Source organism: Marinovum sp. (genome assembly GCF_034669705.1).
Lineage (GTDB): Bacteria > Pseudomonadota > Alphaproteobacteria > Rhodobacterales > Rhodobacteraceae > Marinovum.
Genome location: NZ_JAXMOR010000017.1, coordinates 1 through 56,588 on the forward strand (window position 1 = coordinate 1; position 56,588 = coordinate 56,588).

At 66.5% G+C, this 56,588-nt stretch carries 51 protein-coding genes (1 of these 51 running past the window's edge); 28 read left to right on the top strand and 23 right to left on the bottom strand.

Annotated elements, in window-relative coordinates:
- Nucleotides 1-80: 80 nt before the first annotated feature.
- Nucleotides 81-596 carry a TRAP transporter small permease subunit gene (locus VOI27_RS13030; RefSeq protein ID WP_323765788.1) on the top strand — a complete coding sequence of 172 codons (516 nt, stop codon included), beginning with the start codon at nt 81-83 and terminating at the stop codon, nt 594-596.
- The gene (locus VOI27_RS13035; RefSeq protein WP_323765789.1) at nt 583-1,890 is read left to right on the top strand and encodes a TRAP transporter large permease; all 1,308 of its coding nucleotides are present in this window, start codon (nt 583-585) and stop codon (nt 1,888-1,890) included. Before VOI27_RS13030 ends, VOI27_RS13035 begins: the two co-directional genes overlap by 14 nt.
- Nucleotides 1,891-1,952: 62 nt before the next feature.
- Here VOI27_RS13035 and VOI27_RS13040 read toward each other — a convergent pair whose 3' ends face one another.
- The 3 genes from VOI27_RS13040 to VOI27_RS13050 all read right to left on the bottom strand — a co-directional run bounded on the left by VOI27_RS13040 (nt 1,953) and on the right by VOI27_RS13050 (nt 6,211).
- Nucleotides 1,953-4,373 carry a glycoside hydrolase family 38 C-terminal domain-containing protein gene (locus VOI27_RS13040; protein WP_323765790.1) on the bottom strand — a complete coding sequence of 807 codons (2,421 nt, stop codon included), beginning with the start codon at nt 4,371-4,373 and terminating at the stop codon, nt 1,953-1,955.
- 203 nt (nt 4,374-4,576) lie between these two features.
- Entirely contained in the window at nt 4,577-5,269 is a 693-nt protein-coding gene (locus tag VOI27_RS13045; RefSeq protein ID WP_323765791.1) for a GntR family transcriptional regulator, read from the bottom strand.
- Between the two features lie 24 nt (nt 5,270-5,293).
- The gene (locus VOI27_RS13050) at nt 5,294-6,211 is read right to left on the bottom strand and encodes a dihydrodipicolinate synthase family protein (RefSeq protein ID WP_323765792.1); all 918 of its coding nucleotides are present in this window, start codon (nt 6,209-6,211) and stop codon (nt 5,294-5,296) included.
- Between the two features lie 175 nt (nt 6,212-6,386).
- Between VOI27_RS13050 and VOI27_RS13055 the strand changes: the two genes are divergently transcribed.
- Genes VOI27_RS13055 through VOI27_RS13065 form a run of 3 tightly spaced genes read left to right on the top strand, consistent with a single transcriptional unit; the run spans nt 6,387 to nt 9,219 of the window.
- Nucleotides 6,387-7,391 carry a sialic acid TRAP transporter substrate-binding protein SiaP gene (locus VOI27_RS13055; RefSeq protein WP_323765793.1) on the top strand — a complete coding sequence of 335 codons (1,005 nt, stop codon included), beginning with the start codon at nt 6,387-6,389 and terminating at the stop codon, nt 7,389-7,391.
- 6 nt (nt 7,392-7,397) lie between these two features.
- Nucleotides 7,398-7,901: a TRAP transporter small permease gene (locus tag VOI27_RS13060; RefSeq protein WP_323765794.1), complete on the top strand. Its 504-nt coding sequence runs from the start codon at nt 7,398-7,400 to the stop codon at nt 7,899-7,901.
- Nucleotides 7,902-7,917: 16 nt separating this feature from the next.
- On the top strand, nt 7,918-9,219 hold the full coding sequence (locus tag VOI27_RS13065; protein ID WP_323765795.1) for a TRAP transporter large permease: 1,302 nt from the start codon (nt 7,918-7,920) through the stop codon (nt 9,217-9,219).
- A gap of 149 nt (nt 9,220-9,368) precedes the next feature.
- Here VOI27_RS13065 and VOI27_RS13070 read toward each other — a convergent pair whose 3' ends face one another.
- Complete coding sequence (locus VOI27_RS13070) at nt 9,369-10,316, bottom strand: AraC family transcriptional regulator (protein WP_323765796.1); 948 nt, start codon at nt 10,314-10,316, stop codon at nt 9,369-9,371.
- A gap of 147 nt (nt 10,317-10,463) precedes the next feature.
- Between VOI27_RS13070 and VOI27_RS13075 the strand changes: the two genes are divergently transcribed.
- The 4 genes from VOI27_RS13075 to VOI27_RS13090 are packed head-to-tail and all read left to right on the top strand — an operon-like array spanning nt 10,464 to nt 15,470.
- The gene (locus tag VOI27_RS13075) at nt 10,464-11,912 is read left to right on the top strand and encodes an arabinose isomerase (RefSeq protein WP_323765797.1); all 1,449 of its coding nucleotides are present in this window, start codon (nt 10,464-10,466) and stop codon (nt 11,910-11,912) included.
- Nucleotides 11,913-11,972: 60 nt separating this feature from the next.
- Entirely contained in the window at nt 11,973-12,998 is a 1,026-nt protein-coding gene (locus VOI27_RS13080) for a sugar ABC transporter substrate-binding protein (RefSeq protein ID WP_323765798.1), read from the top strand.
- Nucleotides 12,992-14,500 carry a sugar ABC transporter ATP-binding protein gene (locus tag VOI27_RS13085; protein WP_323765799.1) on the top strand — a complete coding sequence of 503 codons (1,509 nt, stop codon included), beginning with the start codon at nt 12,992-12,994 and terminating at the stop codon, nt 14,498-14,500. The genes VOI27_RS13080 and VOI27_RS13085 overlap by 7 nt, the downstream gene beginning before the upstream one ends.
- Entirely contained in the window at nt 14,493-15,470 is a 978-nt protein-coding gene (locus tag VOI27_RS13090) for an ABC transporter permease (RefSeq protein WP_323765800.1), read from the top strand. The genes VOI27_RS13085 and VOI27_RS13090 overlap by 8 nt, the downstream gene beginning before the upstream one ends.
- Nucleotides 15,471-15,521: 51 nt before the next feature.
- On the opposite strand, the gene VOI27_RS13095 is transcribed toward VOI27_RS13090, so the two are convergent.
- The 7 genes from VOI27_RS13095 to VOI27_RS13125 form a co-directional block, all read right to left on the bottom strand.
- Complete coding sequence (locus VOI27_RS13095) at nt 15,522-16,163, bottom strand: glutathione S-transferase family protein (protein WP_323765801.1); 642 nt, start codon at nt 16,161-16,163, stop codon at nt 15,522-15,524.
- A gap of 23 nt (nt 16,164-16,186) precedes the next feature.
- The gene (locus VOI27_RS13100; RefSeq protein ID WP_323765802.1) at nt 16,187-18,214 is read right to left on the bottom strand and encodes a tripartite tricarboxylate transporter permease; all 2,028 of its coding nucleotides are present in this window, start codon (nt 18,212-18,214) and stop codon (nt 16,187-16,189) included.
- A 52-nt stretch (nt 18,215-18,266) separates the two neighbouring features.
- On the bottom strand, nt 18,267-19,454 hold the full coding sequence (locus VOI27_RS13105; protein ID WP_323765803.1) for a M24 family metallopeptidase: 1,188 nt from the start codon (nt 19,452-19,454) through the stop codon (nt 18,267-18,269).
- Nucleotides 19,455-19,475: 21 nt separating this feature from the next.
- A complete protein-coding gene (locus VOI27_RS13110) occupies nt 19,476-20,426 on the bottom strand; it encodes a D-2-hydroxyacid dehydrogenase (RefSeq protein ID WP_323765804.1) in 951 nt (316 codons plus the stop codon).
- Between the two features lie 81 nt (nt 20,427-20,507).
- Entirely contained in the window at nt 20,508-21,542 is a 1,035-nt protein-coding gene (locus tag VOI27_RS13115) for a hypothetical protein (RefSeq protein WP_323765805.1), read from the bottom strand.
- A gap of 96 nt (nt 21,543-21,638) precedes the next feature.
- Nucleotides 21,639-22,439 carry an IclR family transcriptional regulator domain-containing protein gene (locus tag VOI27_RS13120; protein ID WP_323765806.1) on the bottom strand — a complete coding sequence of 267 codons (801 nt, stop codon included), beginning with the start codon at nt 22,437-22,439 and terminating at the stop codon, nt 21,639-21,641.
- 261 nt (nt 22,440-22,700) lie between these two features.
- Nucleotides 22,701-23,723 (bottom strand): replication initiation protein, encoded by a 1,023-nt coding sequence (locus VOI27_RS13125; protein WP_323765807.1) that lies wholly within the window; start codon nt 23,721-23,723, stop codon nt 22,701-22,703.
- A gap of 622 nt (nt 23,724-24,345) precedes the next feature.
- Here VOI27_RS13125 and VOI27_RS13130 point away from each other — a divergent pair.
- From VOI27_RS13130 to VOI27_RS13150, 5 genes are all read left to right on the top strand, one after another.
- A complete protein-coding gene (locus VOI27_RS13130; protein WP_323765808.1) occupies nt 24,346-25,548 on the top strand; it encodes an AAA family ATPase in 1,203 nt (400 codons plus the stop codon).
- Complete coding sequence (locus tag VOI27_RS13135) at nt 25,545-26,534, top strand: ParB/RepB/Spo0J family partition protein (RefSeq protein ID WP_323765809.1); 990 nt, start codon at nt 25,545-25,547, stop codon at nt 26,532-26,534. The genes VOI27_RS13130 and VOI27_RS13135 overlap by 4 nt, the downstream gene beginning before the upstream one ends.
- A 154-nt stretch (nt 26,535-26,688) precedes the next feature.
- Nucleotides 26,689-28,431, top strand: a complete 1,743-nt coding sequence (araD, locus tag VOI27_RS13140) for an L-arabinonate dehydratase (RefSeq protein WP_323765810.1) — start codon at nt 26,689-26,691, stop codon at nt 28,429-28,431.
- A gap of 122 nt (nt 28,432-28,553) precedes the next feature.
- Nucleotides 28,554-28,799, top strand: coding sequence for a hypothetical protein (locus VOI27_RS13145; RefSeq protein ID WP_323765811.1), 246 nt, complete (start codon nt 28,554-28,556; stop codon nt 28,797-28,799).
- Nucleotides 28,800-28,855: 56 nt separating this feature from the next.
- Nucleotides 28,856-29,110, top strand: a complete 255-nt coding sequence (locus tag VOI27_RS13150) for a CcdB family protein (RefSeq protein WP_323765812.1) — start codon at nt 28,856-28,858, stop codon at nt 29,108-29,110.
- Between the two features lie 43 nt (nt 29,111-29,153).
- Here VOI27_RS13150 and VOI27_RS13155 read toward each other — a convergent pair whose 3' ends face one another.
- A complete protein-coding gene (locus VOI27_RS13155) occupies nt 29,154-29,810 on the bottom strand; it encodes a GntR family transcriptional regulator (RefSeq protein WP_323765813.1) in 657 nt (218 codons plus the stop codon).
- A 138-nt stretch (nt 29,811-29,948) separates the two neighbouring features.
- Here VOI27_RS13155 and VOI27_RS13160 point away from each other — a divergent pair, with 138 nt between their 5' ends.
- From VOI27_RS13160 to VOI27_RS13190, 7 genes are all read left to right on the top strand, one after another.
- Nucleotides 29,949-31,223, top strand: a complete 1,275-nt coding sequence (locus tag VOI27_RS13160) for a sugar ABC transporter substrate-binding protein (RefSeq protein ID WP_323765814.1) — start codon at nt 29,949-29,951, stop codon at nt 31,221-31,223.
- Nucleotides 31,224-31,289: 66 nt separating this feature from the next.
- Nucleotides 31,290-32,174 (top strand): sugar ABC transporter permease, encoded by an 885-nt coding sequence (locus VOI27_RS13165; protein ID WP_323765815.1) that lies wholly within the window; start codon nt 31,290-31,292, stop codon nt 32,172-32,174.
- Nucleotides 32,171-32,986, top strand: a complete 816-nt coding sequence (locus VOI27_RS13170) for a carbohydrate ABC transporter permease (protein ID WP_323765816.1) — start codon at nt 32,171-32,173, stop codon at nt 32,984-32,986. Before VOI27_RS13165 ends, VOI27_RS13170 begins: the two co-directional genes overlap by 4 nt.
- A gap of 13 nt (nt 32,987-32,999) precedes the next feature.
- Nucleotides 33,000-34,055, top strand: coding sequence for an ABC transporter ATP-binding protein (locus VOI27_RS13175; protein WP_323765817.1), 1,056 nt, complete (start codon nt 33,000-33,002; stop codon nt 34,053-34,055).
- Nucleotides 34,056-34,078: 23 nt separating this feature from the next.
- Nucleotides 34,079-35,206 (top strand): hypothetical protein, encoded by a 1,128-nt coding sequence (locus tag VOI27_RS13180; RefSeq protein ID WP_323765818.1) that lies wholly within the window; start codon nt 34,079-34,081, stop codon nt 35,204-35,206.
- Nucleotides 35,206-36,003: an HpcH/HpaI aldolase family protein gene (locus VOI27_RS13185; RefSeq protein WP_323765819.1), complete on the top strand. Its 798-nt coding sequence runs from the start codon at nt 35,206-35,208 to the stop codon at nt 36,001-36,003. The genes VOI27_RS13180 and VOI27_RS13185 overlap by 1 nt, the downstream gene beginning before the upstream one ends.
- Nucleotides 35,993-36,685, top strand: coding sequence for an alpha/beta hydrolase (locus tag VOI27_RS13190; RefSeq protein WP_323765820.1), 693 nt, complete (start codon nt 35,993-35,995; stop codon nt 36,683-36,685). Before VOI27_RS13185 ends, VOI27_RS13190 begins: the two co-directional genes overlap by 11 nt.
- A 52-nt stretch (nt 36,686-36,737) precedes the next feature.
- Here the strand turns inward: VOI27_RS13190 and VOI27_RS13195 are convergent, their stop codons facing one another.
- The 9 genes from VOI27_RS13195 to VOI27_RS13235 form a co-directional block, all read right to left on the bottom strand.
- Nucleotides 36,738-37,706, bottom strand: a complete 969-nt coding sequence (locus tag VOI27_RS13195; protein ID WP_323765821.1) for a D-glycerate dehydrogenase — start codon at nt 37,704-37,706, stop codon at nt 36,738-36,740.
- The gene (locus VOI27_RS13200; RefSeq protein WP_323765822.1) at nt 37,703-38,413 is read right to left on the bottom strand and encodes an RraA family protein; all 711 of its coding nucleotides are present in this window, start codon (nt 38,411-38,413) and stop codon (nt 37,703-37,705) included. Before VOI27_RS13200 ends, VOI27_RS13195 begins: the two co-directional genes overlap by 4 nt.
- 38 nt (nt 38,414-38,451) lie before the next feature.
- The gene (locus VOI27_RS13205; RefSeq protein ID WP_323765823.1) at nt 38,452-39,210 is read right to left on the bottom strand and encodes an SDR family NAD(P)-dependent oxidoreductase; all 759 of its coding nucleotides are present in this window, start codon (nt 39,208-39,210) and stop codon (nt 38,452-38,454) included.
- Between the two features lie 80 nt (nt 39,211-39,290).
- Entirely contained in the window at nt 39,291-40,622 is a 1,332-nt protein-coding gene (hisD, locus tag VOI27_RS13210; RefSeq protein ID WP_323765824.1) for a histidinol dehydrogenase, read from the bottom strand.
- A gap of 85 nt (nt 40,623-40,707) precedes the next feature.
- The gene (locus VOI27_RS13215; RefSeq protein WP_323765825.1) at nt 40,708-42,612 is read right to left on the bottom strand and encodes a TRAP transporter fused permease subunit; all 1,905 of its coding nucleotides are present in this window, start codon (nt 42,610-42,612) and stop codon (nt 40,708-40,710) included.
- 72 nt (nt 42,613-42,684) lie between these two features.
- Complete coding sequence (locus VOI27_RS13220; protein WP_323765826.1) at nt 42,685-43,653, bottom strand: TAXI family TRAP transporter solute-binding subunit; 969 nt, start codon at nt 43,651-43,653, stop codon at nt 42,685-42,687.
- Between the two features lie 110 nt (nt 43,654-43,763).
- Nucleotides 43,764-44,744: a LacI family DNA-binding transcriptional regulator gene (locus tag VOI27_RS13225; RefSeq protein WP_323765827.1), complete on the bottom strand. Its 981-nt coding sequence runs from the start codon at nt 44,742-44,744 to the stop codon at nt 43,764-43,766.
- A gap of 153 nt (nt 44,745-44,897) precedes the next feature.
- Nucleotides 44,898-46,370 carry a sulfatase-like hydrolase/transferase gene (locus tag VOI27_RS13230; protein WP_323765828.1) on the bottom strand — a complete coding sequence of 491 codons (1,473 nt, stop codon included), beginning with the start codon at nt 46,368-46,370 and terminating at the stop codon, nt 44,898-44,900.
- 23 nt (nt 46,371-46,393) lie between these two features.
- The gene (locus VOI27_RS13235) at nt 46,394-47,083 is read right to left on the bottom strand and encodes a GntR family transcriptional regulator (RefSeq protein WP_323765829.1); all 690 of its coding nucleotides are present in this window, start codon (nt 47,081-47,083) and stop codon (nt 46,394-46,396) included.
- A gap of 214 nt (nt 47,084-47,297) precedes the next feature.
- Between VOI27_RS13235 and VOI27_RS13240 the strand changes: the two genes are divergently transcribed.
- The 5 genes from VOI27_RS13240 to VOI27_RS13260 all read left to right on the top strand — a co-directional run bounded on the left by VOI27_RS13240 (nt 47,298) and on the right by VOI27_RS13260 (nt 52,710).
- Nucleotides 47,298-48,422, top strand: coding sequence for an enolase C-terminal domain-like protein (locus VOI27_RS13240; protein WP_323765830.1), 1,125 nt, complete (start codon nt 47,298-47,300; stop codon nt 48,420-48,422).
- Between the two features lie 59 nt (nt 48,423-48,481).
- On the top strand, nt 48,482-49,729 hold the full coding sequence (locus tag VOI27_RS13245; protein ID WP_323765831.1) for a sugar ABC transporter substrate-binding protein: 1,248 nt from the start codon (nt 48,482-48,484) through the stop codon (nt 49,727-49,729).
- A 67-nt stretch (nt 49,730-49,796) separates the two neighbouring features.
- Nucleotides 49,797-50,756 (top strand): sugar ABC transporter permease, encoded by a 960-nt coding sequence (locus VOI27_RS13250; RefSeq protein ID WP_323765832.1) that lies wholly within the window; start codon nt 49,797-49,799, stop codon nt 50,754-50,756.
- A 1-nt stretch (nt 50,757) separates the two neighbouring features.
- Nucleotides 50,758-51,609 (top strand): carbohydrate ABC transporter permease, encoded by an 852-nt coding sequence (locus VOI27_RS13255; RefSeq protein WP_323765833.1) that lies wholly within the window; start codon nt 50,758-50,760, stop codon nt 51,607-51,609.
- Nucleotides 51,610-51,618: 9 nt separating this feature from the next.
- Complete coding sequence (locus VOI27_RS13260; protein WP_323765834.1) at nt 51,619-52,710, top strand: sn-glycerol-3-phosphate ABC transporter ATP-binding protein UgpC; 1,092 nt, start codon at nt 51,619-51,621, stop codon at nt 52,708-52,710.
- 27 nt (nt 52,711-52,737) lie between these two features.
- Here VOI27_RS13260 and VOI27_RS13265 read toward each other — a convergent pair whose 3' ends face one another.
- Both VOI27_RS13265 and VOI27_RS13270 read right to left on the bottom strand, forming a co-directional pair.
- Nucleotides 52,738-53,532, bottom strand: coding sequence for an SDR family NAD(P)-dependent oxidoreductase (locus VOI27_RS13265; protein ID WP_323765835.1), 795 nt, complete (start codon nt 53,530-53,532; stop codon nt 52,738-52,740).
- Nucleotides 53,533-53,797: 265 nt separating this feature from the next.
- Nucleotides 53,798-54,808 (bottom strand): LacI family DNA-binding transcriptional regulator, encoded by a 1,011-nt coding sequence (locus VOI27_RS13270; protein WP_323765836.1) that lies wholly within the window; start codon nt 54,806-54,808, stop codon nt 53,798-53,800.
- Nucleotides 54,809-55,036: 228 nt separating this feature from the next.
- On the opposite strand from VOI27_RS13270, the gene VOI27_RS13275 reads away from it, so the two are divergent.
- Nucleotides 55,037-56,332, top strand: coding sequence for an ABC transporter substrate-binding protein (locus VOI27_RS13275; protein ID WP_323765837.1), 1,296 nt, complete (start codon nt 55,037-55,039; stop codon nt 56,330-56,332).
- Nucleotides 56,333-56,440: 108 nt separating this feature from the next.
- A protein-coding gene (locus VOI27_RS13280) for a sugar ABC transporter permease (protein WP_323765838.1) crosses the window boundary here: on the top strand, nt 56,441-56,588 show its beginning. 761 nt of this gene lie beyond the right edge of the window; 148 of the gene's 909 nt are visible here — the first part of the coding sequence; the start codon lies at nt 56,441-56,443; its stop codon lies beyond the right edge, outside the window.

The window sequence follows — 56,588 nt, forward strand, 5'->3', positions numbered from 1 at the left end:
GCCGCCCGGCGGTGTCCGAAAGGACCCGCCGGGCGGCGACTGCCCTGCAAACCGCGAGAGACGCACGTGAAATGAAACGAATGCTGACACTCATCAACCAGGTGATGGCAAGCGTCGGAACCCTTCTGATCTTCTTGCAGATGCTGCTGATCTGTTCCGACATCGCGGCCCGGTTCCTGTTCGACCGGCCGATTTCCGGCGTTCTCGAGATCGTCGAGCTGACGATCGTGGCGATCGTCTTCCTGATGCTGCCCAACTCCATCGCCACCGGCGCTCTGGTCCGGTCTGACGCACTCTTCAGCGCGCTTCAGCGATCGCGGCCCGCGATCGCCCGGATGATGGATCTGTTCTTCAGCCTCATCGGCGTCCTGGTGCTGGCCGCCATCGCCTATGGCGTCTGGGGCAAGCTCACCCTCGCGATCCTGCGCGGACATTTCACCGGCAACCCCGGCATCTTCACCGCCCCGATCTGGCCCGCCTTGCTCTGCATCGTCATCGGCAGCGCCTGGGGCGCGGTGAATTTCGGCGACAAGGCCGTGACCCTGCTGTTCGGACAGCGCGGACCCAACACAGGAGACCCCAATGTCGGGCATTGAAATCGGAGCCGTCTCGCTCGTCGCGATGGTCGGCTTGATCTACCTTGGCATGCATGTTGCCATCGCGCTGTCTTCGGTGTCCTTCGTCGGCATCCTGCTGGTCAAGGGCAACGTCGATGTCGCCATCAGCCTGCTGACCCTGGCGGCCAAGGACACGGTGGCCAGCTATTCCTTCGGGGTGGTGCCGCTCTTCGTGCTGATGGGGATATTCGTCTCCGAGGCCAGGATCGGGCAGGACATCTTTCGCGTCGCCAATGCGGTGTTCCGCAATTTCAACGGCGGGCTGGGCATCGCCACCGTCGCGGCCAACACCATCTTCGCGGCGATCACCGGCATCTCCATCGCCTCGGCCGCGATCTTCACCCGGATCGCCGTGCCCGAGATGATCCGCTACGGCCACACGCCGAGGTTCTCGGTCGGGGTCGTTGCCGGCAGTTCGGTGCTCGGGATGCTGATCCCGCCCTCGGTCCTGCTGATCATCTATGCGCTGGTGGCCGAGGTCTCCGTCGCCGCGATGTTCGTGGCCGGCATCCTGCCCGGCCTGGTGCTCGCGGTGCTGTTTTGCGCGTTGATCCTCATTCTCGCGCGGTACTTTCCCGGATTTACCGGGCGGGCGACCGTGCAGGCCGAAAGTGAAGACCGGCTTGGAGTCCTCGCCGGCCTGCAGCTGATCTTCCCCGCCGCGCTGCTGATCTTCGTCGTGCTCGGCGGCATCTACGGCGGCGTGTTCACGCCCACCGAAGCCGGCGCCGCCGGGGCGTTCTTCGCGATGCTCATCGCGCTGGTGAAGGGCCGGATCTCGGCGCGGCGGTTCTGGCACATCCTGTTTGATTCAGGCCGCATCACCGCCTCGATCCTGTTCCTGATCATCGCCGCCAGCATGTACAGCCGGATGCTGGGCGTGTCCGGCATCCCCAGCCAGCTGTCACAGATGATCGGCGGGCTCGACGCGAGTTTCGCGCATATCCTGCTGATCTACGTGCTGCTGATGATCTTTCTCGGCACGATCCTCGACTCGACCTCGATCATCCTCGTGCTGGTGCCGCTGTTCCTGCCGATCTTCGCGGGTTTCGACGCCAACCTGATCTGGATCGGGATCATCACCGTGCTGGGCACCGAGATCGGGCTGCTGACGCCGCCGCTGGGCATCGCCTGTTTTGTCATCAAGGGCTCGCTCGACGACCCGTCGATCACCCTGCGCGACATCTTTCTCGGCGCCTTGCCCTTTGCCTTGGCGATGCTGGTCGCCCTGATGATCGTCATCGCGCTGCCGCAACTGACCCTGGTCTCGTAAAAGGGACCGGACAGGGCCCGCCGGCTGACCCCTCGGCCGCCGGGTCCTGTCCCAAGCCGCCCTCAGGACCCGCCCGGGTCCGACGAACGCGCCGTCCTGCGTTCCAGGCCGTCCAGATCGACGAGCCCCTCGGCGCCAAGCCCGAAGGACGCAAGCGCCCTCGGCCGCAGGGCCGCGTCCCGGCCGTCGATCCGGACGCGCGCACCCGCCCCGTCCAGATCACAGAGCCGCAACACCGGCATGTCACTGTCCTCGGCCATCTTGAGGGTCGAGACATGGGCGGCACCCGCCTCGACCTGCAGCCACTGGCCCCGCGGACCCGCCGTGCCGGACCGCGCCACATGCGGCGTCACCACCACCGGCTTGTTGAGCGTCTCGGCCATCTCCACCGCCGCCTTGCGGCTGATCTTCGGCGCGGCCCGCACCCAGACGGTAAAGGCCTGCTCGCCCTGGTCCATGTAGCGGTAGCGCGCGCCGGGCTCGACAGGGATCGGATCGTGGTGCGCAAAGACCGGCGAGCGGACGGCGGTAAGATAGACGGTCCCGTCCTTGCCGGCGAAGGAATACTTGGCATCGCTGGCCAGCGCGACCTCGCGGTGCGGGCCCGTGGCGCGAAGCCAGCGCAGCGCGGGAACCTCGCGGCCGTCCATCGGCCGGGCGGCCCAGCCTCCGGGCACCTCGCATTCCATCCCGGTCGCGCCCAGAGGATAGGCCAGTCGGAGCAAGGTCCGCCGTTCGCGCCAATCCAGCTGCACGCGCAGTTCCACCGGCAGGGTGCCATCCTCCGGCAGGATGATCCGCGTGGTCATGCGGGAGGCGCGCGCCCCGCAGGTCACCTCGACCACCGTGCGCACCGGGCCCTGCTCGATCAGGCTGATCTCCCGCAGCGCCATGGCCTCGCCCCCGAGACCGAAGGACTTGCCGCCGTGGCCCCAGGTGTCCGAGGAATCGTCGACCAGGATTGCCCTGTGGCCGGGGCCGGTCAGGATCTCGCCCCCCGAGCCGTCGCGCAGCGTGATGGCCCCGGTGTCGTCGATCTCCATCGCGTAGCCCGCGGTCCGGAAGCTGCGCTGCGTCACCGGCGCGCCGAACCCGACCGGTGGCGCGCCAAGGCCGGCCGCGTCCACCTTGAACCGCAGCATCCGCCAGCCATAGGCGGGCAGCTCCAGCGGAAAGACGATCCGTTGCAGCCCGGTGGTCTTGCCATGCGGGTCGGCATACTGGAACGGCACCGGGGCGCCGCCCTCGTCGACCACGATCCGCCGCGACACGATATCCTTGTCCACCCAGGGCTCGGCTTCCATCAGGCACCGCGCAGCCTGGCCGTTGGGGTTGACCAGCAGCATGGTGGCATCTTCGGGATGCGGCGAGGGCGCGATGGTGCGCGCGAGGTGGCGGATGGCGGCGTTCAGTTCCAGCTCGGCGCCGTGGACCACGCCGCCCAGTTCGCGTTCTGAATCGATGCAGGCGGATTCGAGGCTGGTGCCACCCAGGGTGTCGTGGAACTGGTTGAACAGCAGGATGCGCCAGAGCTGCTCGAACCGCGCGCGCGGATAAGGCACGCCGGTTTCCCGGCTGGCCAGAGTCGCCGCGGCCTCGGCCTGCTCGAGCAGGCTTTCGGCCTTGCGGTTCAGGGCCTTGAGCGCCGAGGCGGCGGCATAGCAGCCGACGGCGTGAAATTGCAGCTCCTCGGCGAAGACCGGCCAGTCACCCTCCCCCACCTCGTCGAAGAAGGTCTCGGGGTCGGAGAACTTCAGCCGCTCGCCGGCCGCGATGCGGCGTTCGATCTCGTCGATATTGGCCTTGGTCGGCGCGCCGCCGTGGTTGCCGACCCCGTAGAAACACATGAAGGGATGGCCGGCCGCCGCGATCTTCTCATAATGCAGGTCGGTCTTTTCCGGCAGGGGCATCTCGCGCTTGGAGGTGTTGTAGGCGCCCTGAATCCGGAAGGCCTCGACCTCAGAGCCATCCGGGGCGCGCCAGCGAAAGATCTCGCCCGGCAGGTCCAGCTCCGAGGCGTTGGGCCGCATGAAGGTGTAGCTGGTCGTCCCGGTGTGGCGCAGCAGCATGGGAAAGGTGCCGGGATGGCCGAAACTGTCGACATTGTAACCGGTCGGCACATCGATCCCGAATTTCTCGCGGAAGTAGCGCTTGCCATAGAGCGCCTGTCGGATGACGCTCTCGCCCGACGGAATGTTGCAGTCGGGCTGGATCCACCAGCCGTTGACCACCACCCAGCGGCGCTGCGCGATGTAGTCGGCTATGCGGGCAAAGAGCTCCGGATCCAGCGCCTCGATCCAGGCATAGATATGCGCCTCGCCCTTGGAAAAGACAAAGCCCTCGCCCTCCTCGAGCCGGTCGATGGCCGCCCAGCAGGTGCCGATCGCCTCGGCGCAGCCCTCCTGCCAGCGCCACAGCCAGACGGGATCGAGATGCGCATTGCCGATCATGTGCAGCATCGGGTGTTCGCCGGTTTCGGTCATGGTCTCGTCTCCAGGGGATCAATGGTGATTTCGGGCACGCGGGCCTCCGGCTCTAGTCGCCAGCCACGGTCAGAGGGCACGGCGTGCGCGTCCTGAACGGTCCGGGCCGGGGGCCCCAGCGCCACCGGGCAGGCACACTTCGGCGGGGTCGCGACCGTCCCGCCGGCGCGCGCAGGTCGATGGGCGCGCGGGCCGCCATGCGGTCAAAGCTCGATCGCCCGGTCGCGGGCGTTGCGCACATGGGTTTCGATCGCCGCGACGGCGGCGGCGGCATCGCGCGCCCTGAGCGCCTTGATCACCGCCAGATGGTCACCGAAGGCCGAGGGCAAGGTCCGCCGGGTCAGCCTGATCCGGTCGAGCTTGATCAGCCGGATGCGGATCGAGTTCACGTGATAGGCCTGAATGATGAGGTCATTGCCGGTGGCGGAAATCAGCAGGTCGTGAAAGGCGCTGTCGATGTCCTGGCACTGGTCGAAGAACTCCGGCGGCGGGTCGCCGCGCGCGGTCAGCTGGTCGAGCAGGCCGCGATGCTTCTGTTCTTCGGCCTGCAGAACCTCGTCGGGCATCTTGCGCAGGGCCGACAGCACTGCCTCGCGTTCCAGCGCGATCCGCATCTGAAAGGCGTCGCGGATCATCGGCAGGTCGATGCTGGTGATCTGGATGCCGCGCTTGGGCATGACGTGCAGCAGGCCTTCGGCCTCGAGCCGCGGCAGCAGTTCGCGCAGCGCCCCGATCGACATGTCGAGCAGCGTCACCAGCTCTTTCTGCGAGACCACCTGCCCGGGCCGCAGCCGGCCCTGCAGCAAGGCTTGCTGGAACCGGTCATAGGCGGCCTTCTTGAGCGGCGTATCGGACGGGTCGCCCCCGGCGCCGGTGCGGTCATGTGCTGCGGTCATCAGGGGTCTCCCGGTCGCTGTCGGTCAGGTGCTGTCACCCGGAATGTAGCCTGTTTCGGCAAAGGCGGCGAGAACCCGGGCCTCGGCCGCCTCCGGCAGCGCCGCCAGCGGCGGCACCGCGCGCGCCCACCCCGGGTGGCCGTAGTGCCGGGCCAGCATCGCCTTCAGGACCGGCAGCCCGCCATGGCCGTCCACCGTCTCGATCCGCCGCGCCGAGGCCGCGCGCAGCGCCTCGGTCCCGCCGGCCTCGGGCGCGGCCAGGATGCGCACCGCATCGGCGGCAAAGAGGTTGGGCATCCCGCCGATCATCCCGGCCCCGCCCTGCTGCCGCAGCGGGGGCATCACCCGGTCGTCGCCGGTAAAGACCGCGAGCTGCGGGAAGGTCTTGACCAAGGCCAGACCGCTCTGCAGGTCGCCGGTCGAATCCTTGACGCCGACGATCCGGTCGCCGAACCGCTCGATCAGCAGCGCGACCAGCTCGGGGGTATAGGCGATCCGCGAGAACCGCGGAATGTTGTAGAGCAGCAGATCGATCTCGGTCGATCCGGCGCGCGCCAGCAGCGCCTCGAAGAAGGCGACAACCCCCGCGTTGCCCACACCGTCATAATAGAACGGCGGCAGCACCAGCGCGGCGCGGCATCCCAGCCCTTCCGTCGCGGCCAGCATCTCGGCCGCCTCGGTCAGCACCGGTGTCATGATGGCGGGTATCTGGCGCCCGGCCGGCACGCCGGCCGCGACCAGCCCCGACAGTGCCTCGATCTTCTCGGCCGAGGCGAACGAGGCCCCCTCGCCGGTGGTCCCGAAGACCGAGACGAAGGCACAGCCCGCGTCCAGCACCCGCGCGCAATGCTGCGCCAGCCGCGCCACCTCGATGCGGTATCGGTCATCCACCGGCGTGGCCGCCGCGCAGACGATTCCGGTCAATTCGGCCCTGTCCGACATGATGGCCCTCCTTAAGCCGATAACTGATACAATCAGATGTACGATCAAGCGTCGCACCAGTGTTTACATCAGCCGGAGAATGATGCAAGGTCCGATTGTCAAAACCGGCTGGACGGCACAGGATCGTCGGGAGCGAAGACCGTTCCACAGTCGCCATCATGGAGGGAGGAGCCATATGACAACCCGAAAGATCACCCGTCTCGCAGCATCCGCGGTCTCGGCCATTGCACTCACCGCCGGGGCCGCGCTTGCGCAGGACCCGGTCGAGGTGAAGTTCACCACCGTGTCCGTGCCGACCGATTTGCACACCCAGGCCATGGGCGTCTTCAAGGACACGCTCGACGAGCTGGAGCCCGGAACCTTCGACATCCAGCTCTATGATTCCGGCTCGCTGTTCGGCCAGAACGGCGACCTCGACGCGCTGCAGCGCGGCAATGCCGAGATGGCCTATGTCTCGTTCCAGCTCATCGCCGACGCGATCCCGAAGTTCGGGCTTCTGACCGCGGGCTACCTGTTCCAGGACGCCGACCACTATCGCGCCTTCATGGAAAGCGACATCGGCGCCGAGTTCAAGGAAACCGTCCGCAGCGAGATGGGGATCGAGATCCTCTCGGTCTGCTACCTGGGCACCCGGCAGCTCAACCTGCGCAACGCGATGGATGTCCAGACCCCGGAGGATCTGGCGGGTCTCAAGCTGCGCATGCCCGGCTCTGACGCCTGGCTGTTCCTGGGCGAGGCGCTTGGCGCGAACCCGACGCCCCTGCCCTTCTCCGAGGTTTACCTCGGCCTGCAGACCGGCACGGTCGACGCCCAGGACAACCCCCTTCCCACGGTCGAGGCCGCCAAGTTCTATGAGGTGACCGAGCAGATCACCCTGACCAGCCATCTGGTCGACGGCCTGCCGATCGCGGTCAACACCCAGACCTGGGAGCAACTGGACGAAACCCAGCAGGGTCACATGGTCGAAGCAGCCCAGGCCGCCTGCGATTGGAACAACGAACGGCGATACGCCGAGGAAGACCGGCTCGTCGCCTTCTTCGAAGAGCAGGGCCTGCAGGTCACGACCCCGGATGTCGACGCGTTCCGCAACCATGTGCAGGAGGTCTACATGACCTCTGACCGCGCCGCCGACTGGCCCGAGGGCTGGGTCGAGAAGATCAACGCGCTGGCCGGAAACTAGGCCCGCATGGCGGTCAAGGCACGCTCTCGGGGCGCCGCGATCCTGCCCTGGCTGAAACGGGGCGCCGACACTGTCGGCGTCCTGCTTTTCCTGGCGGCCTTCTGCGGCTTCATCATCCAGGTGTTCTGGCGCTACGTGCTGAACGATCCGCTGGCCTGGACCGAAGAGTTCGTCATGATCTGCTTCATCTGGACGGTGTTCTGGGCCGCGGCCTTCATGGTCCCGGTGCGCGAGCATGTCTCCTTCGACGTGGTCTATGACGTGGTCTCACCGCGCACCCGCCGCGGCTTTTGCCTGGTGACCCTGGCGGCCATCGTCATCGCCTTCACCTGGCTTGTGCCCTACACCTGGGACTATCTCGAGTTTCTGACCCGCAAGAAATCTCCTGTCCTGCGCATCAGGATGCATTGGATCTACGGCTGCTACATCCTTTTCGTCTCGGCCTTCGCAGTCCAGTCCGCCTGGCGCTTTGCCGAGCTTCTCCGCCCCGACTGGCGCGACCAGATCTAGAATTTGACAGGACCCGATGCTGACCACACTCGCGCTTCCGCTGATGATCGTCATCCTGATCGTCACGACGGTCCTCGGAATGCCGCTGGGCATCTCGATGATCGTGTCGTCGATCTTCTACCTCATCATGAGCGGCCGCGACGTGGGCCTGGCCGCCGAGATGGTCCTCAACGGGGTCTTCGGCAACTTCGTCGCCCTGGCGGTGCCGCTGTTCATCTTTGCCGCGAACGTGATGAATGCCTCCAGGATCTCGGACCGGCTGTTGCAGTTTGCCCTCGCCATGGTCGGCCGGCTGCCCGGCGGGCTGGCGCAGGTGAACATCTTCACCAGCCTGCTCTTTTCCGGCATGAGCGGCAGCGCGGTGTCCGACGTGGCCGGCGTCGGCAAGATTCTGACCAACATGATGATCGAGGGCAACCGCTACCCGCGCGGCTTTGCCGGCGCAGTCACCGCCACCTCCTCTGTGGTCGGGCCGATCTTTCCGCCGTCGATCCCGATGGTGTTCTACGCCCTGATCTCCTCGACCTCGGTGGGGGCGCTGTTTCTGGGCGGCGTGGTGCCGGCGCTGATGGTGGTGGTCACGCTCGGCGTCGTGGTGGCGATCGCCGCCAAGCTGCGCGGCTTCCCGGTCGAGGCGGCGGTTCCGCTCAGGGCGATCCCGATGATCATCCTGCGCGCGCTGCCACCGCTGATGATGCCGGTCATCCTGCTGGGCGGGATCTACAGCGGCGCCTTCACCCCGACCGAGGCCGCCGCGGTATCGGCCTTCTATGCCCTGCTGCTCGCGGTGCTGGCCTACCGCTCGCTGAGCCTGCGTGAATTCATCGAAGTCGTCACCTCGACCGTGCGGTCCACGGCGGTGGTGACCATCGTCCTCTGCGGCGCCTTCATCTTCAACTACGTGGTGACCGTCGAACGCATCCCCCAAGCGGTGTTCATGTTCTTCGACCAGTTCGAGCTGAACGTCATCATGTTCTTCCTGATGATCAACATCCTCTACCTGGTGCTTGGCTGCTTTCTCGACGTCTCGACGATCATGCTGGTGATCACGCCGCTGTTCATCCCGACCGCGGCGGCCCTGGGCATCGACCTGCACCATTTCGGCATCGTCATCGTGTTCAACATGATGATCGGCCTGATCACCCCGCCCTACGGGATCCTTCTGTTCATCATCAAGGCGTTGAACGGCATCCCGCTGGGCGAGATGATCCGCGAGATCTGGCTGTTCATCGGCGTGCTGATCTCGCTGCTGCTGGTCATCACCTTCGTTCCCGCGCTCAGCCTCTGGCTGCCGACCTACGCCGGCCTGCTGAACTGACGACATGCGCCCCGGACCTGACGGCAGCCGTCGGCCCGCGGCACGACCCGCCGCTGCCCTGACGCTCAGCGCGCCGGGCGCAGGGCATCTCGTGCGGGCGGTAGACGACATGCGTCAGTTCACCAGCACGTCGATCCGGCCGCCCGCCGTCACAGCTTGCCCGTGCCCTTCACATGCCGCGTCTGCAGCCAGCTCGGCCCGTTGCGCTTGCGCCAGTTGGCCGGGGCCAGCCCGGTGGCTTTGCGGAACTGGGACGAGAAATGATAGGGCGAGTTGTAGCCGAGCAGCCCGGCGATCTCCTTGACCGACTTGTTCGACGAGCGCAGCAGCTCGCAGGCGCGGCGGATGCGCACCTCGTCCTGATAGGCCTTGAGCGACAGGCCGGTCTGGGCGCGAAACACCCGGCGCAGGGTGGAATAGCTCACCCCCAACTCATCGGCGACGGTGCTCAGCGCATTGGGCCGGTCCGAGGTCTCCATCAGGAGGCGGCGGGTCTGCTCGACCAGACGCGACCGGCCCCGCTCGGCGGTCTGACGCGACTGGCAGAACTCGGCCAGCATCTGCAGGCCCAGGGTCGAGATCGCCGGCTGCTGGCCCAGCGCATCACTGACGGCGCGCTGGTGGATCTCGTCGAAGATCGCGGCGATCCGCGCCCCGCCATGCCAGAGCGGTTTCGACAGCGGAAACAGCCCGCGCGCCATCACCGCGTCAAAGGCCGCGCCGGTGCATTCGATCCAATGCTCGGTCCAGCCGGTCTGGCGGTCGGGCGAGAACCTATGCCAGACCCCGGGATAAAGCAGCATCACGTCCCCCGGCCCCACCTTCTGCGCCGCCGCGCCCTCCGGCCCGGTCTCGATCTGGCCGCAGCCCTCGCTGATCAGGATGAACTGATAGGCTTGGATCGTCCGCCCCTTCTCCCAGACGAAATGATGGTCGTCCGGGTGGCGCGCCGGGGGATAGACGCTCTCGGGTCCGATCCGTGTATGGCCGGTCGACAGGGCGGTGCAGCCCCAGCTCTGACACAGCTGGTTCTCTGGCAGATAGACAAAGTAATTGTCTCCGGCTTGAACCTCCGCCTGCGGACTCCCGGTGATCATTATTTGTATCCTAAAGATCAAATTTCGAAAACCTTACTGCACCGCAGCGAGAAAAACGAGTGTTAACCTAAAGCAAGAAATCAATCTTTGAATGGTGGCCCGGGGCCACCGGCACGACCCGCCCCCGGCGGGACATTGGGAGGACACATGGCATTTGATGCAGGCACTATCGCGGCGCGGCCGTTTCGCGTCGGGTTGTTCGGGATCGGGCTGGCGGCCTACTGGCCGCAGTTCGACGGCCTCAAGGACAAGCTGACCGGCTATCTCGGCACGGTCGAGGGCAAGCTGGCGCGGCCCGGCGTCGAGGTGGTCAACCTCGGCCTCGTCGACAGTGTCGAGGCCGGCGTCGCCGCGGGCCATGACCTGCGCGAGGCCGATGTCGACATCGTCTTTCTGCATGTCACCACCTACGCGCTGTCCTCGACCGTTCTGCCGGCGGTGCGCCGGGCGCGGGTGCCGGTGGTGATCCTCAACCTGCAGCCGGTGGCGGCGATGGACTATGCCGCCTTCAACGCGCTCAACGACCGCACCCGGATGACCGGCGACTGGCTGGCCAATTGCGGCGCCTGCCCGGTGCCCGAGATCGCCAATGTCTTTGCCCGCGCCGGCATCGAGGTACATCAGGTCACCGGCGTGCTCGACGGCGACCCGGTGGTCGACGGCGCGATCGAAAGCTGGATCGAGGCCGGCCGGGTGGCGCATGTGCTCGAGCACAGCCGCGTCGGCGTGATGGGCCACTACTACAACGGCATGCTCGACATCCAGTCCGACCTGACGCTGCAATCGGCGGCCTTCGGCACGATCTTCGAACATGTCGAGATGGACGAGCTTGCCGCAATCCGCGCCGCCCTGTCCGAAGACGAAATCGCCGCCGCCCGCAGCCGCATTCTGGCCGAGTTCGACATCCAGGAGGGCTGCGACCCGGCCGAGATCGACCGCGCCGCCCGCACCGCCGCCGCGCTGTTCAAGCTGGTCGAGACCCGCGGCCTCGGGGCAATGGCCTATTTCTTCCACTCGGTGCCCGGTCATGCGCATGAGGACATCATCGCCTCGGTCATCCTCGGCTGCTCGATGCTGACCGGCGCGGGCGTACCGGTGGCGGGCGAATACGAGATCAAGAACGCCATGGCGATGAAGATCATGGATGCCTTCGGCGCCGGCGGCTCCTTTACCGAATATTACGCGATGGACTACACCGACGACGTGGTGCTGATGGGCCATGACGGGCCGGGCCACGTGGCGATTGCTGAAGGGCGCACCAAGGTGCGGCCGCTCGAGGTCTATCACGGCAAGGTCGGCCGTGGCCTCTCGGTCGAGATGTCGGTGAAACAGGGACCGGTCACCCTGCTGTCGGTGATCGAACGCGCCGGCAAGGTCAGCCTGCTGGTGGCCGAGGGCGAATGCACCGCCGGACCGATCCTCGAGATCGGCAATACCAACAGCCGCTACCGCTTTCCGATCGGCGCCCGCGCCTTTACCGAGAGCTGGAATGCCGCCGGCCCGGCGCATCACTGCGCCGTGGGCATCGGCCATGTGGCGGAAAAGATAGAGAAACTCGCCAAACTTCTGAAGCTGGAGGTGACGCGGGTCTGCTGACCCGCCTCAGCCGGGAACACCCGGGCCCACGAACAACACGACAACAGGGAGGAGACCCATATGTCTGATTTCACCACGGCACAGCGCTGTCTGCGTGCCGCCACCGCCATCGCCGCCATCACCCTCGCCGGGATCGCCCCGGCGCAAGAGGCCCCGACCCCGCCAGAGGCAGTGGCGGACTTCGCGCCGATCACCCCCGGCATCGGCGAGGGGCTGACCATCGGCTTTACCCAGCTGGGCCTCGGCGTGCCCTTCACCGAGGCGCTGCAGAGCGGTCTGGAAGAAGCCGCCGCGGTGGCCGGCGTCGAGCTGATCACCTGCGATTCCAAGTTCAACGCCGCCGAGGCGCTCAATTGCGCCCGGCAGTTCCGCACCCGCGACGTCGACGGTCTGGTGACCTTTCAGGCCGATGCCGCCGCCGCCGCCAATATCTGTGCCGAAGGTCCGCAGGTGCCGGTGATCGCCATCGATATCGAGCAGCAGCCCTGCCAGACCGCCTTTGTCGGCGCCGCCAATGCCTATGCCGGACAGATCGTCGGCCACGAGCTCGGCCGCTATTTCAAGGAAAACTTCGACTGCGAACATGACGCCTGGGTCTCGCTCGAGAGCCTTGCCGTGGGCGTGGTCAACGACATGCGGATGGACGGCATGCGCCAGGGCTTCGAGGCGGTCTGCGGCCCGGTCAACAACGAGCGCGTGATCGACAGCGGCGCCGGCGGCCAAGCCGACGTGGCGCAACGCCAGATGACCGACACGCTGACCGCCCTGCCCGGCGCCGAACGGGTGATCGTGGTCGGCATCAACGAGGATGTGGTCACCGGCGCGCTGGCCGCCGCCCGCAGCCAGGCCCGCACCGACAACCTCTTCCTCGGGGTGCAGAACTTCGATCCCGGCAACTGCCAGATCTGGACCGCGCCGGGCTTTGTCGCCGCCGCCGCCTATTTCCCCGAGGACTACGCGCTTCTGATCCTGCCCAACCTGATCGCCTCGATCAAGGGCGAGGAGATCGCGCCGCAGATCCTCGTGCCGCATGAGGTCATCACCCCCGGGAACATGCAGGACTTCTACCCGGAGGCATCGTGCTGAGCAAAGCGCCCTTCCTGTCGGTTCGGGGCATCCGGAAATCCTTCGGCCCGGTCAAGGTCCTCCACGGTGTGGACCTTGATCTCCCCGCCGGCTCGGTCACCGCCCTGCTGGGCGAGAACGGCGCCGGCAAATCGACCTTCGTGCGGATCCTCGCGGGCGACCACCAGCCCGACGCGGGCCAGATAGAGGTCGCCGGGGTCGAGACCCCGCTGCGCTCGGTGGGACAGGCCCGGGACAGCGGCATCCGCCTGATCGCCCAGGAAATCGCCGATGCGCCGACGCTCAGCGTGGCCGAGAACATCGCCCTCGGCGCCCTGCCCCACCGCTGGGGCTTCGTCTCGCAGCGGCGGCTGCGCCGGGCGGCCCAAGAGGCGCTCGATGCGCTCGGCGCGCGCATTCCGCTCGACGTCAGGGTCTCGACCCTGCGGCTGGGCGAGCGGCAGATCATCGAGATCGCGCGGGCCACCATCGGCAGCTCGCGCTGCGTGATCTTCGACGAACCGACGGCGGCGCTCTCCGACGTGGAAACCCGGCGGCTGTTCGAGCTGATCGCCCACATGAAGGCGCAGGGCATCGCCATCCTCTACATCACCCACCGGCTCGACGAGGTGTTCGAGATCGCCGATCAGGTCTGCGTGCTGCGCGACGGGCGGATCTCGCTCAACGCCGGCGTCGGCGAGGTCGACCAGCAGCAGGTGGTCACCGCCATGGTCGGCCGCGAACTGGCCCCCGCCGGCAGCGCCTATCGCCATGACCCGGACGGCAGTGCCGCGCCGCTGATCTCGGTCAGCGGGCTGAGCGGTGCAGGCTTCGAGGCGGTCGATCTCGATGTCGCCCCGGGCGAGATCGTCGGGCTTTATGGCAAGATCGGCTCGGGCGTGCCCGAATTCGCCGCCACGCTGTTCGGCGCCGAGCGTCCGAGCGCCGGCACCATCCGGCTCGAGGGCGAGGAGGTGCGCTTTTCCCATCCCGCCGAGGCGATTGCCCGCGGCATCGGCTTCCTGCCGCCGGAACGGAAAACCGAAGGATTGCTCGCCTCCCGCTCGACCGCCGAGAATCTGGCCGCGCCGAGCTGGTCGCAGCTGGCGCGCCGCGGCGTCATCGGCCGGCCGGCCGAGACCCGGGCCTTTCGCAACTGGCATGGCGCGCTCAAGGTCCGCTCGCGCGCCGACGGGGCCGAGCCGATCACCGCGCTTTCGGGCGGCAACCAGCAGAAGGTCATGCTGGGCCGCTGGCTCGAGAATGGCTCGCGGCTGCTGTTGCTGGTCGAACCCACCCGCGGCGTCGACGTCGGCGCGCGCGAAGAGATCTACGCGATCCTCAGGGACCTCGCCCGCCAGGGCCACGGCATCCTGATCGCCTCGTCCGATTACGAGGACATCAGCCAGGCGGCGACCCGCGCGGTCGTGATGGTCCGCGGGCGCATCATGGCACATCTGCCGCAACACGACATCACGGTGGCCAACCTCACGCGGGTGGCCGGAGGAGGAACCCATGTCTGACCAAACCAAGGCGGCCGCAGGGCTCGCCGTCCCGCGCGAGAAACGCAGCATCTCGCTGCCGGAAAGCACCGCGCTGATCCTGTTTCTGCTGCTCGAGGTGGGGTTCTTCACCCTGCAGTCGCCCTACTTCCTGACCTGGGCCAACTGGGTCAACATCTTCACCGCCATGTCGATCACCGGCATCCTCGCCGCCGGCGGCACCATCCTGCTGATCGGCGGCCAGTTCGACCTCTCGGTGGGCAGTGGCATGGCCTTCGTGGCGCTGATCTTTGCCCTCGCGGCGCAGTCGCTGGGCATCCCGCTGGCGCTTGTCATCGCGCTGGCCACCGGCATCGGCATCGGAATGCTCAACGGCTTTCTTGTCACCGTGGTGGGCGTCAACGCCCTGATCACCACGCTCGGCACACTGGCGATCTTTCGCGGGCTGGTGCTGTCGATCGGCGGCGCCTCGAGCGTGCGGGTCACCGAGTTCGACTGGGCGATCATGCGGCCGGTGTTCGATATCCCGCTGGCGACGCTGCTCTTTGTGGTGGTTGCGGTCGCGGTGGGCCTCCTGCTGGCGCGCACCGTCTTTGGCCGCACCATCTATGCCATCGGCGCCAATGACACCGCCGCGCGGCTGGTCGGCATCCGCACCAAGCGCACGCTTTTCGTGGGCTTCATGATTTCGGGGCTCTGCATGGCGCTGACCGGTCTGGTCTCGGCCTCGCAGCTGGGCTCGACCTCGGGCACCACCGGTGTCGGGCTCGAACTGGCCGTGGTCACCGCGATCATCCTCGGCGGCACCAGCCTCAAGGGTGGCGTGGGCTCGATGTTCGGCACGGTGCTCGGGCTGCTGATCGTCGGCGTGCTCAACAACGGCATGACGCTGATGAACGTGAACTCGACCTGGCAACAGGTCGCCGCCGGCACGCTGCTGATCCTTGCCGTCTCCTTCGACCAGGTCCGGCAGCGGTTCATCCGCGCCTGAAACAGGCGGTCCGCCGCGCGGGCCGCCCCCCTTTGAACAGGCAGCGCCAGCTCAGGTGCGACGGCTCCGCTCGGTACATTCGCGTTCGAACCCAAGCACCGCCCGTGCGCTCGCCCGAGACCCCACGGCCTCGAAATGGCGCCGGCACGACGGCAAGGCCGACAGGTCCACCCCAAGCTGCCCCGCCCGGCGACAGCACCAGAAGAAATAGGCATCGGGCGCTGTGAACCGGTCGAAGAACCAGGTCGTGCCGGCCAAAAGGTCCTCGGCAATCCGGAACCGCGCGGCAAGCTGCTGGGTGGCGATCTCTGTGACCTGACCGGGGGTGCACCCCGCGCCGCAATACTTGGCCGGCTGGTTGATCCGGCTGAGGTGGGGATGAAACCCCGAGGCGAACCACGACAGCAGCGACAGCGCCTGGCAGTCGCCCCAGGTCTCGCCGGGCAAGAGCCGCGCCTCGGGAAAGCTGCGTGCGATCCAGGTCTGGATTGCCAGGTTCTCCGACAGTGGCACGCCGTCCACCAGCAGCAGCGGCACCTTGTGCTTGGGGTTGAGGCTCAGATAGGCCGGCGCCGATTGCTCGCCCGCCCGCAGGTTGAGCACATGCACCTCGAAGCTGGCGCCAGCTTCCTCGAGCAGCAGGAACGGCACCAGCGAACAGGCGACAGGCGCGTAGAAAAGGTCAAGTTTCATGGCAGTCTCGCTCTGGCCAAGGGCTATACGATGTCGGTCGGAAACCAGCTCCGCAGGCCCGGAAACAGATCGCCGATCAGGGCATTGGGCCAGGGCAGATGCACCAGCAGATGAAACAGGACGTAGGAGGCGAGAAGCACCACGACAGTGACCAGCACGGCACGCCCCCAGCTTTGCCTGCCCTCGACGATCAGCAGGTACAGCATCAGCACACCGAGCGACGGCAGAACCCCTGCGACATGGATCAGGCCGGCATAGACGATGCAGCTGGCGAAGAAACGCAGGCCGCGTCCGCGCGCCTCGGGCTGGCGCGGGTCGGCCTCGGCCTCCGGCGCAGCGCCGGCGGGGGCGGCGGGCCGCACTGCCAGCATCTGGACAACCACGCCGCTGCTGATCAGCAGCCCCAGCGCGGCAAAGACGATGGGCATCAGCCGCGCCTTGAACGGCCAGCCCGCCTGGGTGGCCAGCGCATAGAGGAAGAGGCCAACGAAGCCGAGCGCCAGCGCCAGGTCCGGCGCCGACACCTGGCGCAACGACAACCGCAGGGGAGAGCGTGTCGTCTGCGAGGTGCCGGCGGGCCCGCCCTGCCATATCCGGAGCAATACGGGAAGGACCACTCCGGCGAGTGTGGCGAGCAGGATCAGGGCGACCAGCGGACGCAGGACAAAGGCGCCGCCGGCCAGCGAATAGGAGATCACAAGGTAGCGTTCGATCAGGCTGCCAAGCACGAAGCCCAGCACCACCGCCGGCCGTGACCAGCCGAGCAGCTTGAAGCACATGCCGAGCAGGCCGAAGCCGATCACCGCATAGATGTCATGCACCGAAGCGCCGGTCTGGAACGCCCCCAGCAGGGTCATTGCCAGCACGCCAGGCACCAGGATGCCCACCGGCACCAGCGCCAGCCGCGCCAGCTGATTGGCAAAGAGAAAGCAGATGCCGGCGCCGACGACATTGGCCAGCGCGATGCTCCAGACCATGGCGTAGGTCAGGTCCAGCTTGTCGGTCAGCATCGCCTGTCCGGGCACGATGCCGTGGATCTGGAAGGCCCCCAGCAGGATGGCCATCGAGGCGGTGCCGGGGATGCCGAAGGCGATGGTCGGGATCAGCGAGCCGCCTTCCTTGGCGTTGTTCGAGCTTTCCGAGGCAATCACGCCGCGCACGTCGCCCTTGCCGAAGGTCTGGTCGGCGCCCTTGACCGTCTTGGCCGCCAGACCATAGGCGATCCAGTCGATTATCGACGCCCCGAGCCCGGGGATCGCGCCAAGCGCCGCGCCCAGAAACGAGCTTCTGAACACCAGCCCGGGATTGGCCAGCGTGTCCTTGATGCCCTGCCATTGCCCGGTCATCGCGGTGGGCCGCGGGCCTTGCGAGATCGAGCCGCCGCGCATCATCAGCCCGGCCAGTTCCGGCAACGCGAACATGCCAAGCGCCAGCGGCACCAGCGGAATGCCATCGAACAGGTAGAAGGTGCCGAAGGTCCAGCGCGGCGTGGCGGTATTGGGATCGTCGCCAACCGTGGCCAGCAGCAGCCCGAGACAGGCCGCCGCCAGCCCCTTCATCCGGTTCGCGCCGCTCAGCATCGCCACCAGAGAGATGCCGAACAGGCACAGCGCAAAGAGCTCTGGCGGCCCGATCAGCAGCACCAGCGGCCGCAGGATCGGAATGCTCACCAGCAGGATCAGCGCCCCCAGCAGCCCGCCGATCAGCGAGGCCGAGAAGGCGGCGCCAAAGGCCCGGCCGGCCTCGCCCTTCTGCGCCATCGGATAGCCGTCGAGCACCGTCGCGGCCGAACCCACGGTGCCCGGCACGCCGAACAGCACCGCCGGGATGGTGTCACCGGTCGCCACAACCGCCGACAGCGCCAGCAGCATGGCCAGCGCGGCATAGGGGTCGAGACTGTAGGTGAAGGGCAGCAGGATCGACAAGCCCACCAGCCCGCCGAGCCCGGGGATGATGCCCACCGCCAGTCCGATGATCACGCCGATGGTGAGAAAGCCGAAGCGTGCCGGATCGAGCACGATGCCGATTGCGTCGAAGGCGGCGTTTTCCATGAAGGCGGTCCTTGGGGTCGTTGATCACAGACGCGGCGGCGGCGCGGTGCCGTTAAAGCTCGAACACCTTCTTTTCGGTGTGATGCAGGCAGTCCGACACGCCGTCCTCCTCGATCATGTAATTGTCGCAGACCCAGGCATAGGTGGTCTCGGTCTGGAACGTCGGATGGACCACGATATTCATGTCGCGGGCAACAGGCATCGGATCGTCATCGCGCAGCGACGGCCGCTCGACAAGGTCATAGCCCTGGCCATGGGCATAGAGCCTGCGTTCCTCGGGCCGGCCGCGCGATCGCATGTAGGCATTGTGGTGGTGCCAGATCGCGGCCGGATCGGCCCCGGGCCTGAGCAGTTTCAGGGTCTCTGCCTGGGCGTCATGGGCGATCTCGAAGTCCTCGAGCATCGCCTCGCTGGCCTTGCCCAGCACGATGGTGCGGCCGATCTCGGTATAAAAGCCGCCGGCGCCATTGGTCTCGATCAGGATGGTGAACTGGTCGCCCTCTTGCAGCTGGCGGTTCTGGAAGTGCCGCAACCCCTTGGTCGCGGGGGTGCCGACCGGCGCCGAACCGGTGAGCACGAAGCCCTGAGAGCTGCCCCTGAGCTGGGTCTGGTAATAGGCGTCGGCGGCGACCTCGAACTCGCGCATGCCGGGCTGGATGACCGAGACCACATGAGCAAAGACCTCGTCCTGCATCCGGGCGGTGGCGCGGATCAGCCCGATCTCTTCCGCGCTCTTGACCGCCTTGATCGGATCGAGCTGCGGCGAGAAATCGCTGAACGCCACCCCCTCGAGCTGCTCGGTCAGGTGCTGGCCAAAGCTGAAGCGGATCGCCCCCATGCCCAGCCAGCCGATGCGGCGTGCGCCGAGCCGGCGCAGCTCGGCCACCGCCAGCCTGGCCTCGGCGGTGTTGGTGGTGCATTCGGCGGTGGTCAGCGGCGTGGTCAGCACCTGCGACACGCCGCGCCACGGCCAGTCGCCATCGCCGCGATCCGTCAGCACACCGCCGCGCGGCCCGGCGCGAACGATGATCATCTCGCTGTCGCGGGGAAAGATCACCGTCAGCGGAACCCCCTGACGGGCCGGCAGATCGGTGAACCACTTGACGTAGCCACCGACGAATTCGTTGCTGTTTTGCATGACGAGCACGTCGATCTCGGCCGCCTCCATCGCCGCGCGGGTCAGCGACCAGCGGCGCTGCAATTCCGCATCCGAAATGCGCGAGACGAGTTTTTCGGTCATACTGGGCATATCAGGGTCCACTCACATCTGCGCCGGATCGATGCGGTTGATCATCCGGTCTGTCTCTCCCGCGAGGTAGCGGGCCATGTTGGTCTTTACGATCGGGTAGATCTGCTCGGGGTATTCCTCGATCATGCCGGCGATATGCGGGGTCAGGGTCACATTCGGCATCGCCCACAGCGGGTTGTCCGGCGGCAGCGGTTCGCGGCTTGCCACATCGAGCGCGGCCCCGGCCAGCGCCCCCGCCTGCAGCGCGGCGATCAGGTCGGGCTCGACCACAAGGCTGCCGCGGCCGACGTTGATCAGATAGGCCTCGCGCGGCATCGTGGCAAAGACGCCGGCATCCAGCCGGCCGATATTGCCGGGCGTGGCGGGCGCCGAGGCCACGAGGAAATCGGTCGCCGCGACCGCCTCTTCCAGCGCCACTGGGGCGAACCAGCGGTCGATGAAAGGGTGGTCTCTCGGGGTGCGGGACACCGCGTTGACGGTCATGCCGAACGCCGCGGCAAGCCGGGCAATCTCGAGACCGATCGCCCCCATGCCCCAAACCGTCACGGTCCGGCCCTGAAGCTTGCGGCCCGGGCGCCGGTGCCAGTCGCGCCGGTCCTGCTGGCGGATCAGGCCGGGGAAATCGCGCAGCAGCGAGATCATGAAGAGCATCGTCAGCTCGCCGATCTGCGGCCCGTGGATGCCGCGCATGTTGGTCAGATGCGGCAGCCCGGCTAGGCTCGGCAGGCTCAGGAACTTGTCAACGCCGGCGCTGAAGGCCTGCACCCATTCGAGATCGCCGGCATGGCGGAACAGGTCGTCATCCGCATGCATCGCCAGCAGCATCGCCACCTCGCAGCCGGCGGCGGCCTCGGCCCCCGCGGCGGCATCACCGGCGGTCAGGACCTCGAGGCCGGGGAAATCGCGGCGCAGGTTGCCGGCGATGAGATCGGCAAAATCGGGATCGACGATCAGAACCTTCATCCTAACCTCACAAGCTGTTTGACTGGGGGGGGCGCGGTCCGGATCGGCGGGCCTCGCCGATCCGGTGCCGATGCCGGCGGGCTAGAGCCCGAGCGCGCTGCGGATGGTGTCCAGAACCGCGTCGTCGACCGAGAGCGCGTCGTCGATCAGACTCTCCAGCGCCTCGGGGCCGGTGGGTTCGACCAGTTCGACCCCCCGCGCCTCGGCGACGGAAAGGAATTCGGGATCGGCCAGCATCTCGGCAAAGGCCGCGCGCAGGGCCGCGACACGCGCCTCTGGCACATCCGGGTGCGCGGCGATCGACCGCCCGATGCCGGAGCTGGAGGCGAGGAACCGCATCGCCTTTTTCTGCGCCTCCGTCTGCGCCAGTTCGACGACCGTGGGGACGTCCGTCAGGTCCGGGTGCGGCGTGCTGGCGGCCTGAAACAGCACCTTCAGCTCACCGGCATCCAGCATCTCCTGGTTCGAGGCCTTCAGCCCGGCCCATCCCAAGACCAGCCCGTCCGCCTCGCCCTGAAGCATGGCAAGAAAGGTCTGCCGGGTGTCGTCGAACCCCGAGACGATCTTGAGCCGGGTGTCGGCAAAGGCATTCATCGCCGTCGGAAACACGATGGTGGGCGAGCGCGCCGAGGTGCCGGCAAAGACAACCTCGCCGTCGCGCAGCGCCTCGGCGCTGTCGATCCCGGCGGCGGACGAGACGACGCCGACCGGCACATTGGTGGTGAACCGCCCGATCCAGTTGAAGTTGGCCACATCCACGACACCGCCCAGCAGCCCGAGCGCGGCATCGGTGCCGATGGTCTGCGGGCTGAGCAGCAGCTCGGTGCCGTCGGACTGGCCGACGGTCGCATAATAGCGCGCCGCCTTGGCGCCGCCTGCCCCGGGCATGTTCTGCACGATCACCGTCGGATTGCCGGGAAGGTGATCCGAGAAATGCTCGGCCATCAGCCGGGCGTAGATGTCATAGCCGCTGGCCGGGCCGGCCGGCACGATGACCTTGATCGTCTTGCCGTCGTAGAACTCGGAGATCTCATCGGCGCGCGCCGAGGTGGTCGCTCCGAGGAGCGCAGCCATCGCGACCCCGAGGATGGCGTTCGGAATACCGGATAATTTCATTGTGTGTCCTCCCGTTCACAGCCTAGCGCCAAGCCGGCAATCGCACCAAAGCGTTTCACGCCGGATTTCGGCAGATGAAAACCGCCGGTGGGATTGTCAGCGTTTTGCCGAGGCTTGGCCGATCTCTGCTTCGATGCAGCGGGCGAGCTCGGTTTGCTGCGCGAGGGTGCGTTTGGCGAACTCGGCCTCGTTGTGGGCCTTGGCGCTCCATTGCGTGTTGACCACGGCGACCAGCCGGTCGCGGCGATGGACCGGCACCGCCATCGCCAGAAGCCCGTCATGCTCCTTGCTGTCGTGCCGATAGTCGCCGCCGCGGAAGAACCGCACGCGGGTGCCGAACCCCCTTTCCCGGATTTCGTCGAGGTCGCGCTGCAGCGCGTCAAGGTTCGGCGGCAGCCCCGAGGACGGGCGGCCGTCGCTGATGATCCGGTCGAGCAGGCTGCGCCGGCGCGTCTCGGGGGCAAAGGCCAGATAGGTGCGCCCGGCGGCCGAGGGCAAAAGCGGCACCGAATGGCCGACATGGTTCAGCTTGACCGGAAACGGGCTTTTGGGCCGGTTGGTTTCCACCACGATCAGGCAGGGCAGGCTCGGATGCAGCAGCAGCACGTCGGTCGGCCATTTGACCCGCTCGGCATAGGCCGGCAGCAGGTCGCCCGCCACTTCGACAATGCGATCACGAAAGGTAAGTTTCCGGCCCCATTGCCGGATCGCGTGCCTGAGCTGATACTGCCCCCCGTCCGCGGTCCGCCGCACCAGCCCCTCCTCGGCCAATGCCTCGAGGATGCGCAGCAGCGTGGTTCTGTGGATGCCGGTCCGAAGATGCAGCTCATGCAATGTCGAGGTCTTGTCGCTCAGCGCGGTGAGCACGGCCACGGTTCGATGCACAAGTCGGGTCATGAGGCAAGTCGGGGTCCTGTGTCCTGAGGCGGCGCTGCGGGGGCTGTCGCCGGGGTCGCGGTGGTGCCGCGAGTATAGGCCCGGCGGTTCGGCGAATGACAGGCCATTAGCCGAGAGCACGGTTGGCAGGTCTGACACGTGGCCAAGGCCGGAATTGCCCATGGGCAATTGTCCGCATCCTGTCGCCAGGCCAGATGGCACATTGCCCCCTGCCCCGGTCGATCCCGCCACCGATAAGGCCGCCCGGCACAGCTTCGGGTCTCAAATCGGGTTCTTCTCGGCATAACTGCGGAAGAAGGCCAGGAAAGCGCGGTCGGGGTCCCGGGCCGGCTCCTTGTCGCGGCTCCAGTCGCGCCATTCGCCTTCGACATGATAGATGTCGTAGCCGGGGTGGCGCAGGCGCGCGGTTTCATAGGTCTCGGTGCGCAGCGCGTCGCCGCGGCTTTGCAGCCAGGCCGGGCGCGGCTTGACCTCGGGCTGCACCACCTTGGTCTCGGTGCCGGCCATCCGCGCCTTGCGTCCGACCTTGGAAAAGGTCAGTTCGCGTTCGGCCTGCGCCGAGGTGCCGCTGTCCTTGCGCCACCAGCGCAGCTCGACGTGGGTCACCCGACGGCCGGTCTTTATCGGCTCGATCTCGACCATGTAGTCGCTCAGCGCATTGACCTCGGCCACCGCCGGATCGATGGCCCGCAGCTTGAGGTTCGACCAGGAGGTCAGCTTGCCCTTGGCGACACCGAGGATGCCGCGCAGGTCATCGAGGCTGAAGCGCTCCGACGAGCGATAGCGCAGGTTGCCGCGTTTCTGGATCATCTCGTAGAGCGTCAGCGCATATTTCGACGACAGCGCGAACATCACCTCGCGTTGCAGCCGGGCAAAGACCGTGCTGTCCTTGATGATCCGCCGCAGCCGCTGCGGGATTTCGTATTCGAGCAGGCCGTCGCGCCGCGTCGTCTCGATATTGCCGCCGAGAAGCTGCACCCGCTCGATCGCCTCTTCACCTTCGCGCGTCACCCGGACCTTGACGATCGAGGCCATCAGCCGCTCGATGCTCTCACCCACCCGGTCGTTGGAGTTGTGCGAGCCGCGCAGATCGGCCTTGGCGATCACATGGGTCACCGGCTTCTCGATCGCATCCCAGGCATTTTCGAGAAGCTGGTTGTAGATCCGCCGATCGGCCAGGGTCAGCGGCGTGACCTCGACAAGGTCGACCAGTTCCCCGGGCTTGACGAGGCTCTCGGCGTTTGGCCGCGCCTCGATGGTGCGATATGGTTTTCCTGTCGCCACTTCGATTACCTGACTGCTCTTACTTTTGTAGGCTTTTGTGCGTAAGATATCAGAGCCCGCCCCGCCCGTCCATCACCCGAAACGTAAGCTTTGAAGTTGGGGAACGCCTCCAAGTGATTCGCAAAACCCTGCACCACAAGGCTTTTTTCAAGGGATTTTCCAGCCTGCGGCCGCCACCCGAAACGTAAGCTTTCCGGCCCGCCCAAAGTGTAAGGCCTGCCATCCCGAGTCGTAAGGTCAAAGGTCCCAATCCGTAAGCCATACCACCCCGAAAGGTAGGAGATGCGGCGAAAAGCCGTGGGAAACCAATAATTTGACCTCCATGAACACAGAATCCTAGAATCCTGAACAAGACGGGTTTTTCAAATTTGGATTTTCGGGGGTTTCGCAGGTGGACACCGCCGCGCGTCCCGGCCTCGGAGCACACTCTTACTTTTCGGGTCCTTTGAGGCGTCTGAGGCCTTCAGGGTGCGGTTTCCCCGGTCTCCCCCCTCTCCTTCGCGGCATTTCGGGGGAATAGCGCAACTTCCGCTTCTTACGGGTCACAGCGGAAATTTTCGCACTTGAGGCGGGGCCGGCAACAGTCCATGATTCGCGCGAAACCACCCAACAGAGGTAGGATATGGAGCAGTCGGCCCTTCCCCCCGTTTCCTTGCGTGAACTCGATCAGCTGTCGACCCGGGCCTCCACGGTCATCGCGCGGCTGCGCGACCGGCTTTACGCGCCCGGCACCGAAAAGCAGCTTGAGCTCCGCTTCAACGTCCGCCGCGCCGCCGAGATGGTCGGGCGCAGCGAAAAGGCGATCCGCGATGCCGAAGCCGACGGCCGCCTGCCCGAACCGGAGAAAGACCCCGACACCGGTCGGCGCACCGGCTACAGCCTCACCGAGGTCAACCGCATGCGGCAGGTGTTCGGCACCCTGCCCCACCGCGCGCCCGACGACCCGGCGATGGTTCTGGCGATCCAGAATTTCAAGGGCGGCGTCGGCAAGTCGACCACGGTCTGTCACCTGGCGCAGTATCTCGCACTCAAGGGCTATCGCGTCTGTGTCATCGATTGCGACAGCCAGGCCTCGACGACCTCGATGTTCGGGCTGAACCCGGATGTCGACGTCGATGAGGACGAGGATACGCTATACCCGTTCTTCCGCCATGGCGGCCCGCCGGACCTGTCCTATGCGCTGCGCGCCACCTATTGGCCGAATATCGCGCTGATCCCGGCCAACCTGGGGCTTTACGACGCCGAGTATGAGTTTGCAGCCCGCATGGCGCGCGAGCAGGCCTTCGTGCTCGACCGGCTGCGCCACGGCATCGGCACGATCAAGGATCGCTTTGACGTGATCCTGCTCGATCCGCCGCCGGCGCTGGGGATGTTGTCGCTGTCGGTGCTGCGCGCGGCCGAGGCGCTGATCATCCCGGCGCCGCCCAACAACATCGATTTCGGCTCCACCGCGCATTTCCTCAAGATGCTGGGCGCCACCCTGAACGAATTGGCGCAGGCCGGCGGCGCGCGGGATTATGCCTTTGTTAAGATCCTCGCGACCAAGATGAATGACACCAAATCGGCGCATGTCGCGATCAAACGGATGATGGATGCGGTATTTCCCATGGATATGCTGCTGGCCGTTCAGAAGGACAGCGCCGAGATCGACAATGCAACGGCCAATCTCTCGACGGTCTACGAACTTACCGGCCCGGCGACCCGCAGCGAAACCCACAAACGCTGCCGCGCCTATCTCGATGCGGTGGGCCGCGAGATCGAGACCCTGATCCGCAAGACCTGGCCCAGCCATCATGCGCAGCTGCGCAAGGAAGGAGTGCTATGACCCGCAAACACGATGCGATTTTCGACGATGTCCTCTCTGGACTGGACGCGCCGGCCCCCTCTGACGACCGTGCCGCGGCGCGGTTCCTCAAACGCACCAGCGCAATTTCCGAGCGCATGTCGGGCGAGCTTGAGGAAAAGACCCTGCGTTGGGTCGATCCCGCGCGCTGCCGGATGTGGGACCGCCACAATCGCGAATATAGCCTGCTGAACGAAGACAACTGCCGCGACCTGATCGACGGTATCCGCTCGCAGGGGCGACAGGAATTTCCCGCCATCGTGCGGCCCTCAACCGACCCGGACTATGACTTCGAGGTGATCTGCGGCGCGCGGCGGCACTTTGCCGTCAGCTGGCTCAGGGCCAACAATTACACCCAGTTCAGATACCTGGTCGAACTGCGCGAGCTCTCTGATGAAGAGGCCTTCCGCCTCGCCGATATCGAGAACCGCGACCGGGAAGACATCTCGGATTACGAGCGCGCCATCGATTACGCCGACGCGGTCGAGCGCTATTACGGCGGCCGGCAGAAGGCCATGGCCGAGCGGCTGGAGGTGTCGCAGCCTTGGCTGTCGCGCTATCTTCAGCTGGCGAAGCTGCCGACCGGGATCATCGAGGCCTTTGCCTCGGTGCGTGACATCCGCGAGCGCAACGCCCGCGAGCTGAAGCCATTGCTGGCAGAGCCAGAGGCCGCCGCGCGGATCCTGCAGGAAGCCAGCGCCATTGCCCGCGAGCAGGCACTGGCCCGTCAGGGGCGCGGCGCCTTCATCGACGGTGTTGCGGTGATGCGGCGCTTGGTCCTGGTCGGCAAACCGGCGCAGCCCAAACCGCCGCGAGAAGGCAAACTCTATCGTCGCGGTGCCGGTGAACGCGGTATCGAGGTGCGCCAGAAGGGTCGTAAGGTGCTGATTGAGTTCGAGGACTCGCTGTCGCGCGGGCAGCTCGAGGCGTCCTTTCAGGCCTATCTCAGGGACCGGTTTCCCAACTGACAAAGAAAAATTGCCCGTGGGCAATTGCTGAGGATCGGCCCGGGCGTTGATAAAATTGCCCATGGGCAATCAAACCTTAGGCTCGTACAGAGCCGCCGCCGCACGGCTGACAACAGGTGCAGGGCAGGGCGCGGCCAACCCGAAGGAGGACGTCATGACAGATTCGCGTCGCAAGTCGCCGGATGATCTGCGCAGCGCGCGCTGGTTTGCCCCGGACGACCTGCGCAGCTTTGGTCACCGGTCGCGGATGATGCAGCTGGGCTATGCCGAGGAGGAGTTTCGCGGCAAACCGATCATCGGGGTGCTGAACACCTGGTCCGAGATCAACTCCTGCCACGGACACTTTCCGGAACGGGCCAAGGAAGTGAAGCGCGGCGTGCTGCAGGACGGGGGCTTCCCGATCGAGATGCCGGTGATGTCGGTGGACGAGCAGTTCACCAAACCGACCTCGATGCTCTATCGCAACATGCTGGCGATGGAGACCGAGGAGGTCATCCGCTCGCATCCCTTCGACGGGGTGGTGCTGATGGGCGGTTGCGACAAGACCACGCCGGCGCTGATCATGGGCGCGCTCTCGGCGGGGGTGCCGTTCATCTTCCTGCCAGCGGGGCCGATGTTGAGGGGCAATTATGCCGGCCAGACGCTGGGGTCCGGCTCGGACGCCTGGAAATACTGGGACGAGCGCCGCGCCGGCACCATCTCTGAGACCGAGTGGCGCGGGGTGCAGGGCGGGATCGCGCGCTCGCATGGCGTCTGCATGACCATGGGCACCGCTTCCACCATGACCGCCATCGCCGACTCGTTGGGGCTGACCCTGCCCGGCGCCTCGTCGATCCCGGCGGTGGATGCCAACCACAGCCGCATGGCCGCGGGCTGCGGCCGGCGCATCGTCGAGATGGTCTGGGAGGACATGACGCCGGATCAGATCGTCACCGACGCCTCGGTGCGCAACGCCGCCATCGTCGCCATGGCGACGGGTTGTTCGACCAACGCGGTGGTGCACCTGATCGCCATGGCGCGGCGGGCCGGAGTCGCGCTGACGCTCGACGATCTTGACGCGCTGGGGCGCACCACGCCGCTGCTGGCCAATATCCGGCCGTCGGGGCAGGGCTACCTGATGGAGGATTTCTTCTATGCCGGCGGGCTGCTGGCGATGATGAAGCAGATCGCCGACCGTCTTGACACCTCTTGCAGGACCGTCGCCGGCACCACCGTGGCCGAGAACATCGCCGAGGCGCAGGTCTACAATGACGACGTGATCCGGCCGCTGACGAACCCGGTCTACCACGAAGGCTCACTGGCGGTGCTGCGCGGCAACCTGGCGCCGGACGGGGCGGTGATCAAGCCCGCGGCCTGCGATCCGAGGTTCCACGTGCATGAAGGCCCGTCGCTGGTGTTCGACAGCTATCCCGAGATGAAGGCGGCGGTGGAGGATGAGAGCCTCGAGATCACCCCGGACCACATCATGGTGCTGCGCAACGCCGGGCCGCAGGGCGGGCCGGGCTTTCCGGAGTGGGGGATGCTGCCGATGCCGAAGGCGCTGCTGAAGCAGGGCCACCGCGACATGCTGCGGATCTCGGATGCGCGGATGTCGGGAACGTCCTATGGCGCCTGCGTGTTGCACGTGGCGCCCGAGAGCTTTGTCGGCGGGCCGCTGGCGCTGCTGAAAACCGGCGACAGGGTGCGGATCGACCTGCCGAACCGCGCGCTCGACATGCTGGTGTCCGAGGAGGAACTCGCCGAGCGGCGCGCAGCCTGGACGCCGCCGGAGCCGCGGTTCCAGCGGGGCTGGGGCAAGATGTTCTCGCAACACGTGGGGCAGGCCAACAGCGGCTGCGATTTTGATTATCTGACACGCGAGCATGGCGCTTCGGCGGGCGAGCCGGATATCTTCTGACGCCGGAGGCCAGTGACACCGGGTTGGCGGGTTTGGTGAGGCAAGTTTGAAACGCGGGCAAGGGGTTTGCACATCATGCTGTGTTGCACTATGTGTATGTCGGGTCACATGCGGAGGATGCCATGCCGTCACCCCTGAACATTCGCGATATCGGTCACGACCGCAAAGCCGCGATCGAGTTGCAGGCCAAGGCCACCAATGCCTCGATCGCCGACGTGGTTCGCGGCTGGATCGACGATGGCATCGCTCGAGCGCAGGCCGAACGCGAGAGGGCGGCCTGGATTGCCGCCGCGAGGGATGGCCTGGCCGATGAAGCCCGGCATCTGGAGCAGAACGGACCGACACTTGCCCGGTACAGACGGGTTTGAGCCAGGGATCAGCGGGGCAGGGGGCCCTCCACCGGCTGCGCGATGGCGGTGAGCTCGTGTGCCGTGTTCAGACCGACCTTGGTCTCGAGACGCCCTATATCCTTGTCGCGCCGGTTGTGCCGCGCTCTGACTGGGGGCGGCTGACCCCGAAATTGCACATCCCCTGTGAGCTGGATGGCGTTGCGCATGTCATCCTCATGTCGCAGCTGGTGGCCCTGCCGGGCGCGGACCTCGGGCCGCCGGTCGGGGACGCCTCGGCCTGGCGTGACGATATCGTCGCGGCGGTGGATCTCTTGGTGTCCGGGTTCTAGCAGCACAGGCGCACGCGCGGATCGGCCCGGGCCGGGGAAGGGCTTATTTCCGGGCGCTCTTGCGGCCGGCGAACCGCCGTTCATAGAGCGCTCGGTAGGCCTCGGCCGAGGCGGGCAGGTGGTTGCGCACGCTGGTCTCGTAAGCATCGGTGTCGGTGCCGCGCAGCGCCGCGATGATGGCGAAATGCTGCGCCACCACCGTCGCCATATGCGCGGTGTCGTCGTATTTCACCACCCGGATCGGCTGCGCCATGCGGGCATGTCTGGCGATCATCTCGGCCAGCCGGGGGTTGGTGCAGCAGCTGTATTGCAGCTCGTGGAACTGTTGGTTGAGCTCGTAGACCTCGCGGAAATTGCCCTGCTCGGCGGCCTCGGCATGGCGCTGCGCCAGCGCGTCCAGCGCTTCGGTCACCTCGGCCGGGGCGGGCAGGGGGGTCCGCCGGGCGGCAGAGGTTTCCAGGACGATCCGCAGGTCATAGAGCGTATCGACCTCGTCGGGGGTGTAATCCACCACTTCGACGCCGCGGCGCGGGCGATGCACCAGCAGGCCCTGGTTCTCGAGCTCGGCAAAGGCGTGGCGCACCGCGTGGCGCTTGGCGTCGTAGCTTTCCATGACGCTGTCTTCGGTAATGCGCGTGCCGGGGGCGTAGACCCCGAAGATGATGTCATTTTCCAGTTCGGCCAGCAGTGTCGTCGGCATGAAAGAGCCCCTCGGTGATGTGCTGCCAAAAACCCTAGACAGCCCAAGCAATAATCTCAACGATAAAATTATCAATAATCCTATTGACCGGAATCGACAACCCCTCTAGCTTGACCGCAGTTTCAGAGGGAGGATCACATGAAACATCTCACCAGCGCGCTCGCCATCAGTGCAGCGCTTGCAGGGTCGGCCGTCAGTGCCTGGGAGGCCACCGAGGGCAAGCCTTATGACGGCGAGACCGTGCATGTCCTGGCGGTCAAATCCAGCCAGTTCGAAGCGCATGAAGCGCGGCTTGCGGAATTCGAGGAGGCCACCGGCATCGACGTGGTCTATGACTATGTGCCCTTCCCCAACATGAAGGAAGCGCTGACCACCGAGATGGTCGCCGGCGGCGATTACGACGTGGTGTCGATCATGGATCAATGGGTGCCCTCGCTGCAGATGCTGGTGCAGCCGATCGAGGAGGAGATCGCGGCGCAGGGCATCGACCTGGAGGATTTCCCCGCAGCGCACCTGCGCCATGGCCGGGTCGGCGGCGAGCTGGTGGGCCTGCCGGTGCGCGGTCACGTGCAGCTTCTGTTCTATCGCAAGGACCTGCTGGAGCAGGCCGGCGCCGACGTGCCTTCGACCTGGGACGAGGTGGTGAGCGCGGCCAAGGCAGTGCAGGAGAGCTCTGACGCCGCCGGGATCGCACTGCCCTATGGCAAGCTGAGCGGTCAGAACCTGATGGTCTGGATCAACCTGCTCTGGGGCCATGGCGGCGACCTGTTCGACGAGAGCGGCGAACCGGCCTTTACCTCGGAGGCGGGCATTGCCGCCACCGAGCAATATGTCAGCCTGCTGCGCGACGAACAGATCGCCCCCGCCGGCTCGGCCACCTTTGTCGAGCAGGATGCGGTCAACAGCTTCAAGCAGGGCAATTCGGCGATGCTGCCGGTCTGGTGGTGGGTGCGTTCGCAGCTTTCCGACCCCGAGCAGTCCAAGCTGACCGACGATCAGATCGGCTTTACCTCGCTGCCCTCGGTCGGCGATGCCGACAAGACCACCTTTACCAACACCTGGATCTTTGCCGTCACCGAAGGCGCCGACAACACCGATGCGGCGGCGGAATACCTCGGTTGGCTGACCGATCCGGCGCTCGAGCGCGAGGTGCTGCTGGACGAGAACCTGAGCGAAGTCGTCGCGGTGCATTTCTCGAACCTGCGCGACGAAGAGGTCAACGCGCGGTGGGGCGGGATGCATTCCGCCGCTGCCGATGCGCTGGCCACCGCCGAGGGCATGGACTTTGGCGACAACTGGCCGCGGATCTCCGAGATCCTCGAGACCGCCATCTCCAGCCTCGCCAGCGGCGAAGAGACCGACACCGCCGCGGCGCTGACCCACGCGGCCGAGGAGATCAAGCGCATCCGCTGATCCTCGGCCCAAGGCGCGCCCTGCTCCCCGGGCGCGCCTCCTTTTTCCCTATCACAGAGGTGCGTCATGCAGGACAGGTCCCTGTCTTACCTACTGCTGGTCCCGGCATTCCTGATCGTGCTGGCCACAACGCTCTATCCGCTGGCCTATTCGCTGGTCACGTCGTTCCGCGAATGGGACCTGACCAAGCAACGCCGGCCCGGAGACTTCGTCGGGCTCGACAATTTCGGCCATGCCTTCACCGAGCCGGGGTTTCAGAACTCGCTCTGGGTGACCACGGTTTTCGTGGTGACCAGCGTGATCCTGACCCTTGTGCTGGCGATGGGGCTGGCGCTGCTGCTGCGGCGCAAGGGGCGGATGCACACGTTTACGCGTGTCATTCTGATCCTGCCGTTTGCCATGAGCCCGGCGCTGATCGGTGTCAGCTATCGGTTCATGTTCAACCCCGAGTTCGGCGTCATCGCCAAGGGCCTGGGCGCGGTCTTTCCGGCGCTCGAAGGCGTGCCGTGGCTCGCGAGCCCGGACCTTGCCATGGCGATCCTCGTGCTGACCGATGTCTGGCACTGGGCGCCCTACATGACCTTCATGTGCCTCGGCGGACTGGCCTCTGTGCCGCGTGAGACCGAGGAGGCGGCGCGGATCGACGGTGCCTCGAGCCTGCGGATCATCTTTGGCATCGTGCTGCCGCAGATGAAGGGCGTGCTGCTGGTGATCGCCGTGCTCAAGACGATCTTTGCGCTGAAGATGTTCGACCAGGTGGTGACGCTCACCGGCGGCGGCCCCGGCACCTCGACCGAGACGCTGGCCTACTTCATCTTCAACGTCGGCTTCAAATGGTACGACATGGGCTATGCCTCGGCACTGGCCTGGATCCTCACCGCAATCATGATGCTGATCTCGGTCTGGTACGTCCGGATGCTGCTCAGCGAAAGAAAGATGGCCACGGCATGAGAAAATCAATCCTCTGGTGGGTCGAGCGCGCGCTGCTGCTCTTGATCTCCACCATCGTCCTTTTCCCCATCGCCTGGATGTTCCTGACCGCGTTCAAACGCCCGCGCGATGCCTATTCCCTGTCGCTCGACTTCAGCCCGACGCTGTCGAACTTCGTCACCGTCTTTTCCGACCCCTGGAACCTGGGCGACATGGTGCTGAACTCGGTGATCGTCGCCTCGGTGACCGTGTTGATCGCGGTGCCTTGCGCCTCGCTCGCGGCCTATTCCTTCTCGCGGTTCCGGGTGAAGGGGCGGAAGTTCCTGTTCTTCCTGATCCTGTCGACCCAGTTCATCCCGGCGGTGGTGATCGTGCTGCCCTTCTTCCTGATGTTCCGCTCGCTCGGGCTTCTGGACACGCGGGTGGCGCTGATCGTGGTCAATCTGGCGATCGTGACGCCCTTCGTGATCTGGATGATCAAGGGGTTCATCGATGCCATCCCCACCGACAGCGAGGAGGCGGCGATGATCGACGGTGCGTCACGTCTGCGGGTGATCAAGGACATCGTGCTGCCGATGGCGGCGCCGGGCATCCTGACCTCGTCGATCTTCTGTTTCATCCTGACCTGGAACGAGTTCCTGTTTGCGCTGATCCTGACGCGCCGCGATGCCGTCACCCTGCCGGTGGGTCTGGTCAGCTTCCGCACCGAGCGCGGCGACCTGTGGGAGCTGATGAGCGCCGCCGGGGTCATGATCACGGTGCCGATCTTCATCATGGCGCTGCTCATCCAGAAACATTTCACGCGCGGCATGACCGCCGGCGCAGTCAAGTAAGGGGGCCCGGGATATGGCCGAAGTACAACTCGTCGATGTCGAAAAGCGCTATGGCGACTTCCTCGCCGTGCCGAAACAGAGCCTGACCATCGAGGAGGGCGAGTTCCTTGTCCTGCTCGGGCCCTCGGGCTGCGGCAAGACCACCACCATGCGGATGATCGCCGGGCTCGAGGACATCACCTCTGGCGACCTGATGATCGCCGGCGAGCGGGCCAACGACAAGCCGCCCAAGGACCGCGATATCGCCATGGTGTTCCAGAACTACGGGCTCTACCCGCATATGACCGTGGGTGAGAACATCGGCTATCCGCTCAAGCTGCGCGGCATGGACCGCAAGGCGCGCGAGGCCCGGGTGCAGCAGACCGCCGAGAAGGTCGAGCTGCAGGCGCTGCTCAAGCGCCGGCCGTCGGAGCTCTCGGGCGGTCAGCGCCAGCGGGTTGCCTTGGCCCGCGCCATTGTGCGGACGCCAAAGATCTTCCTGATGGACGAGCCGCTGTCGAACCTCGACGCCAAGCTGCGGGTGACCATGCGGGCCGAGCTGAAGCACCTGCATCACGAGCTGGGGGTGACCACCGTCTATGTCACCCATGACCAGATGGAGGCGATGACGCTGGCGAGCCGCGTTGCCATCATGCGCGAAGGGCGCATCGTGCAGCTCGATACGCCCAAGAAGATCTACTCCGAGCCGGCCGATCTCTTCGTCGCGGGCTTCATCGGCTCGCCGTCAATGAACCTCGCCGAGGGTCGGATCAGCGGCGGCCGGTTCGAGGCGCCCGGCGTCTCGCTGCCGGTGGCCGGGGCTGACCGGGGCGACGTGGTGCTGGGCATCCGGCCGGAGGATCTGCAGCTTACCCGCGACGGCGACGCGCCGATCTCGGGCCGGCTCTACGCGCTGGAGCTGACTGGCGACTCGACGCTGGTGACCCTGCGCAACGGCGCCACCTCGATCTGTGCCCGCGGCCCGGCGGATTTCGAAGCCCCGATCGACGCGCCCTGCGCGCTGGCCCCCAAGCCCGGTGCCCGCATCCACCTGTTTGACAAGAAAACCGGCCAGCGCCTCGACGCCTGACCGCACCCGAAAGGACCCCGACAATGACCAGACTGACCCAATCAGAGGCCGAGGCGCGCCACGTCAGGCGCGACGACTACGTCTCCTGCACCGTGGCCTTCATCGACTGCAAGAAGCCCGGCTCGCACCTCAAGGAAAACTACTCGATCATCGGCCCCGGCGTGACCTCGTCCGGCGAACAGGTGATCAACCTGCCGGAACCGCACGGCTTCAACATCGGTGCCGCCGCGATGCCCAACGGCATCACCAACAACCTGCACATCCATTTCACCGCCGAGGTCTTCATCGTGCAGAAGGGCGAATGGACCTTCCGCTGGGGCTCTGACGGCGAGAACGAGATCACCGGCCGCGAAGGCGATATCGTCTCGGTGCCGACGTGGATGTTCCGCGGCTTCACCAATGCCGGTCCGGATGACGGCTGGCTGTTCACCGTGCTGGGCGGCGACAACACCGGCGGCGTGATCTTCCACCCCGAGATCATCCGCGAGGCGGCCGACTATGGCCTCTACATCTCGAACGACAACACGCTGATCGACGCCTCGAAGGGCGACGCGGTGCCGGACGAGGACGGCCGCATCCCGCCGATGCCGGAGGCCGAGCTGGCCGGTCTGCGACAGGTCTCGCCCGAGCAGATGGCCGAGCGGGTGGTGGCCGCCGGCGCCCGCGATTTCCGCCCCGGTTTCGTCGATGCCGGCCTGCCGGGCTGCGGTGCCGAGCTGGCGCCGGTGATCGGCTTTGGCCTGACCCAGAACCGCGAGCATGTCACCCCGATCAGCAACCCGCATGGTTTCTCGGTCGAGTGGCTGCGGATCGGGAAGGGGGGGCGGGTCAGCCCGTTCACCCTGGACGACAAGATGGTGCTGATCCTGCGCGAGGGCCGGGTCCGGCTGACCCTCAACGAGGCCGCCGACGTGACCGTCGAGCTGTCTGAGCGCGACACCTATTCGATCCCCGCCGGGGTGGTCCGGTCGATCGAGGCGATGGGCGACACCGCGGCCGAGGCGCTGGTTGTGGTCTCTGGAGATCACCGCAAGCGGCCGGAATTCACCGATGAGGTGATCGCGGCGGCGCGCGCGGCCGGACAGGCGCTCGACGCCGGCGGTTACGTGGCCAAGGCGGCGCTGCTGCCCAGCTATCGGCGGGCCGGCTGATGCGCGAGAACCTTGTCAGACGCCGCCTCGCGGCAGGAGAGGTCGTGGTCAACGGCTGGCTCTCTATCGGGTCGAGCTATTCGGCCGAGGGCATCGGGCATTCCGGCGCGCATGCGGTCACGGTCGATCTGCAACACGGGATGATGGGCTTTCAGGAGGCGCTGCACATGCTGCAGGCGCTGTCGGCCACCCCGGCAGTTCCGCTGGTGCGGGTGCCCGATCTCGATCCGGCGAAGATCATGCATCTGCTCGATGCCGGGGCCTATGGCATCATCTGCCCGATGATCTCGACCCCCGAACAGGCCGCGGCCTTCGTCGCCGCCTGCCGCTATCCGCCGCATGGCAACCGCAGCTTCGGGCCGTCGCGCGGGCTGCTTTACGGCGGCAAGGACTATGTCGCCGAGGCCAACGCGACGGTGATGGCGATCCCGATGATCGAGACCGCCGAGGCGGTCGAACGGATCGACGAGATCCTCGAGGTCGACGGGATCGACATGCTCTATGTCGGGCCGAACGACCTGGCCTTTGCGATGGATGGTCACGTGGGCTTTCCGCGCCCGAAATCCGAGGCCGGCATTGCCACGGTGCTGGCAGCAGCGCAGCGCAAATCGGTGCCGGTCGGCATCTTCTGCGCCCATGCCGAGGAGGCCCGGGCGCGCCATGCCCAGGGCTGTGCGCTGGTGACGCCCGGCAATGACTTCGGCCATCTGACCCGCAGCATGTCGGGCGCGGTCGCGGCCCTGCTGGACGATCCCGAGGCGGCCCCGCGACCGGCCGCGGCGGCGCATGGCTATTGACCTGACCGACGGGCGGCCCTGGGTCCTGTTGCCGGGGACGCTTTGTTCCGGGGCGGTGTTCGACGGGGTTCTGGCGGCGCTCGGCGTCGCCGGGGCCGCCCGCCGCCCGCTGGCGATGCGTCACCCGAGCGTCGAGGACTACCTGCCGGAGCTGCGGGCGGCCTGCTCTCCGGGTGCGGTGGTCTGCGGCTTTTCGCTGGGGGCGCTGGTGGCCGCGCAGCTGGCTGACCGGTTGCCGGCGGGCGCCTTTGTGCTCTTCGGGCTGAACCCCCATGCCGACGACCCGGCCAAGCGCCCCGACCGGCAGGCGCTGGCGGCAGAGGTGACCGGGCAGGGCGGCGCTGCGGCGATGGGCGGGCGGCTGCCGCCGCTATACGGGTCCGATCCCGAGGGCGCGCGCCGGCTGATCCTCGACATGGCGGACAAGACCGCAGGCGACATCGTGGCGCAGACCGGGCTGGCGCTGTCGCGGCCCGACGCCTTGCCGGCGCTGTCACGCTGCCGGGCGCCGGTCGGGCTGTTCACCGGCACGCAGGACGGGGTGACCCCGCTGGCGCTGGCGCAAACGGCGGCGGCTGCGGCGCCGGAGGGCCGGGCGCTGGGGCTCGCGGGCCTTGGCCATTACGCGCTGATCGAGGACCCCGCGGCCTGCGCGGCGGCGGTGCTGCGCTGGCAGGGCTGACCGGGCAGGCGAGACGGAACCGCAGGGCTCCGGCGCGCCTTCTCCTTCGCCCCTAGACCACCCGGCTGGGCAGCGCTGCGCCGGCAAAGAAAGCGTCGATATTGTCGGCCGCGAGGTGCCCCATGGCTTCGCGCACCTCCCGGGTCGCCGATCCGATATGCGGCAGCAACGTCACGTTTTCCATCGCCCGCAGCGCCTCTGGCACCTCCGGCTCCTTGGCAAAGACGTCGAGCCCGGCACCGGCAATCCGCCCCTCGGAGAGCGCCGCGATCAGCGCCGCCTGGTCGAGACTGTCGCCCCGGGCGGTGTTCACGAGGTAGGCATCGGGCTTCATCCGCGCGATATGCTCTGCCGTCACCAGCGGTGTCGCGCCGCCGCCCGGCACGTGGATCGACACCACGTCTGCCGCGGCCATCACCGCGCCGATGCTCTCGAGCCGGCGTGCCGCAAAGGGCAGGTCGCCGATCTCGGAGCGGTTGTAATAGACGATCTCCATGCCGAAGCCCGCCGCCGCCCGCGCCGCCGTGGCGCGGCCGATCCGGCCCATGCCGATGATCCCCAGCACCTTGCCCTGGATGCTGCGGCCCAGCCCCTCGACGATGGAAAACCCGTCCCAGCGCCCGTCGCGCAGGCGCTTTTCAGCCGCATAGGCCCGCCGGGTGGCCGCCAGGATCAGCAAGAGCGCGGTATCGGCGGTGGCATCGGTGAGCACATCGGGCGTGTTCGACACCGCCACGCCGGCCTGCGCCGCCGCATCGACATCGATGTTGGACACCCCGACGCCCACGTTGGCGATGATCCGCGCCCGCCGGCCCCCGGCCCGCAGCATGTCGGCGGTGATCGCGTCACTCACCGTCGGCATCACCGCGTCATGGCTGCAAAGCGCCGCCGCCAGCGCCTCGGGCGAAAGCGGCCGGTCGTCGCGGTTGAAGGTGGCGTCATAGGCCGCCTCCAGCCGCTCCTCCACCGGCGCCGGCAGCCGCCGCGTCACCAGCAGGCTCGGCCGCGCCCCGCCGTTCATGTCCGCGCCGCCTCGAACTGCGCCCAGACCTCCTCCAGCCGGTCGATGTCGAAACCGGGCTCGCGCGCCGGGCCGAGCACGATGTTCTCGCTGGCCATCACCGTCTCGATCGCCTGTTTCAGATCGGGGATCACCGCGTCGGGGATCACCAGCGCGCCGTGCCGGTCGGCGTGGATCAGCTCGCCCTGCGCCACCCGCATCCCCATGATGCTGACCTCGCTGCCGATCTCGACCACATGCACGAAGCCGTGGCTCGGCCCGATTGAACCGGCCAACACCGGAAAGCCCTCGTCAATCACGTCGAGATCGCGCAGCACGCCGTTGGTGACCGCGCCCTTCAGCCCCAGGCCCTTGTGCACCGCCACATGCACCTCGCCCCACCAGCCGGCGATGCAATTGGGGTAATCGACATCCTCGACCACCGCGGCGGTCGGGCCCTCGCCCCCCGCCATGGCGCGGAAATAGTCCATCCGCCGCGCCCGGATCACCTCTGGTGCCTCGGTGGGCGGTGCCAGGCCCGAGATCCGCGCCGTGCGGGCAAAGCCGACGATCGCCGGATCGCCGGGCTTCGAATGCTGCATGGTGCCGCGGGTGAAGCGGTTGAAGCCGCGTCTGCCCTGCGCCACCTCGATGGCGTTGCAGACGGTGGGGGTGTCGACCCGGCGCAACAGCGCCAGCAGGTCGTCGGGAAGGGCAGTGTCGGTCATGTGGTCTCGTCCTGTTGAATGTCTGTCTCGCCGCCGGCTCAATCCGCCGTCCAGCCGCCGTCGATCAGCAGCGAGGTGCCGGTGATCAGCGCCGCCGCGTCGGAGGCAAGGTAGAGCACCGCCCCCATGATGTCCTCGACCTCGCCGATCCGGCCGAGCTTGATCTTCTCTTCCACCCAGGCGGCGCGCTCGGGATTGTCGAAGGTCTGGGCCGAGAGCGGCGTGCGGATGAAGGTCGGGCAGATCGAGTTGATGCGGATCTGCTGCCGGCCCCATTCCACCGCCATCGCCTTGATCATCCCCTCGAGCCCGTGCTTGCTGGCGCAATAGACCGCCCGGTCGATGCCGCCCACATGGCCCATCTGGCTGCTGATGTGGATGATCGCGCCGCCGCGCCCGGCCATCGCCCTGGCCGCCGCCACCGAGAGGAAATAGGCCGCCCGCAGGTTCACCGCCATGACCGCGTCGAAATCCTCGGCCGTGGTCTCGATCGCCGGGCCGTGGCGGGCAAGACCGGCGGAGTTGACCACCACGTCGAAGCTCTGCCCCGCCAGCGCCGCCGGCATCGCATCAAGGTCGGCAATGTCGAGCACCAGCGCCTCGGCCGACCAGCCCTCGGCCCGCATCTGGGTGACGGTCTCGTCCAGCCGGTCGCGGCCGCGGGCGGCACAGACCACATGCGCGCCGGCCTCGGCCAGCGCCACCGCGCAGGCCTGGCCGATGCCCGAGGAGGCACCGGTCACCAGCGCGCGCTTGCCGTCAAGCCGCAGGGACGGGGTACGGGGCAGATCAGTCATGGCACGTCCAGTCCTTCTTCTGTTCAAAAATACCCTCGGGGAGTTTGAGGGGCTGGCCCCTCAATCCCCGGCCGCGCCACTCACTCCGCCGCATCAAGACAGGCCGCGCCCTCGCCATAGGGCACGTTCACGCCACCATAGCGCCGGACCCGGATGTTGCACTGCTCGGCATGGCCGACAAACCCCTCGAGCATGCAGAGCCGCGAGCCGTAGGCGCCGATCATCGCCGCCGCGTCGTCGGTGGTCACCTTCTGGTAGCTGTGGGTCTTCAGGTACTTGCCGACCCAGAGCCCGCCGGTATAGCGCCCGGCCTTCTTGGTGGGCAGGGTGTGGTTGGTGCCGATCACCTTGTCGCCATTGGCGACGTTGGTGCGCGGCCCGAGGAACAGCGCACCATAGCAGGTCATGTGCTCGAGGAACCAGTCGTCGCGGTCGGTCATCACCTGAACGTGCTCCGAGGCGATGTCGTCGGCAACCGCCAGCATCTCCTCGTAGGTGTCGCAGACGATGACCTCGCCGTAATCCTCCCACGAGACCTTCGCGGTGCCGGCGGTGGGCAGGATGCCCAGCAGGCGGTCGATCTCACCCAGCGTGTGGCGCGCCAGCCGCTCGGAATTGGTCAGCAGGACGCAGGGCGAGTTGTAGCCATGCTCGGCCTGCCCCAGCAGGTCGGTGGCGCAGAGCTCGGCGTCGGCGGCGCTCTCGTCGGCGATCACCATGGTCTCGGTCGGGCCGGCAAAAAGGTCGATGCCGACGCGGCCGAACAGCTGCCGCTTGGCCTCGGCGACAAAGGCATTGCCGGGGCCGACCAGCAGGTGCACCGGATCGATGCTCTCGGTGCCGATCGCCATCGCGCCCACCGCCTGGATGCCGCCCAGCACATAGATCTCGTCGGCGCCGCCCAGATGCATCGCGGCGATCACGCCGGGGTTGGGCTCGCCGTTGAAGGGCGGCGTGCAGGCGACGATGCGCGGCACGCCGGCGACCTTGGCCGTGGCCACCGACATATGCGCGCTGGCCACCATCGGGAACTTGCCGCCGGGCACGTAGCAGCCGACCGACTGGACCGGGATGTTCTTGTGGCCGAGGATCACGCCCGGCAGGGTCTCGACCTCGATATCGCGCATCGAGTCGCGCTGTGCCTGGGCGAATTTCGTCACCTGCTCCTGCGCAAAAAGGATATCGGCGAGGTCGCGGGGCGGCACCTTGGCGATGATTGCCGTGATTTCGTCTTGCGACAGGCGATAGCTCTCGCGGTAATAGCCGTCGAACTTCACCGCCAGATCGCGCACCGCCGCGTCGCCGCGGGTCTCGATGTCCTTGAGCGTGTCGGCGACCACGGTGGCGGTCTTGGCGTCGTCCTCGGCGCGGTCCGCCTCGGGCTTGCCGCGCTTGAGATAGGTGATGGTCATGTCGGGATATCCCCTCATGTGATGTCTGGAGAATGGATGTGTCGGGCGGCGGCCCCCGGATAAGTCGCGCGGGCCGCCGGTGAACTCAGGCCGCTTGCGGGCGTCGGGACTGGTGCGCCTCGGTCGCCTGTCGCGACAGCACCACCAGCCCGGCAAAGACCAGCGCGGCGCTCAGCGTCGCCCACCAGGGCGGCAGCAGCGCCAGCCCCACCGGCACCGCCCAGAGCAGTCGCGACAGCCCGCCCCAGGGCAGCCGCGCGCCGCCCAGCAGATGCGCGACGCCAAGGGCAAAGATCGCGCCCGACAGCACCGCGCGGGCAATGTCCTCGGCCCCGCCGCCGCCCAGCATGCCGGGATAGGCCAGGAACAGCATCGGCAGCGCATAGGCGGTGGCACCCAGCCGCAGGGTCTCCAGCGCCACCTTCATCCAGGGCGCCTGGGCAATGGTGGCGGCGACGAAGACGCCGAGGCAGACCGGCGGGGTGATCACCGAGAGCGCGGCGTAGTAGAGCACGAACATATGCACCACCAGCGGATCGATGCCCTGCTGGATCAGCGCCGGGGCAAAGACCGCCGCGACCATCACATAGGCCGCCGAGGTCGGCAGGCCCATGCCGGCGATCAGGCAGACCACCGCCATCAGACCGGCAATCAGCCAGATCTGCCCCTGTCCGACGGCCAGCACCGCCGAGGTCACCGCGACGCCGAACCCGGTCAGGTTGATCATCGCCACAAAGACCTGGGCGCCGACCAGCAGGATGCCGACGATGACGACGCCCTTGCCGCCCGCCTCGAGCGCCCGCAGGATGATGCCAAAGACGGCGCGCGGGTCCTCGCCGGCGGCGATCCGCGCCACCAGCACCGCGACCAGCATGGCGATCATGCCATAGCACGCCGTCAGCTCGACCGAATTGCCGTTGATGACGCCGAAACCAAGCCCGCCGAGGGCTGCGGCGATCGGCGCCAGTCGGGTAAAGCTCATCGCGCCGCGCCAGTCGGGCAGGTCCTCGGCACTGACCGCGGCAAAGCTCTGGCGCCGGGCGATCACATGCACGGTGGCATAGATGCCGAGGTAGAACAGCAGCGCCGGCACCACGCCCGCCAGCGCGATCGACCAGTAGTTCACGCCCACCAGCTCGGCCATGACAAAGGCGGCGGTGCCCATGATCGGCGGCGCCAGCTGGCCGCCGGTCGAGGCGATGGCCTCGACCGCGCCGGCATAGGCGGGCGGGTATTTCAGCCGCTTCATCAGCGGGATGGTGAAATTGCCGGTGGTTGCCACATTGGCCACGGTCGAGCCGTTGATCGCGCCGAAGAAGCCCGAGGCGAAGGTGGCAATCTTGGCCGCGCCGCCGGGCCGCGCGCCGCCGAGCCGGGCCGAGAGATCGAAGAAAGTCTCGCCGGCGCCGGTGTGCAGCAGGATCGCACCGAACAGCACGAAGGCCGCCAGCGTCGTCGAGGCGACATTGACCAGCATCCCCCAGAGGCCGCGGTCCGACAGGAAGATGATTTCGGTCAGGTAGCCGGCGTCAAAGCCGCGATGGCCGAACTGTCCGGGGATCAGGTAGCCGAAAAAGGCATAGCCCACGGCGGCCAGCACGATCAGCGGAAACACCCAGTTCGAGGTCCGCCGCGCCAGTTCCAGCACGCAGACCAGCGTGCCGAAGCCCATCACCATGTCCCGGGTCGTGGCCCAGGGCAGATCGGTCATGATGGTCTCGTAATTGCCGATGATATAGGTCCCCGAGACGGTCACCAGACCGACGATCGCGGCATCGACCGCCATGCCCAGCGGCCGCCAGCGGCTGCCCTCGAACAGCGGGTTCATCAGCACCGCCAGCGCGACGATGGTCATCACGAAGAGCGACCGCTGCACCAGCGACTCGAAGGGGCCGTTGAACGAGGTGTAGAACACGAAGGCACCGAGCAGCACGGCGAGCCCGGCAATGCTCGTCTGACGGAGCTTGGTGAGAAACGGAAGTTGGGGCATCTCGGCACCTTTGGCAGAGGAAGGTCGAGGCGGGGCAGCAGCCTGCCACCCCGCCCGCATCGATCGGTCGCGTTACTTGAGGTGGTCCGGCACGGTCAGGCCGATTTCCTCGTAGTAGCGGATCGCGCCGGGGTGCAGCGGGCTGGTGGCATATTGCAGCGTCAGCTCGGGCAGGTTGTTGCCCTTGACCGCCGGAAAGGCCGCTTCCTGCTCGGCCATGTTCTCCATCACCGCGCGGGTGATGTCATAGGCGGTCTGCTCGTCCATGCCCGGCCGCGCCGACACGCCGATCATGAAGCCCCAGACGGTGTAGGGGCCGGAGTTCTCCATCTCGCCGCCGGGCATCTCGACGATCGACAGCTCGGGCAGGTTCTCGCGGATCTTGGCCTCCTGCGCGTCGTCGACGCCCAGCACCTGAAGCGGCGTGAAGGCCGCGATATCGGTGGTCAGCGCGTCGAACGAGGTGCCGACGGCGCTTTTGACAAAGCCTTCCGAGCGGTCATCCTTGATTGCGTTGGCCTGTTCGCCATTGGTGCCGCGCACCCAGTCCGGGGTGATCTCGAGCAGTTCGAACACCTCGAGCGAGGTCGCCTCGGTCGAGGAGCCGCGCATGCCGGGGCCGAATTTCTGACCGTCGAGCGCCGCCAGCTCGGTGATCCCGGCATCGCGGCGCACCACGACGTTCTGCGGCGCCAGCGAATAGGCCCAGAGCAGCTTGGACTCGACCGGCCGGCCGTCGAACGACTTCACCCCGTTATAGGCGTGGTACAGCGTCGAGGTGGTGATCAGCCCGATATCCAGCTGGTCGCGCGCCATCCGCTTGAGGTTGTCGACCGTGGCGCCGGTTTCCACCACCGAGGCCTGGTAGCCATCGGGATAGGCGCTGTTCACGATCTTCGCCAGCGAGGCGAAATAAGCATAATGCGCGCTTTGCGAGTTGGTCGCGCCAAAGGCGAGCCGGGTTTCCGCCGCCGCCGGCAGGCTGGCCGCCAGGCCGGCCAGGGTGAGCGCTGCGGTCGAAAGCAATTTGGTGACTGTCATGTCGAACCTCCCTTGAACATGAACCGCCCATCCATCGGGCGTCTGTCAGCGGAGGAGCCATGAAACCGGGCATCTGTGCAAGAGCTGCCAAGGTTCATGAAATTTTTTCATCAGCCGCTTTCGCGCTCCTGCATCTCGCCCTGCAGGACCCGGATATCGCCCGTCGTGAGCGTCGCATCGGCGCTGGTGAGGATATCGACCGCCTGCCGCAGCATCCGCCGCAGCGGCTGGCGCACGGTGGTCAGCCGATAGGCCTCCCAAGCAGCCATGGGGATGTCGTCGAAGCCGATCACCGCGATGTCGTCTGGCACCGTGACGCCCTTGATCCGGGCCGCGTCGAGCAGGGCGATGGCCATGATATCATTGGCACAAAACACCGCGTCCGGCAGCGGCCGCCGGGCCAGAAGCTCCTGCCCGACGCGAAACGCCTGGCTGTAGTCGAAGCCGCCGTCGTATTGCGCGACAATGCCCGCGCCGGCCTCTTCCAGCTGGTCGCGAAAGCCGCGCATCCGCTCGAGATGGGTCGAGGTATCGCGCCGGCCGCCGACAAAGGCGATCCGCTGACGCCCCTGGGCCAGGAACCGCGCCGCGATCTGGCGCGCGCCGCCGTAGTTGTCGCAACAGACCGCCATCATGCGGCTGTCGGATTGCACCCGGTTGAGCAGCACCGCCGGCATGCCATTGGCCCGGCAGGAGCGTGCGAGTTGAGAGGTCATGGTCGAGCTGGCGAGAATCACCCCTTCGGTGCGGAAGTCGAGCACCTGCCGCATCACCGTGTCGACCTCGTCGGCGGAGGAGACGACATGCACGATGGCGCGCAGCCCGCGCTCGGGCAATTGCCGCACCAGCTCGTCCACCGTGCCGGGATAGAACGGGTTGTGCAGCTCGCTGACCACCAGGGCGATGGTGTTGGTGGCCTGCTGCGACAGCACCTTGTCGACGCTGCTGACGAAACCCAGCTCGGCGGCGGCGGCAAAGATCGCCTTGCGCTTGGCCTCGGCGATCGAGGCATCCGCCCGATAGGCCCGCGACACCGCCGACACCGACACCCCGGCCCGCGCGGCCACCTCCTTGGCAGTGATCTTTTTCATGCCGCCAGCTGTAGCGGGATTTCAGGCGACTGTGAAATAGTTTCACGCTGTCGGTACAGGTGGTCGGGCGAGGCACGCATGGGCGCGGACAGGAGCGCGTTGCCTGTCCCCTCCGCGCGCCCGCGTTCTGACGACACGGGATCCCGCCGCGGTCTATTCGGCCGCGAGGGACGGGCGCTGGCCGTCGGGCATGTCCCACCTGTGGCTCTCTGACGGTCCGGTCCTGCGGGCCCAGTCCGCCAGCAGGGCGGCATCGCGGTCGCGTTGGCCCAATGCGCGGGCGATCTCGTCGGGGTTCCAGTCCGCCAGCACCGCTGTCAGCAGCGCCGCACGCACCGGCGCATGGGCGGGGTCGGCGGCCAGATCGGTCTGTTCCTGCGGGTCGGCCTCAAGGTCAAAGAGCTCTGGCGGGTAGCCGTGGTAGTAGCACAGCTTGTAGCGGCCGCGGCGGATCATCCGGCTGACCGAAGGGTGCGGGCGCGCGTAGCTGTCGCGGGTGCCGACGCAGTATTCCGAGACCACCGCGTCGCGCCAGGGCGCATCGGGATCGGCGGCCAGCGGCAGCAGGCTGTCGCCGCCGCCGCTCCAGGCGCCCTGCGCCGCGTCGAGCATCGTGGCGGCCAGATCCGTCAGGCTGACCGGGGCGCTGCGCCTGTGGCCCGCCGGCAGCCTCGCCGGCCAGTTCAGGATCAGCGGGACACCCGCCGACTCCTCGTAGAACGTGTGCTTCCAGAAGAGATCGCGGTTGCCCAGGTGGTCGCCGTGGTCCGAGGCGTAGATGACCAGCGTGTTCTCGCGCAGCCCCGCCGCCTCCAGCGCCTCGAGCACCTGGCCGAGATGGGTGTCCAGCCGCTGCACCATACCCCAGTAGGCCTGGCGCGACCGGGCGACCTCGGCCTCGTCCAGCCGGTCGATGTCGCAGATGTCGCGCCATTCGCGGTGCCAGAGGTGCTCGTCCTCGCCGGGGTGGGCGCGCGCGGGCGGTGCCACCTTGCCCTTCATCGCGGCGTGGTCCTCGGGGTCGGCGACATAGGGCGGATGCGGCAGCATGAACCCCAGCGTCATGTGAAAGGCCTCTGTCGCGCCGCCCTGCTGGCGCCGGCCTTCCGCCGTGAGCCAGTCCACCGCCGCCGCGGTCGCGTCGCGATCCTTGAGGTCATAGGCATTCACCCCCGGGCCGGACAGGCTGAGGCTGACGGCGTTGGGCCCCGACGTGCCGGACAGCGCGCCATGGTCGAAGGTGGGGTTGCCGGGCCAGTTGGCCGAGTGGTCACCCACCCGCCGTTCCGCGAAGCCGTGCAGCTGGTCCGGCCCGATGAAGTGCATGCGGCCGATCAGCGCCGTCCGGTAGCCCGCCGCCCCCAGCGCATGGGTATAGGTCGGGGTGCCGGAATTCAGCACGTCGCCGTTCAGCCAGCAGCGGTTTTCATGCGGCTGGCGACCGGTCATCAGCGACATGCGGCTGGGCCCGCAAATCGGCGAGGCGCAATAGGCGCTGTCGAAGACAACGCCGCCCGCGGCCAGCCGGTCTAGGTGGGGCGTGGCGCCGGTGGTGTCGCCATAGCAGCCCAGCGCCTCTTTCGAATGCTGGTCTGACAGGATGAAGAGGATGTTGGGCGGGGTCATGGAAGGTCCTTCGTGCAGGCGGGTCAGCCACCGATGATGCGGTGCGTCGACAGTTTGAAATGCGCCTTCAGCGCTTGCGCGGCGCCGTCGGCATCGCGGGCCGCGACCCGGTCGAGGATGGCGAGATGTTCGTCGATGGTGTCGGTGATCTGGGCGCGGGTGAACTGCTGGCGGTGGACCATCTGGGCCAAAGTGACGTTGTCCATGATCCGCTCATAGGTGCGGATGATCGTCGGATTGCCGAGGGCCGCGACCATCGCCAGATGGAACGGCCGGTCGAAATGCTCGGTGGAATAGTTCTTGATCTGCATGGGCTTGCTTTGCAGTTCATCCCGCAGGGCGCGGTGCTGTTCGGTCTCTTCGCGAATCCAGTCCTCGCTGGCGGAGATCGTGAAGCTCTCGATCGCGCTGAGCTCGATCATCGAGCGGAACTGCAGGTTCTCGCGGATGAAGGAGAGATCGGGATAGATGATGGTGATGCCGGCGCGGTGCCGGACCTCGATCAGCCCCTGATCCTCGAGCAGGACCAGAAGCTCGCGCAGCGGGGTCAGCGACACGCCCAGCATTTCGGCCAGATCGTTCTGCGTCACCGTGGAGCCGGCCACCAGTGTGCCGTTCAGAAGGTGCTGGCGGAACCGTTCGCCGGCAAGGGTCCGTTTCTTGTCGCCTTGGTCGTCGGCGTCAAGCGGCGCACCCGGTTTCGCAAATGCCATGCCCGTTCCCTCTCGCGGATAGAATATTTTATACGGCGAGTTAGATATCATCAGTAGAGGCCCTGTCAACCGTAGGTGAGCGAAGTTCGCGTGTTTTCGCGCCCAAAATCTATGAAAACACCGTACAATGCCGTTTAACAGGCGTTAATAAAATAAGTTGACAGGTTATTGAGCACATCCTACCAATGGTTGAAAATATCTAACGGAGACTGTCGTGAAGATTACGAAGTTTGATTGCTGGGTTGTGGAAGAGGATGCCGGGCCGCGGTTCGGCTGGCGCGACGGTCTGCCAGGCTCGCATGGCGAATATCCCGGCGCCTCCACGACCCGGAACGCCATCGTCCGGATGGAGACCGACAGCGGCACCTTCGGGGCGGTCAAGATCCGCCGCGGCGATGCGGTCGCCGATCTTGTCCGTCGCCGGTTCCATCATTTCATCGGGGACAACCCGCTGCTGACCGAGAAGCTCTGGACCAAGGTCTGGGAGGTCGACCGCGTCGAAGAGATTCACATGAACCTGCTGGGCCTGCTCGACCTGCTGTGCTGGGACGTGAAATCCAAGACCGCCGGCCTGCCGATCTATCAGATGCTGGGCGGCGCCGACCCGGTGGTGCCGGCCTATGCCTCGACCGTGACCTGGCCGACGCTCGAGGACTACGAGCGGCACATCAAGCTGTGCATGGATGCCGGCTTCACCGCCTTCAAGCTGCACGCCTGGGGCGATGTGAAGCGCGATATCGAGCTGTCGCGGGCGCTGCGCCGCTGGACCGGGCCAGAGGCCGACCTGATGTTCGACGGTTCGGCCGGCTGGGACTATGTCGATGCGCTGAAGGTCGGCCTGGCGCTGCAGGACGAGGGGTTCCTCTGGTACGAGGAGCCGATGCGCGAGTTCCACCTCGGCTCCTACAGCAAGCTCTGCGAGAAACTGACGATCCCGGTTCTCGCGGCCGAGACCTCTGACGGCGTGCACTGGAACATGGCGAGCTGGATCGAGGCGGGCGCGCTGGACATGACCCGCGTGTCGTCGTTCTTCAAGGGCGGCTTCACCGGGGCGATGAAGATCGCGCATATGTCGGACGCCTTCGGGATGCGGGCCCAGGTGCACGGGATGGGGCTGGAGAACGCGCAGATCTGCGCCGCCATTCCCAACAACGACTATTACGAACAACTGGTGATGAACCCAGAGCAGATCGCCGGGCTCGGCGACGCCGGGCCGCTGTCGATCGTCGACGGCAAGCTGACCGTCAGCGACGCGCCGGGCATCGGCTACGAGATCGACTGGGACGAGGTCGCCGCGACCCATGTCCACCACGTCGAGGTCAATGCGCACCATTTCTGACAGCCGCGACACCGGGCTGCGACAGGACTTTCACAGGGAGGAAAACGATGAGTACTGCAATGAACAGACGCGCCGTGCTGAAGGCGGGCGCCGCATTCGCCGGCACCGCAGCCTTGGCACCCACGACGCTGCGGGCCGAGAGGGCCGCGATCAACTACTGGCACACCTTTACCGGCCAGCTGGAATTCGGTGCGCTGACCAACACGGTCATGCCGATGTTCGCCAAGGCGCATCCCGAGGTGAGCCTGGAGCAGGAGCCTATTCCGAACTCGGAATTCATGGCCAAGATGACCGCCGCCGTGGTCTCTGACAGCAAGCCCGACACCTCGATGCTCGCCTCCGAACGCTTTGCCGACCTGCATGCGATGGGCGCGCTGACGGACATCACCGACCGGGTCGAAAGCTGGGAACGGCGCGGCGATTTCGACGACTCGCGCTTTGCCAGCGTGACCGATTCCGAGGGCCGGATCTATGGTGTGCCGGCCTTTGCCTTCGTCGACTGGATGTATTACCGCAAGGACTGGTTCGAAGAGGCCGGCATCGCACCGCCCACCACGATGGAAGAGATGCGTGCCGCCGCCATCGCGCTGACGGACCCGGCAAAGGGACGCTACGGCTTTGGCATGCGCGGCGCCGCCGGCGGCCAGCATTACATCGGCAACATTCTGGAATCCTTCGGATCTCCGGTGCAGCGGGCCGATGGCAGCGTCGGGCTTGACCGCGACAAGGCGATCGAGGCGATGGATTGGTATGCCGGCCTCTATACCCGTGACAAGGTGGCCCCCGAAAGCGCCCCGAACGACGGCTTCCGGCAGATCATGGAGGCGTTCAAGACCGGCCAGACGGCAATGCTGTGGCACCACACCGGCTCGCTGCGGTCGATCTCCGAGCATCTGGAGCTGGGCGAGGAATTCGCCACCCTGCCGATGCCCGCGGGGCCGGCGGCCCGGGTGGCGCGGCTGGGCTATGCCAGTCACGCCATCACCAATGAACGCAATGCGGATACTGCCTGGGAATGGCTGAAGTTCTGGGGCGAGCCGGATGTCGCGGTCGCGTTCCTCGATGCCACCGGCTATTTCCCGGCCTCCACCGCGGCGGCCAACGACGAGCGCATCGTCAGCAACCCGATCTATGCGCCGGCGGTCGAGACCCTGGGCTTCGGCGTGCCGCATCCCAGCTTCCCGGGCTATGCCGGCTGGTCCGAGAACGTGGCGCTTGCCGCCTTCCAGCAGATCCTCATCGGCAGTGCGACGGCGGAACAGGCCGTCGACGAGATGATCGCCGAGCTCGACCGCGCGATCAACTGACCCTTTGTCCGTCCGGCGCCGTGCCAGGCGCCGGTCGGACCCTGACTGATCGGGATACGACATCACCATGGAATTTTCGTCACGTATCGACCTCGACAGGCGCAGCGGCGGCCGCTGGGCGGCGCTGAACCCGCTGACCTGGCTCGGCGAGCTGTCCGAGACGCGCTACTGGATGTACCTGTTGCTGCTTCCCAGCGCCGCGATGCTGGTCGCGGTGGTGCTCTATCCCACGCTCTACGGCTTTGACCTGAGTTTCCGCCAGTACCGGCTGACCCGGCCGGACCTCGGCACCGGCTATGTCGGGTTGATGCACTACAAGCGCATCCTGACCGACGCGGTGTTCTGGCTGTCGCTCTACAACACGATGATCTGGGTCACCCTGTCGATCGTGCTGGAATTCCTGCTCGGGCTGCTGGCGGCGCTGGCGCTGCACCGCAACCTGCCGGGCACCCGCGTCTTTGCGGTGATGATCCTGTTGCCGTTCTTCCTGCCGAATGTGGTGGCCGGGCACATGTGGTCGCTGATGCTGGATTCGCGCATGGGGGTGATCAATGACGTGCTGGTGAACATTGGCCTGCTGGACAGCTACAAGGCCTGGTTCGTCTCGCCGGTGACGGCCATGGGCACCGCCATCATCGTCGAGGCCTGGCACAGCTTTCCGTTCTTCACGCTGCTGATCCTCGCCGGTCTCAAGGGCATTCCGCAGGACCTCTACAAGGCGGCGCAGATCGACGGCGCCAGCGGGTTCTCGCAACTGCGCCTGATCACCCTGCCGATGCTCAAGACGGTGATCGCCGCGGCGGTGATCCTGCGGGTGATCGGACTGGTGAACTCGCCCGACCTCCTGCTGATCCTGACCGGCGGCGGCCCGGGGCGGTCGACCCAGGTGCTCTCGCTCTATGCGTTCCAGACGGCCTACCGCGACTTCAACTTCGGCTACGGCGGCGCGCTGGCGGTGGTGATGTTCCTGATCCTGATGATCTTCGCCTGGGCCTACATCCGCATCTCGAAAGTAAACAGGGACTGACATGGCCAACATTGCCTCGCATGCGCGCTCGAAACGGATCATGGACGGGCTCAGCTATCTTCTGCTGGTGACGCTGTCGTTCATCTGCATCTTTCCGATCCTGTGGACCTTCCTGACCTCGCTGAAGCTGGAGGAGGACATCGTCACCTCGACGCTGCAGTACATCCCGCGGCGCATCACCTTCGACAATTACGTCACGCTCTGGCAGCAGTCGAGCTATCCCAAGCTGGTGCTGAACAGCCTGATCGTGACAACCACCACCATCGGCATCTGCCTGCTGACCGGCACCATCGCCGCCTATGCCTTTGCCAGGTTCGAGTTTCGCGGCCGCACCCAGCTGATGCTGGCCTATCTGGTGGTGCGGATGTTCCCGGCGGTGATGATGATCATCCCGCTGTTCGTGGTGATGCGCAGCATCGGCCTGCTCGACAGCACCATCGGGCTGGCCGTGGCCTATACCAGCTTCCTGCTGCCGCTCTTCGTCTGGATGCTGAAGGGCTTCTTCGATGCCGCGCCGAAAGAGCTGGAAAGCGCGGCGCGGATCGACGGGGCGACGCGGCTGGTGGCGATGATCCGGATCGTGATCCCGATTGCCCGCAACGGCCTGCTGGCAACCTGCGTCTTTGTCGCCATCGCCGCCTGGAACGAGTTCCTGTTCGCGCTGATGCTGACGACCAGCCAGGGCTCGCGCACCTGGCCGGTGGGGCTGCACCTGATGGTGGGAGAATTCCAGCTTCCCTGGGGAATGCTGGCGGCCGGGGGCATCATCTCGATCCTGCCGGTCATCGTATTGTTTGCCCTCGTCCAGAGGGCAATGGTGTCCGGCCTGACCGCCGGCGCAGTGAAAGGCTAGGAGCACCACATGACCGCCTTGTCGATATCATCGGTCCGCAAGAATTACGGCGCCGTCGAGGTTCTGCGCAACATCGAGCTGGAGCTGGAGGAGGGCGGCTTTCTCGTGCTGCTCGGCCCTTCCGGCTGCGGCAAGTCCACCCTGCTGTCGATGATTGCCGGGCTCGAGGACATCACCGCCGGAGAAGTGCGCATCGGCGGGCGGGTCGTCAACGACGTCAAGCCCAAGGACCGCAACATCGCGATGGTGTTCCAGTCCTACGCGCTCTACCCGACGATGAGCGTCGAGCGCAACATCGGCTTCGGCCTCGAGATGCGCGGCATGCAGAAGGAGGAACGCCGTCCACGGGTCAGGTCCGCGGCTGAACTCTTGCAGATCGAGCACCTGCTCGACCGCAAGCCCGGCGCCCTGTCGGGCGGCCAGCGGCAACGCGTGGCGATGGGCCGTGCCATCGTGCGCCAGCCCGATCTGTTCCTGTTTGACGAGCCGCTGTCGAACCTCGACGCCAAGCTGCGGGTCGAAATGCGGACCGAGATCAAGCGGCTGCACGAAACCCTCGGCACCTCGATCGTCTACGTCACCCACGACCAGGTCGAAGCCATGACTCTGGGCACGCTGGTGGCGGTGATGAAGGACGGGGTGATCCAGCAGCTGGGCACGCCGCAGGACATCTATGACCGGCCCGCCAACCTGTTCGTTGCAGGCTTCATCGGCTCGCCGCAGATGAACATGATCCGCGGCACGCTGCACGGCCGCGGCGAGACCTGCGTGCTGCGCTATGGCGCGGGCGGGGCGGCCGAACTCCGGCTGGAGGGCCTGGCGGTGCCATCGGGACTTGAGGGCCGCGAGGTGATCGTGGGCATCCGGCCGGAGGCGATGGCGCTCGACCGCGGCCATGTCTCGGTGCTTGAGGGCAGGGTCGAGATGATCGAGCCGACCGGCCCCGACACCATGGTCGTGGTCGAGACCGAGGGCCAGAAGGTCACCGTGCGGGTGCCGCCACGTGCTGTCGTCACCCGGGGCCAGCCGATCCGCATCGGGGTCGAGACCGAGCATCTGAGCCTGTTCGACCCGGAAACGGGACAGCGACTGGAGCTGTGACCCGGCGGGCGGGATCGCAAGCCTGCTTCACGCCCGGGCGTCGTCTCCTGCGAGTTGCCGGATCGCCTGCATCACCCGGGCGGTCTGCGAGGTGTCGAGGGCGGCGTGATGCGGCTTGGCGAAACCGCCGCTGTCATTGTCGAAATAGCGCCCGGTGGCGTCCGCAAAGTCCTCTGACAGCGCGACGCGGCGCAGGATATCGGCGCCGATCCGCAGGTCGTTGCCAGCGACGCCAAACCCTTTCTGGACCATCTTCGAGGCCAGCAGCGAGCCGGGGTTCACCGCGACAAATACCGGCCCCTCGGGATGCTCTGCCGCCAGCGCCTGGGTCCAGATCGTGAGTGCCAGCTTGCTCTGGGCATAGGCCGCCATGTGATCGAGGCGGCGGCTGCCCATCAACGCGTCGATCTCGACCGGCGCCTGTGCCGCTGACGACAGGTTCACTACACGGCCGTCTTTCGGCATGATCCGCAGCAGATGCCGCGTCAACAGGTAGGGTGCAAGGGTGTTGACCACGAAGCGGGTGTCGAGCCCCTCAGCGGTCACGGTCCGGTCGGTCTTGAAGACACCGGCGTTGTTGATCAGCACGTCGAGCCGGTCGTGGCGCGCCAGCACAGCGCGGGCCAGCGCCGCGACCTCTTCGAGGCGGGACAGATCAGCGCAGAAGGTCTCTGTCGCGCCGCCGATCTCCTGCGCGGCCGCGTCGAGCTTTTCGGCGCTGCGGCCGTGCAACAACACCCTGTGGCCTTCCGCTGCCAGCGTCTTTGCGGTCAGGCGGCCGATGCCGTCGGTCGCGCCGGTAATGAGGATGGTCTTGGTCATGGTGATCTCCTTGGGGCGCGACGTCCAGCCAATTCCCGTCGGCCAGCCGGGGCAGGGTGTCCTCGATCCTGAGGCCGTCGGTCCGCAGGTTCAGCGCGACCCGGGGGAGGCCGCTGGCGTGGATGCCGGACAGGTAGCGCGTGCGGCGGCCGGGGCCAGACCGGAAGCCACGGTGGAGCGGGCGCGGCGGCACATAGGTGGAGACCACCGGCGGCGCGTCAGGCCAACGCCCATGCCACGCCTTTTCGGATTTCGCACCCCACCGCTAACCCAGCCTGGCGCAGGACTGACCGATCACCAGCTGCGGAACAAAAAGATGCTCTCTTGGCTGGATCGGCAATTCGTTCCGGCGCTTGATCCGCTCCAGCAGAAACTCCATCGAGACCCTGGCGATATCGGCGATCGGCTGGACTGCCATTGTCATGCGGGGCCGTATGACATCGCCCCACGGCACATCGTCGATGGTGGCGAGCGAGACCTCGTCAGGGCAGGCGACCCCCAGATCCATGGTGGCCTTCAAGGCCCCCAGACCCATCATGTTGTTGGCGGTGATGATCGCGGTCGGGCGGTCGGGGCGGGTCAGCAGGCGCATGGTACACTCGTAGGCCCTGTCGCCGTCGTATTCGCCGTACAGAATCAGGTCTTCATCGACCTGCAGCCCTGCCTTGGCGATGGTCTTGCGGAAGCCGGCCAGCCGCTGCTCGGCCGAATAGAGACCCCGGTTGCCGGCGATATGCGCGATCCGGCGATGCCCGAGGCGAATCACGTGCTCGGTCAGCATGGCGCTGGCCAGCTCGTGGTCGGTTGCGACGAAGTCCGCATCGATCGGGCCGATCTTGTGGTCGAGGACGACCATCGGCAGCTTGAATTCCTGCACCGCCTCCACGTATTCCGGGCTGTTGCCATAGGGCGTGAACAGGACACCCGCCACGTGCTGGGCCTTGAGGTGCCTCAGGATGCCCAGCTCGCGCGCCGGATCGGTATCGGTGTCAGAGACGATGACCATATGGCCCCTTTTCAAGGAGATACGTTCGACCTCCTTGAAGAACCGGGCGATGAAGGGGTTGCTGACGTCCCCGATCACCATGCCGATCATGTCGGAATGGCCGCGCGCGAGGCTCTGTGCCACGGGGTTGGGCACGTATCCGACGGTCTTGGCGGCATCCCAGATCCTTTGCCGGGTCTTGGCGCTGACCTTGTCGCTTCCGCTGAGGGCGAGCGACACGGTGGACGTCGAAACGCTTGCGATTTTTGCGACGTCACGTACCGTTGCCATTTCGCAATTCCTTCTTTTAGGCCGACCCGGAGTTTCACCCAGTGGCTCATTCAGCAGGATTTCGCGTCACTTTTCCAGCCTTTTTTCGCGGATCAGCCGGAAAACTGGGCGCAAGACCGCTTGACAGAATGTCATCCGATTTGGCAGGGTCGGGTTTATCGAACCGGTTCGATTTTGGCCTGTGGAGGGGTTTGCCGGGTGTCGACACAATTCATGGGAGGGAAACAGATGGCACTGAGAACTGCGATTTCACGGATCGCGCGGGTTGGCGCATTGAGCCTGGGCGCGGCGGCACTCGCCGGCAGCGCGGGGGCGGTCGACCTGACGATGTGGACGTTGGTCGAAAACGACAATCCGGAATTCATCGCCGAGGCGGCCGAGGCCTTCAAGCAGACGCACCCGGACGTCAACATCATCCACGAGACCTTTCCCAACGAAGCCTACAAGACCCAGATCCAGGTGGCTTTGACCGGGTCGGACGCGCCGGATGTGTTCTTCAACTGGGCCGGCGAGGATGCCGCGCGGCTGGTGCGCGACGATCTGGTTCTCGACATCACCGAATACAAGGACGTGGACGGCGGCTTTGGCGAATACCTCGGCGAAGGCTGGCTTTCGTCCTTTGAATACGACGGCCGCAACTACGGTGTCCCGGCGCAGGCGGTGTCGAAGTATTTCTATTACAACGTGCCCTTCTTCGAGGAACACGGCCTGACCCCGCCCGACACTTTTGACGGGTTGCTGACCCTGTGCCAGGACATTCGGGCGGTCGATCCCGACATCGTGCCGTGGGCGCTGGGCAATTCCGAACGCTGGAAGCTCAACCACGTGATCACCATGCTCAACGCGCGTGTGCTGGGAACGGAGGCGACGGCGGAAGACTACGCGCTCACCGCGTCGGACGAAGAGCTCTTTGCCGATCCCGGCTATGTCGAGGCCTGGCAGAAGGTCGTCGACCTGCAGGATGCGGGCTGTTTCCAGGACGCGCCCAATGCCACCTCGCCCGAGGCGTCGCGCTCGATGTTCGCGGCCGAGATCTCGCCGCTGATCTACTGCGGATCGTGGTGCGCCAACATCTTCAATGATGAGGGTTTCGAGGATTTCGCCATGTTCCGGATGCCGGGTATCGAAGGCGGCGCGGGTGATCCCGGTGCGGGCTTCATGGTGCCCTCGGGCTACCAGATCTCGGCCTCGACCGAACACCCGGAGATGGCCGCGGCCTGGGTGAGTTTCCTGGTCTCGGACGAGATGTCGCTGCGCTTCGCCGAGGTCGTCGGCGGCATCCCGTCGAACCCGGCATTGATCGACCAGTTCAAAGGCTCAGAGAACTTCAAGTGGATCTCGGAAGACATGGCCACGGCCACCGGCTCGGTCAACGTGCTCGACGTGCTGCTCGAGGCGAGCGTCGCCAATGCCTACCTTGACGCGGGTGTCGAGGTTCTGAACCGCACCAAGACGCCGGAAGAGGCGATGGCCGACATCCGCGCCGTCGCGCTGGACGCCAAGGCGGCGCTCAACGCCAACTGATCGCGCATCGGGCGGCCCTGCCGGGGCCGTCCGCCACCCAGCCACCACGCTTTCACGCATACCGATACACGCCGCGGGTCCTGCCTGCGGCAAGTCAAGGAACACGTCATGTCAACGCCGGGGACGACCGCACAAGCGGAACGGGGACTGGTTCTATCGTCCGCCTTCAGCTCTGCCATCCTGCTGGCGCCAGCCCTGATCATCTGCACGGTGCTGATCTTCGTGCCCGCCCTCATGGCGGTGGTCGGATCGTTCA

Excerpts from the sequence above, each read along its gene's own strand:
- VOI27_RS13245 (WP_323765831.1), top strand. The coding sequence starts at position 48,482 with ATGAACAGACGCGCCGTGCTGAAGGCGGGCGCCGCATTCGCCGGCACC.
- VOI27_RS13190 (WP_323765820.1), top strand. The coding sequence starts at position 35,993 with ATGGCTATTGACCTGACCGACGGGCGGCCCTGGGTCCTGTTGCCGGGG.
- VOI27_RS13090 (WP_323765800.1), top strand. The coding sequence starts at position 14,493 with ATGTCTGACCAAACCAAGGCGGCCGCAGGGCTCGCCGTCCCGCGCGAG.
- VOI27_RS13155 (WP_323765813.1), bottom strand. The coding sequence starts at position 29,810 with ATGCCGACGACACTGCTGGCCGAACTGGAAAATGACATCATCTTCGGG.
- VOI27_RS13185 (WP_323765819.1), top strand. The coding sequence starts at position 35,206 with ATGCGCGAGAACCTTGTCAGACGCCGCCTCGCGGCAGGAGAGGTCGTG.
- VOI27_RS13120 (WP_323765806.1), bottom strand. The coding sequence starts at position 22,439 with ATGACCCGACTTGTGCATCGAACCGTGGCCGTGCTCACCGCGCTGAGC.
- VOI27_RS13055 (WP_323765793.1), top strand. The coding sequence starts at position 6,387 with ATGACAACCCGAAAGATCACCCGTCTCGCAGCATCCGCGGTCTCGGCC.
- VOI27_RS13165 (WP_323765815.1), top strand. The coding sequence starts at position 31,290 with ATGCAGGACAGGTCCCTGTCTTACCTACTGCTGGTCCCGGCATTCCTG.
- VOI27_RS13070 (WP_323765796.1), bottom strand. The coding sequence starts at position 10,316 with ATGATCACCGGGAGTCCGCAGGCGGAGGTTCAAGCCGGAGACAATTAC.
- VOI27_RS13180 (WP_323765818.1), top strand. The coding sequence starts at position 34,079 with ATGACCAGACTGACCCAATCAGAGGCCGAGGCGCGCCACGTCAGGCGC.
- VOI27_RS13260 (WP_323765834.1), top strand. The coding sequence starts at position 51,619 with ATGACCGCCTTGTCGATATCATCGGTCCGCAAGAATTACGGCGCCGTC.
- VOI27_RS13205 (WP_323765823.1), bottom strand. The coding sequence starts at position 39,210 with ATGACTGATCTGCCCCGTACCCCGTCCCTGCGGCTTGACGGCAAGCGC.
- VOI27_RS13060 (WP_323765794.1), top strand. The coding sequence starts at position 7,398 with ATGGCGGTCAAGGCACGCTCTCGGGGCGCCGCGATCCTGCCCTGGCTG.
- VOI27_RS13145 (WP_323765811.1), top strand. The coding sequence starts at position 28,554 with ATGCCGTCACCCCTGAACATTCGCGATATCGGTCACGACCGCAAAGCC.
- VOI27_RS13050 (WP_323765792.1), bottom strand. The coding sequence starts at position 6,211 with ATGTCGGACAGGGCCGAATTGACCGGAATCGTCTGCGCGGCGGCCACG.
- VOI27_RS13045 (WP_323765791.1), bottom strand. The coding sequence starts at position 5,269 with ATGACCGCAGCACATGACCGCACCGGCGCCGGGGGCGACCCGTCCGAT.
- VOI27_RS13230 (WP_323765828.1), bottom strand. The coding sequence starts at position 46,370 with ATGACCCCGCCCAACATCCTCTTCATCCTGTCAGACCAGCATTCGAAA.
- VOI27_RS13035 (WP_323765789.1), top strand. The coding sequence starts at position 583 with ATGTCGGGCATTGAAATCGGAGCCGTCTCGCTCGTCGCGATGGTCGGC.
- VOI27_RS13115 (WP_323765805.1), bottom strand. The coding sequence starts at position 21,542 with ATGAAATTATCCGGTATTCCGAACGCCATCCTCGGGGTCGCGATGGCT.
- VOI27_RS13265 (WP_323765835.1), bottom strand. The coding sequence starts at position 53,532 with ATGACCAAGACCATCCTCATTACCGGCGCGACCGACGGCATCGGCCGC.
- VOI27_RS13100 (WP_323765802.1), bottom strand. The coding sequence starts at position 18,214 with ATGGAAAACGCCGCCTTCGACGCAATCGGCATCGTGCTCGATCCGGCA.
- VOI27_RS13095 (WP_323765801.1), bottom strand. The coding sequence starts at position 16,163 with ATGAAACTTGACCTTTTCTACGCGCCTGTCGCCTGTTCGCTGGTGCCG.
- VOI27_RS13220 (WP_323765826.1), bottom strand. The coding sequence starts at position 43,653 with ATGACAGTCACCAAATTGCTTTCGACCGCAGCGCTCACCCTGGCCGGC.
- VOI27_RS13215 (WP_323765825.1), bottom strand. The coding sequence starts at position 42,612 with ATGCCCCAACTTCCGTTTCTCACCAAGCTCCGTCAGACGAGCATTGCC.
- VOI27_RS13195 (WP_323765821.1), bottom strand. The coding sequence starts at position 37,706 with ATGAACGGCGGGGCGCGGCCGAGCCTGCTGGTGACGCGGCGGCTGCCG.
- VOI27_RS13225 (WP_323765827.1), bottom strand. The coding sequence starts at position 44,744 with ATGAAAAAGATCACTGCCAAGGAGGTGGCCGCGCGGGCCGGGGTGTCG.
- VOI27_RS13065 (WP_323765795.1), top strand. The coding sequence starts at position 7,918 with ATGCTGACCACACTCGCGCTTCCGCTGATGATCGTCATCCTGATCGTC.
- VOI27_RS13040 (WP_323765790.1), bottom strand. The coding sequence starts at position 4,373 with ATGACCGAAACCGGCGAACACCCGATGCTGCACATGATCGGCAATGCG.
- VOI27_RS13105 (WP_323765803.1), bottom strand. The coding sequence starts at position 19,454 with ATGACCGAAAAACTCGTCTCGCGCATTTCGGATGCGGAATTGCAGCGC.
- VOI27_RS13030 (WP_323765788.1), top strand. The coding sequence starts at position 81 with ATGCTGACACTCATCAACCAGGTGATGGCAAGCGTCGGAACCCTTCTG.
- VOI27_RS13250 (WP_323765832.1), top strand. The coding sequence starts at position 49,797 with ATGGAATTTTCGTCACGTATCGACCTCGACAGGCGCAGCGGCGGCCGC.
- VOI27_RS13275 (WP_323765837.1), top strand. The coding sequence starts at position 55,037 with ATGGCACTGAGAACTGCGATTTCACGGATCGCGCGGGTTGGCGCATTG.
- VOI27_RS13170 (WP_323765816.1), top strand. The coding sequence starts at position 32,171 with ATGAGAAAATCAATCCTCTGGTGGGTCGAGCGCGCGCTGCTGCTCTTG.
- VOI27_RS13200 (WP_323765822.1), bottom strand. The coding sequence starts at position 38,413 with ATGACCGACACTGCCCTTCCCGACGACCTGCTGGCGCTGTTGCGCCGG.
- VOI27_RS13075 (WP_323765797.1), top strand. The coding sequence starts at position 10,464 with ATGGCATTTGATGCAGGCACTATCGCGGCGCGGCCGTTTCGCGTCGGG.
- VOI27_RS13255 (WP_323765833.1), top strand. The coding sequence starts at position 50,758 with ATGGCCAACATTGCCTCGCATGCGCGCTCGAAACGGATCATGGACGGG.
- hisD (WP_323765824.1), bottom strand. The coding sequence starts at position 40,622 with ATGACCATCACCTATCTCAAGCGCGGCAAGCCCGAGGCGGACCGCGCC.
- VOI27_RS13235 (WP_323765829.1), bottom strand. The coding sequence starts at position 47,083 with ATGGCATTTGCGAAACCGGGTGCGCCGCTTGACGCCGACGACCAAGGC.
- VOI27_RS13160 (WP_323765814.1), top strand. The coding sequence starts at position 29,949 with ATGAAACATCTCACCAGCGCGCTCGCCATCAGTGCAGCGCTTGCAGGG.
- VOI27_RS13175 (WP_323765817.1), top strand. The coding sequence starts at position 33,000 with ATGGCCGAAGTACAACTCGTCGATGTCGAAAAGCGCTATGGCGACTTC.
- VOI27_RS13080 (WP_323765798.1), top strand. The coding sequence starts at position 11,973 with ATGTCTGATTTCACCACGGCACAGCGCTGTCTGCGTGCCGCCACCGCC.
- VOI27_RS13110 (WP_323765804.1), bottom strand. The coding sequence starts at position 20,426 with ATGAAGGTTCTGATCGTCGATCCCGATTTTGCCGATCTCATCGCCGGC.
- araD (WP_323765810.1), top strand. The coding sequence starts at position 26,689 with ATGACAGATTCGCGTCGCAAGTCGCCGGATGATCTGCGCAGCGCGCGC.
- VOI27_RS13130 (WP_323765808.1), top strand. The coding sequence starts at position 24,346 with ATGGAGCAGTCGGCCCTTCCCCCCGTTTCCTTGCGTGAACTCGATCAG.
- VOI27_RS13135 (WP_323765809.1), top strand. The coding sequence starts at position 25,545 with ATGACCCGCAAACACGATGCGATTTTCGACGATGTCCTCTCTGGACTG.
- VOI27_RS13270 (WP_323765836.1), bottom strand. The coding sequence starts at position 54,808 with ATGGCAACGGTACGTGACGTCGCAAAAATCGCAAGCGTTTCGACGTCC.